A 57671-nucleotide genomic window follows, 5' to 3' on the forward strand; every position below is an offset into this window, starting at 1 on the left:
GAAGGGCGACTTCGTCGAGCTCGACCTGGTCGCCACGATCGACGGTGCGGAGATCGACCGCGCCGAGGGCGTCTCCTACGAGGTCGGCTCGGGTGAGCTGCTCGAGGGCATCGACGACGCGATCGAATCCCTCACCGCCGGTGAGGACACCACGTTCCGCTCTGCGCTCGTGGGCGGCGACCACGCCGGCTCCGAGGCGGAGGTCTCCGTCACCGTCAAGGCGGTCAAGGAGCGCGAGCTCCCCGAGGCCGATGACGACTTCGCGCAGATCGCGAGCGAGTTCGACACGATCGCCGAGCTCCGCGCGAGCCTCGCCGAGCGCGTCTCGCAGCAGGGCGTCTTCACGCAGGGCTCCGCGGCTCGCGACAAGCTCGTCGAGACGCTGCTCGAGCAGATCGAGATCCCCGTGCCGCCGAAGCTCATCGAGGACGAGGTGCACAACCACCTCGAGGGTGAGAACCGCCTCGAGGACGACGTGCACCGCGCCGAGGTCACCGAGGCCAGCGAGAAGCAGTTCCGCACGCAGGTTCTGCTCGACACGATCGCTGAGCAGGCTGACGTGCAGGTCTCGCAGGAGGAGCTCTCGCAGTACCTCATCCAGTCCGCCTCGCAGTACGGCATGGCTCCCCAGGAGTTCGTCGAGGCTCTGCAGTCGTCGAACCAGCTTCCGGCGCTCGTCGGAGAGGTCGCCCGCAACAAGGCCCTCGCGATCGCCCTGGGCAAGGTCAAGGTCGTCGACACGAACGGCAAGCCCGTCGACCTGTCCGACTTCGTCGTGACCGACGACGAGGCCGAGTCCGAGACGGCTGCCGACGAGAAGCCGGCCAAGAAGGCTCCCGCGAAGAAGGCTGCCGCGAAGAAGGCCGACGACGCCGACGCCGCTGAGAAGCCGGCCGCGAAGAAGCCCGCTGCGAAGAAGGCGCCCGCGAAGAAGGCCGACGACGCGGAGGCCGCTGAGAAGCCGGCCGCGAAGAAGCCCGCAGCCAAGAAGGCTCCGGCCAAGAAGGCTGCCGACAAGGCGGAGTGATCGGACACGATCTCATGAGGGGCGGATGCTGCGGCATCCGCCCCTTTCGCGTCAGCGGGGAGAGCAGATGAACGAGGAGACCATGAAGACCTGGGACGAACGCATCGACGAGGTGTGGGACGACGCGTCCGGCGAAGAGGTCGGAGACCAGACGATCGCCCGGATCGACGCACTGGCCGCCGAGCGCGGCGTCGATGACGCCCGCGCGGAGTTCGAGCGCGCCGGGGCACGTGATTCGGCCGGCCGCCCCGCCGAGGCAGTCGAACTCTACCGGCGTGCGCTCGCACTGGGTCTCGACGACGAGCACCGCCCGCAGTGCGTGATCCAGCTGGCGAGTTCACTGCGCAATCTGGGCGAGTACGACGATGCCCTCGCCGTCATCCGTGCGGAGGAGGAGCTCTCGGCGGACGGCCCCTACCGGGATGCCGTGGCGACGGTCCACGCGCTGATCCTGGCGAGTTCCGGACGCCCGGCGCGGGGCCTGTCGGTCGCTCTCCTCGCACTCGTGCCGCACCTGCCGCGGTACCACCGCTCGATGACCGCGTACGCACACGAGATCGCGGAACTCGACGCCTGATATGCCGACGGCGAACACGGCCTGAGCGCTGCGTTGTCGCCGGTAGATTCGAATCACTGAAACACGGAATCAGGAGCTGACATGGCTGCAGAACCCCTCCTCGCTACGAGCGTCTTCGACCGACTGTTGAAAGACCGCATCATCTGGCTGGGATCGGAGGTGCGCGACGACAATGCGAACGAGATCTGCGCGAAGATCCTCCTTCTCGCCGCAGAGGACTCCGAGAAGGACATCTACCTCTACATCAACTCGCCCGGTGGATCGATCACCGCGGGCATGGCGATCTACGACACGATGCAGTTCGTCCCGAACGACATCGTCACCGTGGGCATCGGCATGGCCGCATCGATGGGTCAGCTGCTGCTGACCGCGGGCACGAAGGGCAAGCGCTACATCACGCCCAACGCCCGCGTGCTGCTGCACCAGCCGCACGGTGGCTTCGGCGGAACGTCGAGCGACATCCAGACGCAGGCGCAGCTGATCACCTCGATGAAGAACCGCCTCGCCGAGATCACCGCGGCGCAGACCGGCAAGTCGGTCGAGCAGATCAACGAAGACGGTGACCGCGACCGCTGGTTCACCGCCGACGAGGCGCTCGAGTACGGCTTCGTCGATCACATCCGCGACTCGGCCACCGACGTCATCGGTGGCGGCGGAACCGACCAGGACATCAAGTAACGGAAAGCGAAAGGACTCTCATGTACGCACCCACCTTCCGCTCTGCCGGCGATCTGCCCTCCAGCCGCTACGTGCTTCCTCAGTTCGAGGAGCGCACGGCATACGGCTTCAAGCGCCAGGACCCCTACAACAAGCTGTTCGAAGATCGAGTGATCTTCCTCGGCGTCCAGGTCGACGATGCGTCGGCCGACGACGTGATGGCGCAGCTGCTCGTTCTCGAGAGCCAGGATTCCGAGCGTGACATCACCATGTACATCAACTCGCCCGGTGGTTCGTTCACCGCGATGACGGCGATCTACGACACGATGCAGTACGTCGCGCCGCAGATCCAGACCGTGGTGCTCGGCCAGGCGGCTTCGGCCGCATCGGTGCTGCTCGCAGGCGGTCACCCCGGCAAGCGCCTGGCTCTGCCCAACGCCCGTGTGCTCATGCACCAGCCGGCGATGGGCGAGGCGGGGCACGGCCAGGCATCCGACATCGAGATCCAGGCGGCCGAGATCCTGCGCATGCGCACCTGGCTCGAGGAGACCATGGCTCGTCACACGGGCAAGTCGGTCGAGCAGGTCAACCGCGACATCGACCGTGACAAGATCCTGTCCGCCGCTGAGGCGCTGGACTACGGCATCGTCGACCAGGTGCTCACCTCGCGCAAGCGCATGTGATCGCATCTCCATGGTGAGAGGACGTCGGCCCTTCAGGGTCGGCGTCCTTTCGTCGTCTCCGGCGAATGTGCGACCACTGGAAGCGTGATTGCTCATATGAGCATCAGGGTGCGCGAACGGAGCCGCGGACGTATGCTGGAGACGGAAGGAGGATGCCATGGAAGAAGAACTGATCATGGTCCGCGTCGCCGAGCTGTACTACGACGAGGACAAGACGCAGGACGAGATCGGCGCCCTCCTCAAGCTGTCCCGCTGGAAGGTGGGGCGCCTTCTCACACAGGCCAGAGAGCGTGGCATCGTCCGCATCGAGATCGTGCACCCGCGTGCGCGCCGACTCGGACTCGAGCGCCAGCTCGTCGAACGCCATGGCCTCACGGCTGCCGTCGTCGTTCCCTCCCCGGACGGCGATGACGGGACCCTCGAGCGGGTCGCCCAGGCCGCGGCCGACTACCTCACTGCGATGCGGCCGGTGCCCCGCACGCTCGGCGTCAGCTGGGGGCGTACGCTGCGCGCCGTCGCAGAGTCGCTGCCCGAAGGATGGGCGACCGGCGTCACCGTCGTGCAGCTCAACGGGGAGTGAGCCTCAACCACCGTTCGGGTGGAGCCGCGGGCCTCGCCGTCACCATCGCCCAGCGTGCATCCGGACACGTGTCCCTCCTGCCGAGCCCGGCGATCCTCGAACGTGTTGAGACCAAGCAGGCGATCGAAGCCGACCGCACCGTCGCGGCCGTCCTCGTCGAAGCGGCCGAAGCGCAGGCGTTCCTGTTCACCGCGGGGCCCTGCGATGCGACCTCCGCGCATGTCGAGAACGGCTACCTCTCGGCATCCGATGTCGAAGAGCTCGCGCGCCGTGGTGCCGTAGGCGACGTCCTCGGGCGGTACATCGACGCCGACGGCAACATCGTCGACCCGCAGCTCGACGCCCGGACGGTCGGAGTCGACCTCGGGCGCCTGCGCGCCGCGAAGCGCTCGATCTTCGTCACCGCCGGTGACGCCAAGCATGACATCGCGCGCACAGTCGTGACCAGCGGCCTGTGCAGCGTTCTGGTGACAGATGAGACCACAGCACGAGCATTGTTGGAGGAACGATGACGACCCAAGAACTCAGCCGCAGATCGGCGGTGGACGTTCTCGGCGGTGAGCCGGATGACGCCACGCTCCGCCGGTTCCTGCACGGACTCCCGGGTGTCGACGCCGTCGGCCTGGAGCAGCGCGCGGCCGCACTCGGCACGCGTTCGATCAAGACCACGTCGAAGGCCTGGGCACTCGACACGATCATCAAGCTGATCGACCTCACCACCCTCGAAGGCTCCGACACCCCCGGTAAGGTGCGCTCGCTGGTCGCCAAGGCGAAGAATCCGGATGCCGCCGACCCGACGACCCCCGGGTCGCCGCCGTCTGCGTGTACGGCGCCATGGTCGGCGACGCGGTCGAGGCGCTCGGCGCTCTGCACGGCGATCCGGATGACGGACTCATCTCGGTCGCCGCGGTCGCCACCGCGTTCCCCAGCGGACGTTCCTCGCTGGCCATCAAGCTGGCCGACACCGCCGAAGCGGTCGCGGCCGGCGCCGACGAGATCGACATGGTCATCGACCGAGGAGCGTTCCTCTCGGGCCGATACGGACTCGTGTACGACCAGATCGCCCAGGTGAAAGAGGCATGCCGTCGTGCCGACGGTTCATACGCCTCGCTCAAGGTGATCCTCGAGACCGGCGAGCTCAACACCTACGACAACATCAAGCGCGCATCGTGGCTCGGCATCCTCGCCGGTGGCGACTTCATCAAGACCTCCACCGGGAAGGTGCAGCCGGCGGCGACGCTGCCGACGACGCTGCTCATGCTCGAGACAGTGCGCGACTGGCACCGGGGTACGGGAGAGCGCATCGGCGTCAAGCCCGCCGGCGGGATCCGCGCGTCGAAGGATGCGGTGAAGTACCTCGTGACGGTCGCCGAGACCGTGGGGGAGGAATGGCTCCAGCCGCACCTGTTCCGCTTCGGCGCCTCGAGCCTGCTGAACGACGTGCTGCTGCAGCGCCAGAAGCTCACCACCGGCCACTACTCCGGCCCCGACTACGTCACGATCGACTAGGAGCCCGCATATGTCATTCCTGGAATACGCTCCGGCACCGGAGTCGAAGGCAGTACTCAACCTCAAGGACAGCTACGGACTGTTCATCGACGGCGAGTTCGTCGACGGATCGGGCTCGAGCTTCGCGACGATCTCGCCGGCTGACGAGAGCCACATCGCCGAGATCGCCTCGGCGAGCGACGCGGACGTCGACCGGGCGGTCGCCGCCGCGCGTCGCGCCTACGAGAAGACCTGGTCGAAGATGAGCGGCCGCGATCGCGGCAAGTACCTCTTCCGCATCGCACGTCTCGTGCAGGAGCGTGCTCGCGAGCTCGCGGTCGCCGAGAGCCTCGACAACGGGAAGCCGATCAAGGAGAGCCGCGATGTCGACGTGCCTCTCGTCGCCTCCTGGTTCTTCTACTACGCGGGGTGGGCTGACAAGCTCGACTACGCCGGACTCGGCGCCAACCCGCGTGCGCTCGGCGTGGCCGGGCAGATCATCCCCTGGAACTTCCCGCTGCTGATGCTCGCGTGGAAGCTCGCTCCTGCTCTGGCGGCAGGCAACACCGTGGTGCTCAAGCCTGCGGAGACCACGCCGCTGACGGCGCTGATCTTCGCAGAGATCCTGCAGCAGGCGGATCTGCCGGCCGGTGTCGTCAACATCATCACGGGTGCCGGTTCCACGGGGGCCACGCTCGTGCGTCACCCCGACGTCGACAAGGTCGCCTTCACGGGTTCGACCGGTGTCGGCCGCGACATCGCACGGGCCGTCGCGGGGACCGACAAGAAGGTCACGCTCGAGCTCGGCGGCAAGGCCGCCAACATCGTGTTCGATGATGCGCCGATCGACCAGGCCGTCGAGGGCATCGTGAACGGCATCTTCTTCAATCAGGGGCATGTGTGCTGCGCCGGAAGCCGACTGCTCGTGCAGGAGTCGATCCATGACGAGGTCATCGATCGCCTGAAGAGCCGCCTGTCGACGCTGCGCCTCGGCGACCCGCTCGACAAGAACACCGACATCGGCGCGATCAACTCGGCGGCACAGCTCGCCCGCATCCGTGAGCTGAGCGACATCGGCGAGGCCGAGGGCGCAGAGCGCTGGACCGCGGACTGCGCGATCCCCGACAAGGGGTTCTGGTTCGCTCCGACGATCTTCACCGGTGTCGAGGCGTCGCATCGCATCGCCCGCGACGAGGTCTTCGGGCCCGTCCTGTCGGTGCTGACGTTCCGTACGCCGGCCGAGGCGATCGCCAAGGCGAACAACACGCCGTACGGCCTCTCCGCCGGCATCTGGTCGGACAAGGGCTCGCGCATCCTCGCGGTCGCCGACCGTCTGCGTGCCGGTGTCATCTGGGCGAACACGTTCAACCGATTCGACCCGTCGAGTCCGTTCGGCGGCTACAAGGAGTCCGGATACGGCCGTGAAGGCGGACGTCAGGGTCTCACCGCATACCTGAAGGGGGCCTCCGCATGAGCAAGCGATTGACCGTTCCGAAGACTTACAAGCTGGCGATCGGCGGCGCCTTCCCGCGCAGCGAGTCCGGCCGCACCTACGAGGTGCTGTCGGCGAAGGGGGCATTCCTCGCGAACGCCGCCCAGGGCTCGCGCAAGGACGCACGGGATGCCGTCGTGGCCGCACGTGCCGCCGTGAAGGGGTGGTCAGGCGCCACCGCATACAACCGCGGGCAGGTGCTGTACCGGGTCGCCGAGGTCCTCGAGGGTCGCCGCGCGCAGTTCATCGACGAGATCGCCGCGCAGGAGGGCGTCTCCACGTCCGCCGCCGCCGCGCAGGTCGACGAGGCGATCGACCTCTGGGTCTGGTACGCCGGCTGGTGCGACAAGTACGCGCAGGTCGCGGGCAACGCGAACCCGGTCTCGGGTCCGTACTTCAACATCTCGGTGCCGGAGCCGACCGGCGTGGTCGCGATCGTCGCACCGCAGGACTCCGCGCTGCTCGGTCTTGTCTCGGTCGTGGCTCCTGCGCTCGTCGCAGGCAACACGGTCGTCGTGATCGCGAGCGAGCGGTTCCCGCTGTCGGCCATCAGCCTCGCTGAGGTGCTCGCCACGAGCGATGTGCCCGGGGGCGTCGTCAACGTGCTCACCGGGTCTCCCGCCGAGATGGCGCCCTGGCTCGCCTCGCACCAGGACGTCAATGCGCTCGATCTGGCCGGTGCCGGCGATCTCGAGTGGATCGACATGCAGATCGCCGCCGCCGAGACGCTCAAGCGCGTGCTGACTCCCGGCGCGGTCACCGCGTCTCCGGAGCGCATCGGCGCCTTCACCGAGGTCAAGACCGTCTGGCACACCAAGAGCCTCGTCTGACGTTCGAGCATCACGAGGCCCGTCTCCCCGCACCGAGGAGGCGGGCTTCGTCGTGTAGATGTGTGGGCGGGCGATACGGACTCGAGATGTACGACGCCGCGCCAATGCGTCCCGGTGTCGGATGCAGCGGTTAGGCTCAGTAGACGATCTCAGGATCCCCCTAGGAGGACGCGCATGGCCCGTATCGGCGAAAGCGCTGACCTGTTCAAGTGCTCATTCTGCGGAAAGAGCCAGAAGCAGGTTCAGCAGCTCATCGCAGGACCCGGTGTGTACATCTGCGACGAGTGCGTCGAGCTGTGCAACGAGATCATCGAGGAGCGGATGGCCGAGTCCTCCGCCGACGGCACGGCGGACTTCGAACTCCCCAAGCCGCGCGAGATCTTCTCTTCCTCGAGGAGTACGTCGTCGGACAGGAGCCAGCCAAGAAGGCACTGGCCGTCGCGGTGTACAACCACTACAAGCGGATCCGCGCGCACGGCACCCTCCAGACGGCCGAGCAGAAGGCCGAGAGCGTCGAGATCGCGAAGAGCAACATCCTGCTCATCGGGCCGACCGGATGCGGCAAGACCTACCTCGCCCAGACCCTCGCGAAGAAGCTCAACGTGCCGTTCGCTGTCGCGGACGCCACGGCGCTCACCGAGGCCGGCTACGTCGGCGAGGATGTCGAGAACATCCTGCTCAAGCTCATCCAGGCGGCGGACTACGACGTCAAGCGCGCAGAGCAGGGCATCATCTACATCGACGAGGTCGACAAGATCGCCCGCAAGGCGGAGAACCCCTCGATCACCCGCGATGTCTCAGGTGAGGGCGTCCAGCAGGCCCTGCTGAAGATCATCGAGGGAACGGTCGCATCGGTGCCCCCGCAGGGTGGGCGCAAGCACCCGCACCAAGAGTTCCTCCAGATCGACACGTCCAACGTGCTGTTCATCGTCGCGGGCGCGTTCGCGGGCCTCGAGGACATCGTGTCGGCACGCGTCGGCAAGCACGGAATCGGCTTCGGTGCTCCGCTGCACGACAAGGGCAAGGACCTCGACCTGTTCAGCGAGGTGCTTCCGGAGGACCTGCACAAGTTCGGTCTGATCCCCGAGTTCATCGGTCGTCTTCCGGTCGTGACATCGGTGTCTCCGCTCGACCAGGATGCGCTCATCGACATCCTCACGGGTCCGCGCAACGCACTCGTCAAGCAGTACCAGCGCATGTTCGAACTCGACGGCGTTCAGCTCGAATTCGAAGAGGGCGCGCTCCGTTCGATCGCCGACCTCGCCGTCGAGCGCAAGACCGGCGCTCGCGGACTGCGGGCCATCCTCGAAGACGTGCTCGGTCCGATCATGTTCGAGATCCCCTCGGCCGAAGACGTCGCCAAGGTCATCGTCACCCAGGCGGCCGTCGACGAGGGCGCTCCGCCGACGATCGTGATGGAGCGCAAGCGCAAGAGCGCGTGAGTTCCGCTCCCTCGCCCTGGCGGGTGGTCGACAGCAAGCTGGTGCATGCAGACCGCTGGATCCGCGTGCGCGCGGATGACTGCGTCGACGAGCGAGGACACTCGATCGCTCCGTACTACGTGCTCGAATACGGCGACTGGATCTCGGTGCTCGCCGTCGATCGGGATGGCCACGCGATCGTCGTCGACGAGTATCGCCATGGTGCAGGAATCGTCGCGGTCGGGACGATCGGTGGCGGTGTGGAGGCCGGCGAGTCACCGGAAGTGGCCGCGATCCGCGAGCTGCGCGAGGAGACCGGGTACGAGCCCGACGAGATGATCGACCTCGGTCCCACCTGGGCCAACTTCGGCAGCCACACCAACCGGGTGCATCACTTCCTCGCGCGGGGCTGCGTGCGAGTCACCGAGCAGTCGCTCGATGAGAGCGAGGCGATCGCCGTGCACGTCGTGTCTCTCGACGGCCTCGGCGATCACCTCGCGCAGAGCTACCACCAGCTCACCTGGTACAAGGCGATGGAGCTGCTCGACCGCTGAGGTCACGTGGCGTGCGACCTGATCACGCCTCGAGTCCGCGCCGCTTCAGGAGCGGTGCGATCTCTGCATCGCGCCCGCGGAAATCGCGGTAGGCGTCGAGCGGATCCTTGGACCCTCCGACGCCGAGGAGACGGGAGCGGAACCGGTCGCCGTTCTCGCGGGTGAGTCCGCCGTTCTCGCGGAACCACTCGACGGTGTCCGCGTCGAGAACCTCACTCCAGATGTAGGAGTAGTAGCCGGCGCTGTATCCGCCCGAGAAGACGTGTGCGAAATAGGTCGACGAGTAGCGGGTCGGCACGGCAGGATCGTCGAGTCCGATGTCGGCGAGGGCGGCGGCCTCGAAGTCGGCCACGTCGAGGATCTCCGTCTGCGTGCTCACGCGATGCCATGCCTGGTCAAGCCAGGCGGCTGCGAGGTATTCGCTCGTGTCGTGGCCCTGGTTGAACGTCTCCGTCGCGCGCAGTCGTTCGACGATCGCGGGGTCGAGCGGCTCTCCCGTCTCATGATGCCGGGCATAGTTGTCGAGGACCTCGGGCCACAGGATCCACATCTCGTTCACCTGACTCGGGAACTCCACGAAGTCGCGGAAGACGTTCGTTCCGGCGAAGTGCGGGTAGGTGACGACGGCGAAAAGGCCATGCAGAGCGTGGCCGAACTCGTGGAAGAGCGTCGTGACCTCGTCGAGGGTGAGCAGCGTGGGCTCTCCCTCTCCGGGGAGCGCCACGTTGAGGTTGTTGACCACCACGGGCAGCGTCCCGCGCAGGCGCGACTGGCTCACGATCGGATTCATCCAGGCGCCACCGCGCTTCGAGTCGCGGGTATAGAGATCGAGCACGTACAGTCCGACCGCGCTCCCGTCCGCGTCCCTCACCTCGAACACACGCGCACCCGGGTGGTAGGCCCGGAGGTCCCGGCGCTCTGCGAACGTCACCCCGTAGAGCTTCGTCGCAGCGAAGAACACGCCGTCCTTCAGGACCCGCTCGGCCTCGAACCACGGACGGAGCGCGCTCGTGTCGATCGCGTATCGGGCGGTCCGCACCTTCTCCGTGTAGAAAGCCCAGTCGTGCGCCTCGACCGCGAAGGGCGTCGCCTCGGTCTCGTCGACGATCGCCTGCAGGGCTTCCTTCTCGGCTCGTGCGTTGCGTGCAGATGGCGCCGCGAGATCGCGCAGCATCCGCTCGACCGCGTCCGGCGTGCCGGCCGTCTCGTCTGCCGTCACGTACGCGGCGTGCGAGGCATAGCCGAGCAGTGCCGCGCGCTCGGCGCGGAGGCGCACGATCTCGGCGAGCACGGGACGATTGTCGTTCCCGTTGTTACGCGACGCGCGCGACTGCGAGGCCGCCAGGATGCGGCGACGCGACTCGCGATCGCGGAGCTGCGCCAGGTACGGATGCCCGGTGAACAGCGGGAGGGAGATGACGAAGCGTCCGTCGAGGCCGCGATCCGCCGCCGAGCGAGCCGCTGCGGAGAGCTCACCGCTGCTGAGGCCCGCGAGCTCCTCGGGCGAGTCGAACACCACCGCGAGGTCGTTCGTGTCGTTGAGGAGGTTGCGCTCGAAGGTGTTGTTCAGCGTCGACAGCTGCTGGTTCAGGGCGGTGAGTCTGCTCTTCGCCTCGTCGCCGAGGGCCGCGCCCGCGTGGGTCATCTCGCGGTGGTGCCGTTCGACGAGGTACCGCTGCTCATCATCGAGCTCGAGATCGTCGAGGTGCGAGTGCACCTGCTGGACGCGCCAGTACAACGCAGCGTCGAGAGTGATGGCATCCTGATGGGCCGCCATGAGAGGAGCGAGCTGTTCGTCGATCTCCTGGATCTCCGGCGTCGCATCGGCCGAGGTCACGGTGTAGAACGCGTGCGCGACGCGGTCGAGCAGCTCTCCTGAGCGCTCCAGCGCCTCGATCGTGTTCTCGAAGGTGGGCATCGAGCGCACCATCGTGATCCGGGCGATCTCTCGGAGGTGCTCGTCGAACGCGGCCTGGAATGCCGGCAGGTAGTGCCCGGGCCTGATGGCAGCGAAGTCGGGAAGACCGTAGGGGAGCGTGGACGGCTGAAGCAGGGGATTCGCGACGTCGGTCATCCTCTGAGCCTAGCCATCACCCGCTACAGGGACTCGCTTCCCGGCGGCGGCGTCCGTGACGACACGGGCTCTGGCCGTGTGACGCAGACACGTGCAAAGGTTAATTTGCAAAGAATAGCTTGCAAAGAAGTCTTTGCAAGAGTACGGTCGACGGTATGGAAGACGAACTGCAGTTGCGACGCCTCGACGCGGGGGCGCTCAAAGCCCTCGCTCACCCGCTGCGTGTGAGGATCTTCGACCTGCTCAGCACTCACGGGCCACAGACGGCGAGTTCGCTCGCCTCGATGCTGGGTGAGACGTCCGGGTCGACCAGCTATCACCTGCGAACGCTCTCGGCACATGACCTCATCCACGAGGTCGAGGGCCGCGGCACGGCGCGAGAGCGCTGGTGGGAGCTTCCCGAAGGACGCATCGACATCCCCGGTCCCAGTCAGAGCATGTCACCGGCGAATCGAGCCGCGGCGCAGATCGTCTCGTCCGAGTTCTTCCGACTTCGCCACGAGACCCTGATGTCCTACGTGAATCGGCCGGACACGGACGTGCCCGAGGGCTGGAAGGACACCGGGTTGATCGCCACGACTCTGCTCGAGATGACCCCCTCGCAGATGGCGGGTCTCAAGGATGAGCTCATGGCGGTGGTCGACAGCGCGGTCGAGCGATTCCGCGGCCAGACCGGGCCGGATGTGCGCCGGGTGTCGCTGCGCACCGAGCTCTTCGACCTGCCGGCCTCCGGTGCTGTGCTCGCGGATGCCGCCGACTCGAAGACGGAGGAATCATGACCAGCGCGACCATCCGACTCGTCGCCCCGACGCGCACTGAGCGCAGGCTGCTCGGCCTCGCCGGGCTGCTCACGGCCTTCGTGGAACGTCGCATCGAACGTCGGGCCGAGAAGCGGACGCTCGCGCTGGATCTCCTGCGCGAGCAGCAGACCAGACGCCAGGATCCCCACGCCGTCGACCACATGCTCGCGCAGCTCGGCCTGCCGCGTCGATGACATCGCCACACGCAGCGAAGCCCCCTGTCTGGAGTTCCGGACAGGGGCTTTCTGATCAGAGTTCGTCAGTCCTCGAACGGGCGGGCGATCACGTCGCCGGCCCCGGTCTGCACGACCTCCCAGCCCGCATCGAGCTCGGCGATCGCGCGGCCCTCGAGCCATGTGAGCGTCCAGTGTCCGGTGAGGCCGCGGGATTCGACCTCGGCGATCGCCGGCCGGAGCGCGGCGGGAACGGATGCCGGCGGCTCCGAGCCGGTGGCCCACCGCGTACCCAGCTGCATCATGCCCCTCGACCGGAGCGAGCTCGATCGCGGTGACCGCGAACTCGTCGGCCTCGGTGAACTCGAGGTCGGCGATGCGGCCGACGGCTTTGAGATCTTCGGCTGCGGCGCGGAGTGCGTCGAGCTTGGCGGCGGGCGCCGCGATCGCGGCACGAGATACCGGAGTCTTCTGCGATGCCTTCGCCTCGGTCTTGGCGCGGCGGATGCCGATCAGTGCCTCACTCGCGGCCGACAGCACCGCCGTGTCACCGGCGATGCCGAGAGGTTCCGGCCACGCGGCGGTGTGGACCGAGCCTTCTTCGAACCACGACCACACCTCTTCGGTCGCGAACGAGAGGATCGGTGCGAGAAGGCGCAGCAGCGTGGACAGCGCCAGGCGCAGTGCGAGTGCCGCGGAGGCCTGGCCCACGTCGTTCTGGTTGTAGGCGCGCTCCTTGACGAGCTCGAGGTAGTCGTCGCAGAACGTCCAGAAGAACGCCTCGGTGACCTCCAGCGCCTTGGCCTGGTCGTAGTTCTCGAACGCCTTGGTCGCCTCGGCGATCACGGCGTCGAGGCCTGTCAGCATCGAGGCGTCGAGGGCGTGCGTCACCTGGGCGCCTTCGGGCACCGGGAACGACAGCACGAACTTCGCCGCGTTGAGCACCTTGATCGACAGTCGGCGGCCGATCTTGACCTGCGTCGGGTTCTGCGGGTCGAAGGCGGCATCCATTCCCAGGCGGCTGGAGGCGGCCCAGTAGCGCACGGCATCCGATCCGTAGGTCTCGAGGATGTCCGCCGGCGTGACGACGTTGCCCTTCGACTTCGACATCTTCTTGCGGTCGGGGTCGACGATGAAGCCCGAGATCGCGGCGTTGCGCCACGGCGAGCGCCCGTCTTCGAGGGTCGAGCGCAACATGGTCGAGAAGAGCCAGGTGCGGATGATGTCCTGTCCCTGCGGGCGCAGGTCGAACGGTGCCGTGAGCTGCCACAGCTCCTCGTCGCGCTGCCATCCACCGGCGAGCTGCGGAGTGAGCGACGAGGTGGCCCAGGTGTCGAGGATGTCGGCCTCGGCCTCGAAACCACCGGCCACGCCGCGCTGATCCTCGGTGTATCCCTCCGGCACGTCGGTCGTCGGGTCGATGGGGAGACTGGCGTGATCGGGAGCGATCACGCGGTCGTAGTCGCGCTCGCCGTTCTCGTCGAGGCCGTACCAGAGCGGGATCGGCACGCCGAAGAAGCGCTGACGCGACACGAGCCAGTCTCCGGTCAGACCTCCGACCCAGTTCTCGTAGCGAACCCGCATGAAGTCCGGGTGCCACGCCAGCTGCGTTCCGCGCTCGAGCAGCTCGTCGCGCAGGTTCGCGTCGCGTGCGCCGTTGCGGATGTACCACTGGCGGGTCGAGACGATCTCGAGAGGGCGGTCACCCTTCTCGAAGAACTTCACGGCGTGGTTGAACGGCTTGCCGACGGCCGTCATGTCTCCGGTCTCCTGCAGCTTCTCGACGATGGCCTTGCGCGCGGAGAACACCGTCTTGCCCGCGAGCTCGGCGGTGTACCAGTCGATCGCGTCGGCGTCGGCGACGATCGACGGCGCCGTCGGGAGGAAACGTCCGTCGAGGCCGATCGTGGTCATGTTCGGGAGGTGGTCGCCCGCCGCCGTGCGCAGCTCGCGCCACCAGATGATGTCGGTCACATCGCCGAAGGTGCATACCATCGCGGCGCCGGTGCCCTTGTCGGGCTGTGCGAGGTGGTGGCCGTGGATCTCGATCTCGGCGCCGAAGAAGGGCGTGCGCACCTTCGTGCCGATCAGGTGCTTGTGCGGGCCCTCGGGGTGGGTCACGATCGCGATGCACGCGGGAAGCAGCTCGGGGCGGGTGGTCTCGATCGTGATCGAGCCGGATCCGTCGGCGAACGGGAAGTCGATGGTGTGGTACGCGGCCTGCTGGTCGCGATCCTCGAGTTCGGCCTGGGCGATCGCCGAGCGGAAGTCGATGTCCCACAGCGTCGGAGCGAGCGACTGATAGGCCTCGCCGCGCTCGAGGTTGCGCAGGAATGCGAGCTGGCTCTGACGGATCGTGTCGTCGGAGATGGTGCGGTAGGTCTGCGTCCAGTCGACCGAGAGGCCGAGCTGGCGGAACAGCGCCTCGAACTGCTTCTCGTCCTCGATCGTCAGACGTTCGCAGAGCTCGATGAAGTTGCGGCGGCTGATGGGCACCTGGTCGGCAGCGCGGCTGGACTTGTTGTCGCCGCCTTCGAACGGCGGGGTGAAGTCGCTCTGGTAGGGGAGCGTCGGGTCGCACCGCACGCCGTAGTAGTTCTGCACGCGGCGCTCGGTGGGCAGTCCATTGTCGTCCCACCCCATCGGGTAGAACACGTTCTTGCCGCGCATGCGCTCGAAGCGCGCCTTGACATCGGTGTGCGTGTAAGAGAAGACGTGCCCGATGTGCAGGCTTCCGGATGCGGTCGGCGGGGGAGTGTCGATCGAGTAGACGCCCTCGCGGCCGGACTCCGCGGCGCGGATGCGGTCGAACAGGTACGTGCCCCGCTCGGACCAGGTCTCACCCCACTTCGCTTCGAGACCTTCGAGTGCGGGCTTGTCGGGAATAGCGGACATGAAGGTTCTCCTCGAGCGATGTATGCGGCACTGTGTGAGCGTGCCTGAGTGTGGATTGTGTCCCACAGTCTAATCGCCCGCGGCAGTGCAGAGTTCCGGTCCTGCCGCGCAGCGCCGGGGGTGAAGAGGACGCTCTAGAATTGGATCCAGTCCAACAAACGACGCGTCCGCGTCCCTTCGCCTTCCCTCCCGAGGAACAGCATGCCCATCACCTTCCTGCGCCGCGCGATCCCGCTCGGTGCCACCGTCGCCGTGAGCGCCCTCCTGCTCAGCTCCTGCGCCGCGCCGTCCTCCGAGTCCGACGGCGGAGAGCTCGTCTGGTCGATCGAGGGCGCGAACCTCTCTGCCGGGCACATGGATCCGCAGGTGAGCCAGCTCGACGTCTCCGGCATGGTGCAGCGGGCAGTGCTCGACTCGCTGGTCTTCCAGGAGGACGACGGCTCGTTCAGCCCCTGGCTGGCGAAGGAGTGGACCGTCTCGGACGACAGCACGGAGTACACCTTCGTCCTCCGTGACGACGTGACGTTCACCGACGGCGAGGTCTTCGACGCCGAGGCGGTCAAGGCGAACTTCGACCGCATCGTCGACCCCGAGACGGAGTCGGCGCAGGCGGCGTCGATGCTCGGAGCAGACTTCTACGCGGGTACGGAGGTCGTCGACGAGCACACCGTCACGGTCAGCTTCACCCAGCCGTACGCGCCGTTCCTGCAGGCGGCCAGCACGCCGCAGCTCGGGTTCTACTCACCGGCCGTGCTGGCGGAGTCCGCCGACCAGCTGAAGGCCGGAGGGCCCGATGTCACGGTCGGCACCGGTCCGTTCGTGCTCACCGAGTACACGCCCGATCAGGAGCTGGTGTACACCCGGAACGATGACTACGCCTGGGGACCGCACGGCGAGGATGCGGCGGAGGTCGAGACGCTGCGCGTCGAGATCCAGCCGGAGGCCTCCGTGCGCACCGGCGTCGTGCAGAGCGGCGAGGCGGACCTCGCGAGCAACATCCCCCCGAACCTCGCGGGAGATCTCGGCGACGGCATCACCGTGGACTCGGTCGAGTACCCCGGCCTGCCGTACTCGCTGTACCTCAACGAGAAGTACGGTGTCTTCGCCGACGAGAAGGTGCGCCAGGCATTCGCTCGGGGCATCGACGTCGACGCCGCCGTCGAGGAGATCTTCTTCGGGCAGTTCCCACGAGCATGGAGCGTGCTCGGCTCGACGACTCCCGGGTACGACGCCTCCCTCGAGGACAGCTGGCCTTTCGATGCAGCAGCGGCGAACGCTCTCCTCGACGAGGCCGGCTGGACGGAGCGCGACAGCGACGGCATCCGCATGAAGGACGGTAAGCGCCTGTCGGCGCGGTGGATCGCATGGACCCCGGTGCCGGACGACCGGGCCGCCCTGGCGAACGCCATCCAGTCGGATCTCAAGGGGATCGGGTTCGAGGTCGTGCGCGAGGTGCTGGAGCCCGGCGCCTACAACGAGCAGTACGGTCCGAAGACCTTCGACCTGACGGACTGGGGATTCTCCGGCGTCGATCCCGACTTCCTCCGTGCGCACCTGCACACAGAGGGGTTCCAGAACGCCTCCCAGGTCACCGATCCGGAGATCGACGCTCTGCTCGACCAGGCCGTCGCCTCCAGCGACCAGGACGAGCGCAACAGCATCTACACGCAGCTGCAGGAGTGGAATGCGGAGTATACGGCCATCGTCCCGCTCTACAGCCCCTCGGCGATCACCGCCGTCGGCGAGCGGGTCAGCGGTCTCGACTACGACCTGTACGGACGTCCGCTGTTCTACGACGTGAGCGTCGGCTGACCGCTGAGTCGTCGAGCCCCCTTGGGCATATCGCTGCGGTATCGTTCGTGAGCGAGCGCCGCGTGCCGAAGGGTGCTCAGAGATCGTCGAGAGGGCGCCAACGGTGAAGGCAGCGCTCATCCGGATCGCCGGTCTCGCGGCATCCGTCGTGATCGTGCTCTGGGGCGCGGCGACACTCGTCTTCCTGGCGTTCCGCGTCATCCCGGGCGATCCGGTCTCGGTGATGCTCGGGCCGCAGGCTCAGGTGAGCGAGGCGGTCAAGGACGGCATCCGTGCGGAGCTCGGCCTCGATCGACCCCCGCTCGAGCAGTATCTGACCTTCATCGGTCAGCTCGCCCGGGGAGACCTGGGCGAGTCGTATCAGCTGCGGATGCCGGTGACCGAGGTCATCGGCCGTCAGCTCGGATCGACGCTGCAGCTCTCGGCGCTGGCTCTCGTGATCGCCGTGCTGCTCGCGCTCGCCGTCGCCCTGCTGGTGCGAGGCCAGGCAGGGCGAGCCGTCGCCGCGGGCATCGAACTCGTCATCCTGTCGTCGCCCGTGTTCTGGATCGGACTGATCCTGCTCAGCGTCTTCGCATTCGGACTGGGGTGGTTCCCTGTCTCGGGTGCCCGCAATCCGGCGACGATCGTGCTGCCGGCCATCACGCTCGCGCTTCCCGTGGCGGCGCTGCTCAGCCAGGTGCTGCGGGATGGACTCGTGCAGGCCGAGCGGATGCCGTTCGCCGAGACCGTGCGGGCGCGGGGTGCGAGCCCGTCCTGGTTCACGCTGCGTCACGGACTGAGACACGGTGCCGCGAATGCCGTGACCCTGGCGGCCTACCTGACCGGATCGGTGCTCGGAGGAGCGGTGCTCGTAGAGACCGTGTTCGCCAGGGCGGGCCTCGGCCGGGTCACCCTCGCGGCCATCACGAACCGCGATCTGCCGGTGATCACCGGGATCATCCTGCTCAGTGCCATCGTCTTCGTGATCGTGAACCTCGTGATCGAGCTGCTGCATCCGCTCATCGATCCTCGGCTGCGCACCGGGCGGGGAGGAAGGCGATGAAGCGCGCGCAGACCGTGCTGCTCTGGTGCGCCGTGGCCGTGCTGCTGGTGCTCGCATTCGCTGCGGCCTTCCCCGCTGTCCTCGCCACGCACGACCCTCTTCAGACCGACGTGCGCGCATCGCTTCTGCCGCCCAGCGCCGAGCATCTGTTCGGCACCGATCAGAGCGGGCGTGACGTCTACTCGCGCGTGCTCTACGGGGCCGGGCGCTCGATCGGCATCGGCCTGCTCGCCACGGGCATCGCGCTCGCCGTGGGGCTGCTCATCGGTGCGCTCGCCGGCCTCGCCCCGCGGGGAGTCGACGCAGCACTCATGCGGGTGAACGATGTGCTCATGGCCTTCCCCGAGTTCCTGGTCGCGCTCGTGGTCGTGGCGGTGCTCGGGCCCGGACCGGTCAACATCGCGATCGCCGTGACGCTCGCCGCCGTCCCCGTCTACATCCGGCTGGCGAGGGTGCAGACCCGCACCCTTCACAACGCCGAGCACGTCGAGGCCGCCCGGATCCTCGGCGTCCCCCCGGTGCCCGCGTTCGTCCGGCATGTCGTGCCGGGTGTGCTCGGGTCGCTGAGCGTGCTCGCGACGATCGGCATCGGCTCGAGCATCCTCGCGGCCGCCGGACTCAGCTTCCTCGGTCTCGGCCCGTCAGAGCCCACTCCCGAGTGGGGCCTCATGCTCGCCGGAGGACGCAACGTGCTCGGACAGGCCTGGTGGATCGCCGTGTTCCCCGGCATCGCGATCACCCTCACCGTGGTCGCGGCGACGATCGTCGGCCGCGTGCTGCGTGCCAGAGCAGAGGGGCGGACGTCGTGACGGAAGCGCTCGAGCTGCAGGGGTTGCGCATCGACTTCGGTGGGACGCCCGTCGTCGACGGGGTGTCGCTGTCGGTGGCGCGAGGGGAGTGCGTCGCCATCGTCGGTGAGTCGGGCGCGGGCAAGTCGCTCACCGCTCGGGCACTTCTCGGACTGACGCCCGCAGACGCACGCGTGCGGTTCGAACGGTTCACCATCGACGGGACGGATGTCGCGCGGTTCGGCGAGCGGCGTTGGCGGTCTCTGCGCGGCGCGGGCATCGCGCTCGTCTCGCAGGATGCCCTCGTCTCGCTCGATCCGCTGCAACGGGTGGGATCGGAGATCGCCGAACCCCTGCGTCTCCACGGCCTCAGGTCCGGACGAGCGGCGCTGCGCGAAAGAGTGCAGGAGCTGCTGCACCGCGTCTGGATGCCGGACGCCGCCCGCCGAGCGCGGCAGTACCCGCACGAGCTCTCCGGCGGACTCAGGCAGCGGGCACTGATCGCCTCGGCCATCGCGGCCGAACCCGCGATCCTCGTCGCGGACGAGCCGACCACGGCTCTCGATGCGACGGTGCAGGCGAGGATCCTCGGACTCCTCCGCGACATCGCCGACGCCGGCACCGCGATCGTGTTCATCAGCCACGACTTCGCGGCCGTCCGTCGCATCGCCGATCGCGTGCTGGTCATGCGCAACGGCGTGGTCGTCGAGTCCGGGCCCGTCGGCGAGGTTCTCGAGAAGCCGCAGCACGCGTACACCCGACAGCTGATCGCCGCGACGATGCACGAGCCGCGTGTGACCTCTACCGACGACGTGACACCCGTGCTCGTCGCCACAGGCGTCACCAGGACATACGAGGAGATCGCCGCCGTGAACGACGCGTCGTTCGCCGTGCATCAGGGACGCACACTCGGCATCGTCGGGGAATCGGGGTCGGGCAAGACGACGCTCGCCCGGATGATCGTCGGTGTCGAGCAGCCGGACGACGGCGGCCTGCGCTGGATCGGCGAGCACCGCGTGCAGCTCGTGCACCAGAATCCGCTCGGCGCATTCGATCCTCGATGGAGCATCGGGCGGTCGCTGAGGGAGGCGCTCGCCGCGGGCGGCGTGCCTCGGGCGCTGCGGGCCGCGCGGGTGTCCGAGCTTCTCGCCGAGGTCGACCTCGACCCCGTATTGGCGACCCGGAGGCCGTCCGCGCTGTCGGGTGGGCAACGACAGCGTGCCGCCATCGCTCGGGCACTGGCTGCCGAGCCCGAGGTGCTCGTGCTGGACGAGCCGGTGTCGGCTCTGGATCCGTCGGTGCGTGAGCGCGTGATCCAGCTGCTGCTGAGGCTGCAGCGCGAGCGTCGGCTGACCATGATCTTCGTGTCGCACGATCTCGATGTCGTCGGGGCGGTCGCCGACGACGTGCTGGTGATGCAGGACGGCGTCATCGTCGAACAGGGTGCAGTCACGGACGTGTTCGAATCGCCGCAGCATCCGTTCACTCAGGAGCTGCTCGACGCGAACCGGCCGGTCAGTCCCTGACCTGGATGCCGATCCCCGCCGCGAGTACCGGTGCGAGCTGCTGCACCTGGAAGCTGCTCAGGGTCGTGCCGCGGAGGCTGTTCGCATCGAGGAACGCCGAGGCGTCGAGCCCGCGCAGGTCGACGTGCGTGGCGCGCATGCCGCGGGAGTCCACCTCGTCGCAGCGCGTGTCGGTGAAGCGCACGCGGGTGAGCTCGGCCTGGGGCATGTCGATCGTCCGGATGCTGCACGCGGTGATCTCGACGTCCGTGGCCTTCGACGCCCCCAGGTTCAGATAGTCGATCCGCACGTCGCGGAGCTCCAGCTCGTCGATTCGGGCGCTGCTCAGATCGAGCGTGCCGATGCGTCCGCCGCTGATGCGCACGCGACGGATGCCGGCATCCCGCATCTTGAGCGAGGCGATGCGGACACCCGTCATGTCGACGTCGATGAGGGTGGCTCCGGTCAGATCGACGCTGTCGGCGTCGGCCGTGATCGTGCACTGCTCGAGTGAGGCGTGGGCGAGATCGGCTGCGACCTCGAGATCGAGCTGTGCCGCGAGCAGATCGGCGCTGCGCCGAGCCGTCGCCGACTCGAACTCGAGGGGAAGGTCGGGAGGCGATACGCGGGGAGCCGCAGGGGATTCGGGGGAGCGGGCCATGCTTCGAGGGTAGGGGGTGGGTGAGACACTCCTCGGTTCGGCTGCTCCTTCCTCGGTTCGGCTGCTCCTTCCTCGGTTCGGCTGCTCCTTCCTCGGCCGGATGCGCTTCACTCGGCCTATCGCGCTGAATCGGACCGAGGGAGGTGGATTCGGCCGAGCGAGAGCGGGAGCACGAGAGTGGCGAGCGAGCGACGTCTGCGGACGCCTCGACCGCTCCTGCACAGAACGCCACGAGACGCCGTTGTGCGCACAAGCCTGGAACGGGGGGCGACGCGCACGCGATACGTCCCACACTGGCTGGGTGCGGAGAACGTCAGAGGACTTGCTTTGCGACGATGACGGAGCTCGGCGGCGTCGTGCGTGTCACCGTCATCCAAGAGCGCGGATTCGCTCGGAGCCTGGTCGCGTCGGCGGTCGAAGGCGGTGTGCTGATCCGGCCGCGACGAGGATGGCTCGCGGTGCCTTCCGCCGACGGGATGCTGATCAGCGCGGCGCGCCGAGGCGTCGTGCTGACCTGCCGTACTCAAGCCGCTCGGCTCGGTCTCTGGCTGCACGACGATTCGGGCAAGCCACACGTCGCCGTCGGGCCGAACGCCGCGGGGAGGCGACGTGTCGACGCGCAGGTGCACTGGGGCAGTCCGATCGTGCCGCGTCATCCGGATGTGCTCGTCGATCCGATCGAGAATGTGCTGGCGTACATCGCTGAGTGCGAGCCTTTCGAGCGGGCGCTCGCGACCTGGGAGTCAGCGCTCAACAAGTCGCTCGTCACGATGGAAGCTCTGCGCGGATACTCGTGGAAGCCGGCGGCGCGGCTGATTCTCGAACGGGCCACTCCTTTCGCCGACGCGGGGCTGGAGACCTACCTTCGTGCGCGACTGCGGTGGTTGAGAGAGCCGATCCGCGTGCAGATCTGGATCGCGGGCCACCGCGTCGACGCTCTGATGGGCGACCGATTCGTCGTACAGATCGACGGGGCCCACCACGTCGGTGCGCAGCGATCCGAAGACATCCGGCACGATGCCGAACTGCGGCTGATGGGGTATCACGTGATGCGCGTGTCGTACACGCACGTCATGTTCGACTGGCACATCGTGCAGGACCTGATCATGCGCGCGGTCGCGCAGGGACTGCACCGCGCGGGGTGAGTGACCCGCCGTTCAGATGCTTCGCACCGTCGGACAGATCGTCGTGCCTCGGCCGAATTCCCGGAGACTGGCCGACGGAGGTGCATTCGGCCGACGCGGGCGCGGGCTCCGAAGACAGAACCGACGTCGGAAGCGCGCACGGACTTCGGCCGCGCTCAGGAGGCAGGAGGCGCACGCGCCGCACCGCGCGTACAATGGGAGACAAGAGCTGTGATCCGGACATCACCGGGGAGCTCTCGGAAGAACGGTCGGCTCGCGAGGGCGGACTCAGTAGAACCGAGCGGGGCAGGCCCGTCACAGCCGCAGTGAGAGTGGCTCCGCCGTGAGGCGCGGCACGCGAGGTGGTACCGCGGTCCCCGGAACGACAAGCCGGACGGATCGTCCTCGCAGCAGCATCCGCCACGACTCCTGCGAGACGACATGACCTACCCGCGTTCCTCCTTCGGCCCCGCCGCCGACCAGGCTGCCTCCGTCGCCCCGAGCCCTCGGTTCCCTCAGATCGAGCGCGAGGTGCTCGACTTCTGGGAGACCGATCAGACCTTCCGCGCCTCGATCGAGCAGCGCGAGGGCGAAGACGAGTGGGTCTTCTACGACGGCCCGCCGTTCGCCAACGGCCTGCCGCACTACGGGCACCTGCTCACGGGCTACGCCAAGGACGTCTTCCCGCGATTCCAGACCATGATCGGCAAGAAGGTCGATCGTGTCTTCGGCTGGGACACCCACGGTCTGCCCGCCGAGCTCGAGGCCATGAAGCAGCTCGGCATCACCGAGAAGAGCCAGATCGAGGAGATGGGCATCGACGTCTTCAACGCGAAGGCGAAGGACTCGGTGCTCAAGTACACGCATGAGTGGCAGGACTACGTCACTCGTCAGGCTCGCTGGGTCGACTTCGAGCGCGGATACAAGACGCTCGACCTCGGTTACATGGAGAGCGTGCTCTGGGCGTTCAAGACCCTGTTCGACAAGGGACTCGCCTACGAGGGATACCGCGTGCTGCCGTACTGCTGGCGCGACGAGACCCCGCTGTCGGCGCACGAGCTGCGCATGGACGACGACGTGTACCAGAACCGTCAGGACCCGTCGGTCACCGTCACGTTCCCGCTGACCGGTGCGAAGGCTGAGGCCCTCGGTCTCACCGCCGTGCGGGCACTCGCCTGGACGACCACCCCCTGGACCCTCCCCACCAACCTCGCGCTCGCCGTCGGCCCCGACATCGAGTACGTCGTGCTGCCCGCCGGTCCCGGAGGAGCTGCCGACGTGCACCAGGTCGCGGGAACGACGGATGCCGCCGTCGAGGCCTCGGCCCACCGCTACCTTCTGGCGCGTGAGCTGCTCGGCGGCTACGTCAAGGAGCTCGGATACGAGAGCCTCGACGAGGCGCTCGCCGCGGTCGACGCGACGGTGCGCGGAGCCGAGCTCGAGGGCGTCACCTACGACCGGCTCTTCGACTACTACGCCGACGCCGAGACCTACGGCACGGAGAACGCCTGGCGCATCCTCGTCGACGACTACGTCACGGTCAGCGACGGCACCGGCATCGTCCACCAGGCTCCTGCCTACGGTGAGGACGACCAGCGGGTGGCCGGTGCTGCCGGCATCCCGACGATCCTGTCGCTCGACGATGGCGGACGATTCCTGCCGAACGTCACCGACGTCGCCGGGCAGCTGTGGATGGACGCGAACACGCCGCTCATCCGCCTGCTGCGCACCGAGGGGCGCCTCCTGCGCGAGCAGAGCTACGTGCACTCGTACCCGCACTGCTGGCGGTGCCGGAATCCCTGATCTACAAGGCCGTGTCCAGCTGGTTCATCCGCGTCACCGACATCAAGGACGACCTGCTCGCGAACAACGAGCAGATCACCTGGGTGCCCGAGAACGTGAAGCACGGCCAGTTCGGCAAGTGGCTCGAAGGCGCGCGCGACTGGTCGATCAGCCGCAACCGCTACTGGGGCTCGCCGATCCCGATCTGGAAGAGCGACGACCCCGAGTACCCGCGCGTCGACGCCTACGGCTCGCTCGAGGAGATGGAGCGCGACTTCGGCACGCTCCCGCGCAACCCCGAGGGCGAGATCGACCTGCACCGCCCATACATCGACGACCTCACCCGTCCGAACCCCGATGACCCGACCGGCCGGAGCACGATGCGCCGCATCGAGGACGTCTTCGACGTGTGGTTCGACTCCGGCTCGATGCCGTACGCGCAGGTGCACTATCCGTTCGAGAACCAGGAGTGGTTCGACACGCATGCGCCCGCCGACTTCATCGTCGAGTACATCGGGCAGACGCGTGGCTGGTTCTACGTCATGCACGTGCTCTCGACGGCGCTGTTCGATCGACCGGCGTTCACGGGCGTCAGCTGCCACGGCATCGTCCTGGGCAACGACGGCTACAAGATGTCGAAGTCGCTGCGCAACTATCCGGACGTCTCCGAGGTGCTCGACCGCGACGGCTCCGACGCGATGCGCTGGTTCCTCATGTCGAGCTCGGTGCTGCGCGGCGGCAACCTCGCAGTGACCGAAGAGGGCATCCGCTCGGGCGTGCGCGAGTTCCTGCTCCCGCTGTGGAACTCGTGGTACTTCTTCGCGACGTATGCCAACGCGGCGAAGCCCGGCGGATACGAGGCGACCTGGCGCACTGATTCGACCGACGTCCTCGACCGCTACATCCTCGCTCGTCTGGGCGACCTGGTGCGCGAGGTGCGAGCGGACCTCGAGGGTCTCGACTCCACGACCGCGTCCGCGCGTCTGCGCGACTTCGCCGAGGTGCTCACCAACTGGTACATCCGTCGCTCGCGCGACCGGTTCTGGGAGGGGTCGAGCACAGACGCCTTCGACACGCTCTACACGGTGCTCGAGACGCTGACCCGGGTCGCCGCGCCTCTCGTGCCGCTCATCAGCGAGCGCGTGTGGCAGGGGCTCACGGGCGGACGCAGCGTGCACCTGCAGGACTGGCCGGATGACACCGCGTTCCCCGCGGCGGATGAGATCCGCGACGCGATGGATGCCGTTCGCGAGCTGTCGAGCGTCGGCAACGCCCTGCGCAAGAAGGAGAAGCTCCGTGTGCGGCTGCCACTCGCACGCCTCACGGTGGTGTCACCTCTGGCGGCCACGCTCGGCCAGTTCGAGGACATCCTGCGCGAGGAGCTCAACGTCAAGTCGGTCGAGCTCGTCCAGCAGTCGGACACGACCGCCGGCGGATACGGGATCAGCCACCGGCTGAGCGTGAACGCCCGTGCGGCGGGTCCGCGCCTGGGCAAGAACGTGCAGACGGTGATCAAGGCCGCGAAGTCCGGCGACTGGTCGGAGGTCGACGGCGTCGTGACCGCGGGTGGCATCGTGCTCGAGCCGAGCGAGTACGACCTCGTGCTCGAGACCACCGGCCGGCCCGAGGGGGAGGCGCTCGCGATCGTGCCGAGCGGCGGATTCGTGCTGCTCGACACGACGACCACTCCTGAGCTCGAAGCCGAGGGACTGGCGAGAGACGCCATCCGCGTCGTGCAGGAGGCCCGCAAGAATGCGGACCTCGATGTGAGCGACCGCATCGTTCTGGCACTGAACGTGGGCCCGGCCGATGCCGAGGCGCTGCAGGCGCATGCGGACCTGATCGCGGGGGAGACCCTGGCCGTCGCGTTCGCGGTGCAGGCGACCGACGACATGGACACCCTCGTGCAGGAGGTCACCAGCCCCGGTGACGGCGTCTTCCGCAGTGGTGCGACCGCCCTGGGCGCCGACAAGCGTCCGATCATCGTCACGATCGACGTCACGACGAAGGAGCCCGCCGCATGAGCGCACGCGACAAGGCCGATGCCGTCTACGACAAGCTGCTGAGTCGTGCGGGGGAGCGTTGGGTGCAGCCGCGCAAGGAGCGCACAGCGCGCATCCTCGCGTATCTCGACGATCCGCAGCGCACGTATCGCGTCGTCCACATCACGGGTACGAACGGCAAGACCTCGACCGCTCGCATGATCGAGACCCTGCTGCGCGCGCACGGGCTGCGCACGGGCCTCTTCACCAGTCCGCACCTCGAGCGCTTCACCGAGCGCATCGTGATCGATGGAGAGCCGATCGAGGATGCCGCCGTCGTCGACGCCTGGAACGAGATCGAACCGTTCGTCGAGATCGTCGACGCCGAACTCGAGGCAGCGGGTGAGGAGCCGCTCACGTTCTTCGAGCTGCTCACCGTGCTCGCCTTCGTGGCGGTGGCGGATGCCCCGGTCGACGTGCTCGTCCTCGAAGTGGGAATGGGCGGCGAGTGGGACTCGACCAACACGGCCGACGGTGATGTGGCGGTGTTCGCGCCCATCGACATCGACCACGCCGATCGTCTCGGCGGCACGATCGCCGAGATCGCGACAGTGAAGGCGGGAATCATCAAGGAGGGCGCTGCCGTCGTGTCGGCCCAGCAGCCCGCGGAGGCCGCCGAGGTGCTGCGCCGTGTCGCTGCCGAGAAGAACGCCACGATCGCCTTCGAAGGGGAGGAGTTCGGACTCGCCGAGCAGAAGCTCGCCGTCGGCGGACAGCTGCTGACCATCCGCGGTCTCGCCGGAGCGTATGTCGAGGAGTACCTGCCCCAGTACGGAGCGCACCAGGGACACAACGCGGCTCTCGCGGTCGCAGCCGTGGAGTCGCTCATCGGCGGGGCGCAGCAGCCGATCGCCGCCGACATCATCTCGGAGGGCCTGCAGGGCTCGACCTCGCCGGGGCGACTTCAGCTGTTGGGCGTCGCTCCCACGGTGATCGTGGATGCTGCGCACAACCCGCACGGCGCAGCCGCGCTCGTGCAGGCGATGGATGACAGCTTCGACTTCGACGAGTGGGGTGTGGTGCTCGGCGTGCTCGCGGACAAGGATGCCGCCGGTATCGTCTCGAAGCTCGCACCCGCGGCGGCCCATGTGTTCGCCACGGCGCCCGAGTCCGACCGTGCGAGCGACGCGGATCTCATCGCCGATCTCGTCGAGTCGACGGGACAGCGTGCGACGGTGCACCCGACGCTCGCCGAGGCAGCGGACGCCGCGCGCGAGTGGGCGGCGTCATCGGATCGCCGGGCCGTCGTGATCGCCGGCTCGGTCGTGCTCGCCGGCGAGGCGATCGCTCTCGCCGAGGAAGAGGACTGGAAGTCGGGATGGCGCGCGTGACCGCCGCATCCCGCCCGGCCCGTCCGCCGCGTCCCCCACGCACTCTGGTGCAGAAGCTGGCGCCGATCGTGCTCGGTTTCGAGTCCATCGTCGTCTTCCTCGCGGGGCTCACGGTCTTCGGTCTGAAGACGCTGCCCGCGGGCATCCCGCAATGGTGGGGGATCGTCGGCGGTGCCGTCGTCGGGCTCGCCTGCCTCGCCCTCGCCGGCATGATCACGAAGCCGTGGGCGATCACGGCGGGCTGGGTCCTGCAGGTCGTCATCGCTCTGGCGGCTATCCTGGTCCCCGCGATCCTGCTCGTCGTCGTGGTTTTCGGCGGCATGTGGGGGTATGCGACGATCATGGGGGCCCGATTGGACGCACGACGTCCCGACGGGCCCACGACTGAGACTCAGACAGAGAGTGAATGACATGGCCACCGAAGAAACCCTCGTCCTCGTCAAGCCCGATGGTGTCGCCCGCGGCCTCACCGGCACGATCCTGGCGCGCATCGAAGCGAAGGGCTACGCCCTCGTCGACATCCGCCTGGTCGAGCCCGACCGCGACCTGCTCGCCGAGCACTACGCGGAGCATGAGGGCAAGCCCTTCTACGAGCCGCTCCTGGAGTTCATGCTCTCGGGCCCGTCGGTCGCCATCCGCCTCGCCGGCAACCGTGTGATCGAGGGCTTCCGCTCGCTCGCCGGCACGACCGACCCCACCACCGCCGCGCCCGGCACGATCCGTGGCGACTTCGGCCGCGACTGGGGTCTCAAAGTGCAGCAGAACCTCGTGCACGGCTCGGACAGCCCCGAGTCGGCCGCACGCGAGCTCGGCATCTGGTTCGACTGACCGATCCGCACACGACGAAGCCCGCCGCACGAGATCGTGCGGCGGGCTTCGTCATGTCCGGGCGGGGTCAGAAGATGATGCGCGCCATCTCGCCGAGGAAGTCCAGGCCCTGCAGCTGCGCCATCATGATGATGACCGCGTAGGCCAGGATGGTGGCCAGCGGAACCCAGACCATCAGCTTGTCGGCGCGTTCCCGGGTCTTCTCGTTCCGTGTGAAGGTGCCGTTGCGGGTCAGATGCAGCATCGTCGCGAAGAAGGTCGGGATGGTCACTGCCCACGTCACCATGCACCACGGGCACAGAACCCCGAGGTTCGCGGCGTAAAGGCTCTGGCCGATGAGCCAGCAGACGAGTCCGAAGGCGAAGGTGATCCCCGCGCCGAAGGCCGCCCAGAACCACCGCGGGAACCTCGCCCCGGCGAGGATCGCGACGCCGATCACCAACGGGGCCATCCACCCGGTCAGTCCGAGCAGCGGGTTGGGGAAGCCGAAGATCTCACCCTGCCAGGAGCCGAGGTTCTTGCTGCACTGGATGAAGGGGCTCACATCGCAGGCGAGCGCATCGGTCGGGTTCTCCAGAAGCACGAACTTCTCGACCGTCAGCTGGAAGGCGGCGAACCAGCCAATGACGCTCGCGATGATCAACCACACGGCATAGACGACGGGGCGGGTGCGCTGCTCGCTCATGTGTGGATTCTCTCAGCGATCGCTATGTATCGGGCGTGAGCGCGCCGGAGAAAACGACCCGGAGTCGCGAGGATGCCGCGAACCGGGGCACTTGGTGCGATAATGGCCTGTGATGCATCGCTCGACCCCGTCGTGGCGCGCATCGACGCAGACTTCGGGGCCGTATGCCCCTCGTGATCAGAGCCATGGGCCGGTCGCACACCGAATGAGTTCGCGACACCTGCGGGTGTCGCATGAGAGTTAGCGGAACACGAAGTGTCCGCGCGAGGAGCAAGCCAGAGATGGCCGATGAGAACAATGACTACGACGCCCCTACCCTCGACTTCACTGCGGATGCTGACGCGCCCGCAGAGGTAGTCGCCGACGCTCCGGAGGCTGTCGCATCCGACGCTCCGGACGACGGCGAGGGTTCGACGAGCGAGACCGCCTCGGCCGAGGAGACTCCTGCGGAGGAGGCTCCCGCTGAGGATGCTCCTGCTGAGGATGCTCCTGCTGAAGAGGCTCCTGCTGAAGAGGCTCCCGTCGAGGATGCCCCGGCTGAGGATGCCGCTGCTGCAGAGGGTCCGTCGCAGGACGCGCCCGACGCCGCTTCAGAGCAGCCCGACGCCGCTGCAGAGCAGCCCGACGCCGCTGCAGAGCAGCCCGCTGTCGAAGCCGCACCCGAGCAGCCCGCTGCCGAGAAGCCCGCTGCCGAGACCGCACCCGAGAAGCCGGAGGAGCCCAAGCCTCTCACCGCCGTCTCGCTGGGGCTGCTCCCCGAAGTTTTCGTCTCCCAGGTCTCGACGCAGCTGCACTTCTACGCACCCGAGGTCCTGCCGCTTCCTGCGCGCACGGGTCGCGAGCGTGTGTTCGACCGCATCGCCGACCGCGAGCAGGACGAGCCGGCCGGTCGTCGCGGCCGCCGTCGTCGCGGCGGTTCGGACGACCTCGACACTCGCGATCAGCGTGAGCCGCGGGAGCAGCGCGATGAACCGCGCCAGCCCCGTCAGCGCGTCGTGGAGTACATCACCGAGCCGAAGGCCATCAAGGGCTCCACGCGCCTGGAGGCGAAGAAGCAGCGCCGCCGCGACGGACGTGACGCAGGTCGTCGTCGCCCGGTCGTGACCGAGGCGGAGTTCCTCGCGCGTCGCGAGTCGGTCGACCGCAAGATGGTCGTCCGCTCCAAGAACGGCCGCACGCAGATCGGCGTCCTCGAAGACGGCGTGCTCGTCGAGCACTACGTCGCTCGCAACCAGGACGCATCGCTGATCGGCAACGTCTACCTCGGTCGCGTGCAGAACGTGCTGCCGAGCATGGAGGCAGCGTTCGTCGACATCGGCCGCGGCCGCAACGCCGTGCTGTACTCCGGTGAGGTCGACTGGGACGGCGTCGAGACCGGCAACCAGCCGCGCCGCATCGAGCTCGCGCTGAAGGCGGGCGACCGCGTCCTCGTGCAGGTCACCAAGGATCCGGTGGGCCACAAGGGCGCGCGTCTGACCAGCCAGATCTCGCTCCCGGGCCGCTACCTCGTGTACGTGCCGGGCGGATCGATGAACGGCATCAGCCGCAAGCTTCCCGACAACGAGCGCACGCGCCTGAAGCGCATCCTCAAGGAGGTCCTGCCCGAATCCTCCGGCGTGATCGTCCGCACGGCGGCCGAAGGCGCCACCGAGGACCAGCTCACGCGTGACGTCCAGCGGCTCACCAGCCAGTGGGAGCACATCCGCAAGCAGGTCGAGAACCAGCAGGCACCCGCACTGCTGCACGCCGAGCCCGACCTCCTCGTCAAGATCGTCCGCGACGTCTTCAACGAGGACTTCACGAAGATGCTCATCCAGGGCGAGGACGCGCAGCGCACGATCCGCGCCTACCTCGAGAGCGTCGCACCCGACCTCCTCGAGCGCGTCGGGTCGTATGAGGACGAGACCGACCCGTTCGACGCTTTCCGGATCACGGAGCAGATCGAGAAGGCGCTCGACCGCAAGGTGTGGCTGCCCTCGGGTGGTTCGCTGGTCATCGACCGCACCGAGGCGATGACCGTCGTCGACGTGAACACCGGCAAGTTCGTCGGCTCGGGCGGAAACCTCGAGGAGACCGTCACCAAGAACAACCTCGAGGCGGCCGAGGAGATCGTCCGCCAGCTGAGGCTGCGTGACATCGGCGGCATCATCGTCGTCGACTTCATCGACATGGTGCTCGAGTCCAATCGCGACCTGGTTCTGCGTCGCCTGATCGAGTGCCTCAGCCGGGACCGGACGAAGCACCAGGTCGCCGAGGTTACCTCGCTCGGCCTCGTGCAGATGACCCGCAAGAAGCTGGGCCTCGGCCTGCTCGAGACGTTCAGCGAGGCGTGCGACGTATGCGCCGGCCGCGGCGTCATCGTCCACCACGACCCCGTCGTCAAGCACCGCTCCAGCAGCAACGGGAACGGCAACGGCAACGGGAACGGCAGCTCTCAGTCCAACCGTCGCCAGCGCGGCGGCAACGGTCAGTCGCAGAGCGCTGCTCCGGCCGCGGTGACGACGCACAGCATCCCCGAGGGAGCGAAGTCGGCACTCGCGCAGATCGCAGCCTCGACGCGCACTCCGAACGCCGACGAGCCGGCAGAGGCCGTCGCTCCCGTGGCTGAGCCGACGGAAGCGACCGCACCGCAGGAGCGCGCCAAGAAGCCTCGCAAGAAGCGTGGATCCGACCGCAAGTCGTCGCCGAAGTCCCCGGCGGAGGCGCTGCTCGATTCGGTGCTCGATGCTCTTCCCGAGCCGAAGGCGCCCGGTCAGGGTCGCGGTCGTCGCCGCGTCTCGACGGCTGCCCTCACAGGCACGCCCGTCTCGGTGAACTCCGAGCCGTCAGCGCCGGTCGCGAGCGGGGATTCGGAGTCCTGAGGCGATCAGCCGCCTGACCAGCTCCTTGCCGCCGACATGCTGTGCGCCGGCGGCGAGGAGCCGGGGATGATCTCTTCCGGAACGTCGTAGTGGTCGAGATCGAACGCGCGCGCGGGCACGTCATGCGCCCTCGCGAAGTCGTGCAGCTCCTGCAGGGTGTTATCGCTGACGAGATGAGCCCACAGGCGCCCGTGCGCAGGCCACAGGGGGTCATCGACGAGAACGGTCATCCCTTCAGCCTATGACCGGACACACCGGGCGGCACGTTTTGCCACAGTGTCCCGCATCCGGTAAAGTAGTCCCTTGGTGCGTATGCCGCGTCGTCCTGGACGGTCGGAGCGGAGAGTCTTGCGTTCGTGCCCGTCGCCCCGCGATGCATGCAAGCAACAGTCTTCCCGTGAGATCTCGGAGCCGCGAGCTCCCCAACGAAACAGGTATGAAGTGGTTTACGCAGTAGTGCGCGCCGGTGGGCGGCAGGAGAAGGTCGAGGTCGGCACGATCGTTCAGCTCGATCGTGTCAAGGCTGCACAGGGCGAGAAGATCGAGCTGGCCGCAGTGCTGCTCGTCGACGGCGCCTCGGTGACCACCGACGCTGATTCGCTGGCGAAGGTCAAGGTCACGGCAGAGGTCATCGGCAACCTCCGCGGCCCGAAGATCATCATCCAGAAGTACAAGAACAAGACCGGCTACAAGAAGCGTCAGGGCCACCGCCAGGAGCTCACGCGCGTCAAGATCACCGGCATCAAGTAAAGACCGAGGAGACCAGGACATGGCACATAAAAAGGGCGCAAGCTCCACCCGTAACGGTCGTGACTCCAACGCTCAGCGACTTGGCGTCAAGCGCTTCGGTGGACAGCAGGTTCTCGCCGGCGAGATCATCGTCCGCCAGCGCGGCACGCACTTCCACCCCGGCGTGAACGTCGGCCGTGGTGGCGACGACACTCTGTTCGCTCTGGCCGCCGGTGCGGTCCAGTTCGGCGCGAAGGGCGGCCGCAAGGTCGTCAACATCGTCGCCGCTGCTGAGTGATCACAGCACGACACTAGTCATCCGATTCGGGGCGGGCTTCGGCCCGTCCCGAATCTGCGTTTCCGGCCGAGTCCACATCTCAGGCCGCATCAATTGAGGAGAGAGACATGGTCAGCTTCGTCGACACCGTGACGCTGCATCTGCGCGCGGGCAAGGGCGGCAACGGCTGTGTCTCGGTGCACCGCGAGAAGTTCAAGCCGCTCGGCGGCCCCGACGGCGGCAACGGCGGTGATGGCGGCGACGTCGTGCTCGTCGCCGACACGCAAACGGGAACGCTCCTCTCGTACCACCACTCTCCGCATCGCAGCTCCGGAAACGGCGGCCCCGGAATGGGCGACCACCGTGCGGGGTTCATGGGCGAGGATCTCGAGCTTCCCGTTCCCGTCGGCACCGTGGTGAAGAACCCGGCCGGCGAGGTGCTCATCGACATGATCGAGCCCGGTGAGCGCTACGTCGTCGCCAAGGGCGGGCATGGCGGACTCGGCAACGCCGCACTCGCCACCCCGAAGCGCAAGGCTCCCGGGTTCGCGCTGCTCGGGACCCCCGGGTACGAGGGCGATGTCATCCTCGAGCTCAAGACCGTGGCAGACGTCGCTCTGGTCGGCTACCCCTCGGCGGGCAAGTCCAGCCTGATCGGCGCGATCTCGGCCGCACGCCCCAAGATCGCCGACTACCCCTTCACCACGCTGCACCCCAATCTCGGTGTCGTGCAGGCAGGGGACTCGCGATACACGGTCGCTGACGTCCCCGGACTCATCGAAGGAGCGAGCGAGGGACGCGGTCTCGGACTGGAGTTCCTCCGTCACGTCGAGCGCTGCACCGCACTGCTTCACGTGCTCGACTGCGCAACGCTCGAGCCCGGTCGCGACCCGATCTCCGACCTCGATGTCATCCTGGGGGAGCTCGCCGCATACGAGGTTCCCGAGGGGCAGACCCCTCTGCTCGAGCGCCCGCAGCTCATCGCTCTGAACAAGATCGACGTGCCGGAGGCCCGCGACCTCGCAGACCTCGTGCGCCCCGACCTCGAGGCTCGCGGATTCCGTGTCTTCGACATCTCCACGATCTCGCACGAGGGTCTGCGCCCGCTGACCTACGCGCTCGGCGAGATCGTCGACCAGCACCGTGCCGAGCTCGCCGCGACCGAGGTCCCGCGTGAGCGCGTCATTCTTCGCCCGCGTGGCCCGAAGAAGGGCTTCGAGATCCGCGTCGAGGGAGGCAGCTACGGCAACGTCTACCGCATCCTCGGCGAGAAGCCGGTGCGCTGGGTCCAGCAGACCGATTTCCAGAACGAAGAGGCGGTGGGCTACCTCGCCGACCGTCTCGAGAAGCTGGGCGTCGAGGACGAGCTCTTCCGCCTCGGTGCCGTGCAGGGGTCGACGGTCGTCATCGGCGAGGGTGACAGCATCGTCTTCGACTGGGAGCCCACCATGACGTCTGCGGCCGAGCTGATGACCGCACCCCGTGGCACCGACCCGCGTCTCGCCCCCAACGGGCGTCGCACCACCTCCGAGCGTCGTGAGAACTACTACGAGCGCATGGATGCCAAGGCCGAGGCTCGCGCCGAGGTCGAGGCTCAGCGGCTCGCGGCCTACCGCGAGGACGGGGAGTGACCGCCCGCACGAGGGCGGATCTCGCCACAGCCTCACGGATCGTCGTCAAGGTCGGGTCCTCCTCGATCAGCGGGGAGTCCTCCTGGCGCATCCCCGTTCTGGTGGAGGCACTGGCGGCAGCGCACGCGCGCGGGGCCGAGGTGATCCTCGTCTCCTCCGGAGCGATCGCCACGGGCATCCCGTTCCTGCGTCTCGATGCTCGCCCCACGGACCTGGCCACTCAGCAGGCCGCAGCCGCCGTCGGACAGAACATCCTCGTGTACCGCTACCAGGAGTCGCTGCGTCCTTTCGACATCGTCGCGGGACAGGTGCTGCTCACGACCGGTGATCTCGAGAATCCGACCTCGCGCAGCAACGCGCGACGGGCGATGGAGCGACTTCTCGGTCTTCGCATCCTGCCGATCGTGAACGAGAACGACACGGTCGCGACGCAGGAGATCCGATTCGGCGACAACGACCGCCTCGGCGCGCTCGTGGCCCAGCTGATCGAGGCGGATGCGCTCGTGCTGCTCAGCGACATCGAGTCGCTGTACACCAAGCCGCCGTCCGACCCAAGCGCTGAGCCCATCGACGTCGTCGCTCCGGACGCCGATCTCTCAGGCCTCGAGTTCGGCTCGACGGTCGTCAACAGTGTCGGCACCGGGGGAGCGGCGACGAAGGTGTCCGCCGCCCGACTGGCGGCCGCGTCCGGAATCGGTGTGCTCGTGACCAGCGCCGACCTCGTCGACAAGGCCCTCGCGGGCGCCGACATAGGGACCTGGTTCGAGCCCGCGCTCTCCTAGACTGGGCGGATGACCGACCAGACCCCGCAGGTGCGGCTCGAGCGTGCCAAAGAGGCGTCCCGCGCCACGGCCAGACTGACCAGCGACGACAAGTCCCGCGCGCTCGAAGCCATCGCGGTGGCTCTCGAGGGGAATGCGGCCGCGATCATCGAGGCCAACGGCCGAGACATCGAGCGCGGTCGATCTGACGGCATCGGCGAGTCGCTCATCGACCGACTGCGCCTCGATGAGAAGCGCGTCGCCTCCCTCGCCGCTGCGGTCCGTCAGGTGGCGGCTCTTCCCGACCCTGTCGGTCGTGTCGTCGGAGGGCACCGGATGCCGAACGGCGTCGCTCTCGAGCAGGTGCGGGTGCCGTTCGGGGTAGTCGGGGCGATCTACGAGGCGCGCCCCAACGTCACGGTCGACATCGCGGCGCTCGCGCTGCGCTCGGGGAACGCCGTGGTCCTGCGCGGTGGCAGCGCCGCACGAGACTCCAACGCGGTGCTCGTCGAGATCATGCGCCAGGCACTCGAGGAGGCAGGCGTCACCGCGGAAGCGGTGCAGACCGTCGACGACTTCGGTCGCGACGGCGCCACCGCCCTCATGCACGGACGGGGTTACATCGACGTGCTGGTGCCTCGCGGCAGTGCGGGGCTGATCGAGACCGTCGTGACCGAGGCGACCGTGCCCGTGATCGAGACCGGCGCCGGCAACGTGCACATCGTCCTCGACGAGAGCGCCCCTGACGACTGGGCGCAGGACATCGTCGTGAACGCGAAGGTGCAGCGCCCCAGCGTCTGCAATGCGGTCGAGACGGTCCTCGTGCTCCGTCAGGCCGCGCCACGGCTCGTCCCGCTGGTCGCGAGTGCGCTGCAGAGCGAGGGCGTGGCCATTCACGGCGACGACATGGTGGTCGGCCTCGTCTCGAACGTGATCCCCGCGACCGAGGAGGACTGGGCGACGGAGTATCTGAGCCTCGACATCGCGATCAAGGTCGTCGACACGCTCGATGACGCTCTCGACCACATCCGTCGCTACAGCACCGGCCATACGGAGTCGATCATCACGACGGATTCGCGCAACGCGGAGCGGTTCCTGGCCGAGGTCGACTCGGCGGTCGTGATGGTGAACACCTCCACGCGGTTCACCGACGGCGGGGAGTTCGGGTTCGGTGCCGAGGTCGGGATCTCGACGCAGAAGCTGCACGCGAGGGGCCCGATGGGGCTTTCCGAGCTGACCAGCACGAAATGGCTGGCGCGTGGGGCAGGGCAGACGCGCGGCTGAGGGCTAGACTAGGGGGCGCTGTGGCTCTTCGTGAGCCACGCCCGCCAGCCACGAAACGGAGTCAGGATGAACCTCGTCGCACAGATCGCGATGGTCGCTGCCGAAACCGAGCACCACGGCAATGTCCAGCTCGAGACGCTGATCTTCGGTGTCATCGCGATCATCGTCTTCGCCTTCCTCGGCCTGGTCACGCTGTCATACAAGAACGTCGCCAACCGTCACTCCGCCAAGGCTGACGCCTGGGCTGCGAGGCACGGCAAGGACGGCCACGAGGCAGGGCACGGCCACTAGGCCCATATGAACGACACGACCTCGCGTCCGGCGCGCATCGGTGTGATGGGCGGCACGTTCGACCCCATCCACCACGGGCACCTGGTCGCTGCGAGCGAGGTCGCGCACTCCTTCGATCTCGACGAGGTCGTCTTCGTGCCCACCGGACACCCGTGGCAGAAGTCGGATGTCACCCCCAGTGAGCACCGCTACCTGATGACCGTGATCGCGACGGCGTCCAACCCGCAGTTCACGGTGAGCAGAGTCGATATCGACCGTGAAGGGCCGACGTACACGATCGACACCCTCCGCGACCTGAAGGAGAAGCGGCCCGACGCTGAGCTGTTCTTCATCACGGGTGCCGATGCCGTGGCGCAAATTCTCAGTTGGAGGGACCATGATGAACTGTGGGAGTTGGCCCACTTCGTCGCGGTCTCACGTCCAGGACACGTCCTGAGCACTGACGGCCTCCCGAGCGACAACGTCAGCCAACTGGAGGTGCCGGCGCTGTCCATCTCGTCGACGGCCTGCCGGGCGCGGGTCCGTGACGACGAGCCGGTCTGGTACCTCGTCCCCGACGGAGTCGTTCAATACATCGCGAAGCATCATCTGTATCGGAGCAAGGCATGAGTACATCGGATCGGCAGGATCAGGGTCCGCTGACGCGAAAGCAGTTGCGTGAGATCCGGTTGACCGGCTCCACACCGGTCATCTCAGCGGAGGAGGCTGCGGCTGCCGCCGCGGTCGCGACTCCGCCCGCCGTAACGCCGCCCGAGGAGCAGGACGCCGCCGAGACCGAACCCGCTGCACCGTCGGCACCGGCCGTCCGCGGCGAGACCGAGCCGGGGAACACGCCGCTGACGCGTCGCCAGGTTCGCGAGCGCGAACGCTCCATGACCGGATCCGTTCCCGTCGGCGACGCTGACGAGTCCGACGCGCCGGACAGTGCGGATGATGCGGACTCGACCGACGACGTTCCGCCCGTCGAGGGCCCCGCGGCTGAGGCAGCCGACGCTCCCGACTCCGACGTCCACGACTCCGATGTCCACGACTCCGATGTCCACGACTCCGATGTCGTTGACGACGATGACCAGGAAGATGACGACTCGGCTGCGGCGGATCTGCCCGCACCGGTCAGCGCCTCGACGAACCTCGACACGACGGACGACGATCGCGAGCCGGTCACCTCCGGCGCGGGCGACACGAGTGCCGCCGTCGCGGAGCTCGGAATCGATGCAGAAGCGACCGACGAGGTCGACGAAGGCGACGTTCTGGCGGATGTGGACGACGCCGACGACGACATCGCGGACGGGGAGCGCCCCGTCGTCAACTCCGCCTTCGGTCAGGATCTGCTCAGCGACGACGCGGAGACACGGAAGCCCTTCTCGCCGTCTTTCGACGAGCTGCTGACCGTCGGCGACTCGACCGGTTCCCAGCATCTCGCTCCGAACACCCTCATCTTCAACCCCTCCCCGGGAGAGGGGTCGCTCTCAGGCCCCGTCGCCTCCACGGGAGAGATCCTCGTGACCGGTTCCTACGAACTTCCCAAGGGACTCGGTTCACAGGGCCACGCGCACGGCACCACGGACGGCAAGGACGTGGACGCCGTGCTCATCGACGGCGAACTGCCCCCGGCATCCTCGCCCACGCCGATCGCCGCCAGCGCGGCCGTCAGCACCATCAAGCCCGCCGGCGAGGTCATCCGCCCGCCCGCCCCCGAAAAGGGCAACAAACTCATGCTCATCCTCGCGATCGTGGCGGGTGGTCTCGCGCTCGCGCTGGGCGTGTCCCTGATCGTCGCCTTCACCACGAATGTGTTCTGATGCAGTCACCTGAAACCGCCGAAGAGATGCTCCAACTCGCGGCCGACGCCGCCGTGTCGAAGGGCGGTGAGGACCTCGTCGCGCTCAACGTCTCGGAGCCTCTGCCGCTCGTCGACATCTTCCTGCTCGTCACCGGAAACAGCGAGCGCAACGTCGCCGCCATCGCCGATGAGATCGAGGACAAGCTCATCGAAGCCGGTCACAAGCGGGTCCGCCGCGAAGGTCGCGCGGAGGCCCGATGGGTTCTCCTCGACTTCGGCGATCTGATCGTCCACGTCTTCCACCAGGAAGAGCGCGTCTACTACGGCCTCGAGCGTCTGTGGAAGGACTGCCCCGTCGTGCCGTTCGAGCTCGCAGACTCCGCCGCAGCAGACCGCGACTGACGTGACCGTCCACCTGATCACCGGTGCCGGATCCGGCATCGGCGCGGTCGTCGCGCGCCGCCTCCTCGATCGGGGCGATCAGGTCGTGGTGCTCGCCCGCGATGCCGGGCGCGCCAAGGAGATCACCGCGGCGCTGCCTGGAGCCTCGGCCGTCGTCGGCGACCTCGCGCAACCCGGCAGGCTGTCGTGGGCACTGTCGAAGCAGGCGCTTCCCGAGCGCATCGACTCGCTGGTGCACGCGGCGGGCGTCGTCGACCTCGGAGCCGTGGCCGACCTTCCGGCGAATCTCTGGGAGCGCCAGCTCGCGGTCAACCTCGTGGGGCCTGCCGAGCTCACCCGTCTGCTCCTCCCTGTGCTGCGCGTCTCTCGCGCTCGGATCGTTTTCGTCAACTCCGGTGCGGGATTGCACGCGCACGCCGGCTGGTCGGCGTATGCCGCATCGAAGCACGGACTCAAGGCTCTCGCCGACGCATTGCGGGCCGAGGAGAGCGAGCATGGTGTGCGGGTGACCTCCATCTACCCCGGACGCACCGCGACCCCCATGCAGGAACGAGTGCACCAGCAGGAAGGGCGGGATTACGACCCGGAGCGGTTCATCACGGCGGATTCCGTCGCGACGACGATCCTCACCGCGCTCGACCTGCCGGACGACGCCGCTCTCACCGATCTGACCATCCGCCCTCGGGCGTGACCCCCTGAAGTCTCTCGTCTCAGCTGTCAAGCCCCTGTGACCTTTCGGTCGGAGCGGGGATGATCTCGAGTGGGGAGAGAGTCTTGGAGGGAATCACATGTCCGGAGATCCAGATCCTAGATACGTGCTGCATCGCGTCACACCGTCGGAGTGGGTGATCAACGACCGACGATACGAGACGAACGATCCGCGGCACGTGGTGGCATGCGTCTACGAGTACGCGGACACCGAGGTCGAGGTCGTGTGGCTTCGCGACCTGCCTCTGGCAGTGCGGTACACGACCGCATACGAAGTTCTCGAAGAGGTGACGCGAGTGCAGGATTCGAGTCGGGCGACGAGGCCCATCGCGATCCCGCACCTGCCCCCTCTTCTCGCGACCTGAACAGGCTGCGCGGCAGGACCCGGGGAGGGGCCTGCCGCGCAGGGCGTGCTGGGCGAGGACTCAGGAGTCCTCGCCCAGCGGCTTCTCCGACGCCAGGCGGTCGGCCGCGGCGCCGTCGACCTGGTCGGCATCCGCATCCGTGTCGAGAACGGGCTCGCCGTCGACGTCGCGGTGAGGCACGCCGTCGATCTCTCCTTCGTCGTCCGGGCGGGGGACCAGCGGCGGTATCGGATTGTTGGTCATCATCGACTCCTCTCGTGAGATGTGCGCGCCACGATAGGTCGGGCGTGCACAGACAGGGAGTGGGTTGACCTCCGAGGTCCGGAGGAGTAGCCGGCGGTGCGACGATTTGGCGGCACTCGACGTGTCGGCGGTGTCACACCGTTTCGGGGCGCTTCTTGCGGAACGGCTTCGCGGGGGTGTGCGGGCCGTCCCACACCGTGATGATGCCCCAGGCGACAGCGGCGATCGGCACCGAGAGCACCGCGCCGACGATGCCGCCGAGGATGGTGCCCGTGGTCAGGGCGAGGAGGATCACGAGAGCGTGGAGCTTGAGGGAGCGGGCCATCACGACCGGCTGAAGGAAGTTGCCCTCGAGCTGATTCACGAGCACGACGATGCCGACGACGATGAGGGCTGCCACCGGGCCGTGCGTGACGAGCGCCACGAGAGCCGCGAGGATCCCGGCGGCGGTTGCGCCGACCAGGGGGATGAACGCCGTCAGGAAGACGATCACGGCGAGGGGGAGTGCAAGAGGGATCTGCAGGATCGCCAAGCCGATGCCGATGCCGAGAGCATCGGCGGCGGCGACGATCGACGTGCCGCGGATGTAGCCTCCGAAGACATCGACGGTCTTGTCGCCGATGCGGCGCGCACGCTCATAGCTGTTCCCGGTGAAGGGACGGAGCAGGAACTCCCAGATGCGCGGTCCGTCCTTGAGGAAGAAGAACAGCACGACGATCATCAGCGCGAGGCCGGTGAAGAAGCTCGCAGTGGCCGAGACCCCCGCGAGAGCTCCGCGTCCGAACGAGGCGCTGGTCAGGAAGTCGCCGACTCCTGCCCACACCTCGTCGAGATCGATCGATGCGATGTCGAAAGGCAGGGTGTCGAGCCAGGCCGTCACCTGCGTCACGCCGTCGGTGGCCGACTCGTTCAGATCGTCCCACTGGGAACGGACCGTCAGCACGATCACCCAGACGATGCCGCCGAGGATCGCGAGGATGCCGATCAGCGCGATCCAGGTGGCGAGGATCGACGGCACTCCGCGACGCCGCATGAACGCGACGAGCGGGTGGATGGCCGAGGCGAGGATCAGCGCGATCGTCACGGGGATGAACACGAGAGAGAGCTGCGTGATCACCAGCACGCCGATGGCGACCAGGGCGAGCACCGAGAGGGTCTGCAGACTCCGTGTGGCGGCGAGGCCGAATCCCCGCGACCACAGTCGCGTCTCCGTCATCGGGGTCGACGCGTCTGACAGAGACGATGACATGGTCTCCGGTCGTCGGAACAGTCCCAGCACGTGCGTCCTCCACCTCGTCGAAGACCGTCTCGGTGACGAAGACGGCCTGGCCTTTCTATCCGGCGCAGCGGACGATGGCAAGTCCCTGGCGCTCTGCCGTGGGCGGCTCTTCGCCGATGACGAGGGCGCCCGCGCGCGCCGGTGTGTCGGATGAACGAGAAGAAGGCCCCGCGATTTCTCGCGGGGCCTTCTATCGGGTGGACCTGGGGGGACTCGAACCCCCGACCCCCTGCATGCCATGCAGGTGCGCTACCAGCTGCGCCACAGGCCCAGAACTGCTTCCTCACTGCTCGAAGCAACTTGAACAGAGTACTACACGGATCGCGCGCAACACCAATCGGCGCGGGGCCCCGGGCGCGTCGCATTAGGCTGACCGCATGACGACGATCACCGCCACCGTAGAGGCCGACTTCGATGAATGGTCCGGTCTGTGGCGCGGGTATCTGACCTTTTACGGCACGGAGCTCCCTGACGAGATCACGACAGAGTCGTTTCGGCGGATCGTCGAGGGGCGGGATCTGCACGGAGCGGTCGCGCGCGACGGCGACGGGCGCGCGATCGGCATCGTGCACTGGCTCACGCACCCGGCGACGTGGAGCAGGTCGCCCTACTGCTACCTCGAAGACCTCTATGTCGATGGCGAGTCCCGAGGCTCCGGGGTGGGGCGGCTGCTGATCGCCCACGTGCGTGACTGGGCTGTCGAGAACGGGTGCGAGAAGGTCTACTGGCTGACGCAGGAGACCAACATGACAGCCCGCGCGCTCTACGACAGCGTGGCGACGCACACCGGGTACACGCACTACCAGATCGCCCTCTGACGCCCCGGAACAACCGCGTGATCGCGGGTGTTGTCATCACCGTGAGCATCCTGGACAGCGTCGTGATCGGCGCCGGTCAGGCCGGTCTGTCGGCCTCCTTTCATCTGACCCGTCTGGGCATCGGTCATGTCGTGCTCGACTCGGACTCCGAGCCCGGAGGCGCATGGCGGCACCGGTGGGATGCTCTGACGATGCGCGACGTGCACGGCGTGGCGGAACTGCCGGGGATTCTCCACCGCCGCGAGACGGGCAGCGCGCCAATATGGCCGTCCCGGCATACTTCGCGGCGTATGAGCGCGCTCATCGCCTGCCGGTGATCCGGCCCGTGGGAGTCGACCGGGTGGTCGACGAGAACGGCCTCCTGGTCGTGCGCGCGGGGGAACAGGAATGGCGCAGTCGGACGCTCGTCAACGCGACCGGGACGTGGACGCATCCGTTCCTGCCGCACTACCCGGGGATGGAGACGTTCCTCGGCGAGCAGCTGCACACGGTCGACTATCCGGGACCAGAGCACTTCGTGGGCAAGCGCGTCCTCGTCGTCGGCGGGGGCGCGTCGGCTGTCCAATTCCTCGGAGCTCTGGCGCCGATCACCGACACGCTCTGGGTGACGCGGCGTGAGCCGGTGTGGCGCAGCGACGACTTCACGCCCGAAGCAGGAGCAGCCGCTGTCGCGCTCGTCGAGCGACGGGTCGCCCAGGGGCTGCCTCCCGAGAGCGTGGTGAGCGTCACAGGGCTCATGCTGCGGCCGCAGGAACGGGAGGCGGAGAGGCTCGGCGCCTACGCTGCTCGCCGCCCGATGTTCTCGCGCATCGAGCCGGACGGCGTCCGCTGGGCCGACGGCACCTTCGAGCGGGTCGACGTCATCCTCTGGGCGACGGGGTTCCGCCCGGCGATCGCGCACCTCGCGCCGCTGCACCTCCGCAGTGCGGCCGGGGGCATCCAGCTCGACCGCGGCGGGCGGGGACGACCGCGGTGCAGGACCCGCGGATCCAGCTCGTCGGCTACGGTCCGTCGGCGAGCACGATCGGTGCGAACAGGGCGGGACGCTCAGCGGCGAAGGGCGTCCAGCGGGCGCTGGCCGTCGCATCGGTCCGGAGCCCCTGAGCGATCTCGGCCCAATCGTCCCGAGCCGACGTCGGCGAGGGCGCGTAGGGTGAAGACATGTCGCGAATCATCGTCTTCGGCGGCCACGGCCGCATCGCACTGCTTCTCGCTCCTCTTCTCGTCGAGCGGGGTGACGAGGTCACCTCGGTCATCCGCAATCCCGACCACGTCTCGGAGGTCGAGGCGACAGGGGCGCATGCGCTCGTCGCCGACGTCGAGACCCTCGACGCGTCTGAACTCGCGGAGATCATCCGCGGTCACGATGCCGTCGTCTGGTCGGCCGGGGCCGGTGGGGGTTCCGCGGATCGCACGTACGCCGTCGATCGTGACGCGGCGATCCGCACCATGGATGCCGCAGAGGCGGCGGGCGTCATGCGCTATGTCATGGTCTCGTGGATCGGTTCGAAGGCCGATCACGGAGTGGCTGAGGACGACGGGTTCTTCGCCTACGCGGATGCGAAGTGGGCGGCGGACGAGCACCTGCGATCGACGGACCTCGACGGCACGATCCTCGGCCCCGGCACGCTCACGTTCGATGAGCCGACGGGCCGTATCCTGCTCGACCCGGACGGCAAGGGCGAGGTCGCGCGCGCCGATGTGGCGGCTGTGATCGCGGAATCTCTCGGCAACCCCTCGACGTTCGGTCGCACCATCCGATTCGGAAACGGCACGGCCGACTCCGGCGTGCCCATCGCCGACGCTCTCACCACCTGACCTCATGCTGCGACGTCGCTTCGGAGCGGTCAGTGCCGCGGCGTTCGTCGCCCTCGCGACGGCGGCCGCTCCGGCCTCTGCCGCGGCTGTCGGCTCGGTGCAGGGCGGTCTCGCCCATGCGCAGATTTCCTCACCAGCAATCGGCGAGCACGCCGAGGCTCTCGTCGCCGAAATGACGACGGTCGAGCAGGCGGCGAGCGTCGTGATGGGGCACATCCCGACGACGGATGCCGGAGCGCTCCGCGCCTACATGCAGCAGGGACTCGGCGGTTTCATCCTGATGGGAGCGAATATCCCGGCGACCGACGACGAGCTCCAGACCCTCACGTCTGCTCTCACGGTCGACCCCGCGCTGCCTCCGCTCGTGGCGGTCGATCAGGAGGGCGGGATCGTGTCGCGCCTCGTCGGCGATGGTTTCCCCGCCTCGACCGTCTTGAAATCGCAGCCGGTTTCCGACACGTCGTCGGCGTTCTCCGCCCGCGCGGCGCTGGTGGCGAGAGCGGGGATCACTGTGAACTTCGGCACGGTCGCAGACCTGACGTCCGACCCGTCGTCATTCATCTACGGCAGGGCACTCGGCACCGACCCCCAGACGGCCGCCGAGCGAGTCGCTGCCGCCACCACGGCGCAAGAGCAGATCATCGCCTCCACGCTGAAGCACTTCCCCGGTCACGGGGCGGCGCCGGGCGACTCCCACAGTGCTGTCCCCGCCACAGCCGAGACCATCGACGAGTGGCGTTCCACGGACGCGGTGCCTTTCGTTGCAGGTATCGAGGCCGGTGCCTCTCTGCTGATGTTCGGCCACCTGGCCTACACCTCGATCGATCCTGCTCCCGCGTCTCTGTCGGCGCGCTGGCACGAGATCGCCCGTGAACAACTGGGATTCGACGGCGTGATCGTGACCGATGACCTCGGGATGCTGCAGTCCTCGGGGATTCCCGAGTACGCCGACCCTGTGACGAACGCCGTGTCGGCGGTCGTCGCCGGGAGCGACCTCGTGCTGATGATCGCCGGTTCGACTCCCGACACCGCAGGCCAGATCGTCCGCGGGCTCGCGGATGCGGTCGATGCGGGGGTGCTGCCCGCCGATCGGCTCGCCGACGCGGCCACCCGCGTGATGACGTTGCGCCTGCAGTCGACGTCGGCGACCACCGACTGGGCACCGTGCCCGGAGTGCGAGCCGGCCGACTGATCGTTCAGCCCGCTCACGCCGGTCAGCCCGCGAGCGTGACGGCGCTGGTGGAGCCGAGCCAGGCATGCAGCAGCTCGCCGCGCAGATGCCCACCGCGCTCTGCGAACACGCGCTGCCGGCGGACGTACTCCGCCTTGCCCTCGGTCGTCTCGATCGGTACGGGCTCGACGCCCCACGGTGCCAGGTCGTACGGCGCGGCCTGCATGTCGAGAAGGCGGATGTCTCTTGCGAGTTCGAACGTGTCGAGCAGAAGTTCGCCGGGCACCAGGGGGCCCAGCTTGACCGCCCATTTGTACAGGTCCATGCCGGCATGAAGGCATCCGGGCTGCTCGAACAGGGGCTGCTCGTCGCGGGTCAGCTCCGTCCGGTTGCGAGGCACGGCCGCGGGTGTGAAGAACCGGAAGGCATCGAAGTGCGTGCATCTGAGGTCATGGCTCTCGACGACCAGATCCGTTGCGTCCTGCCCAAGACGCAGGGGCACCGCGTGTCTGTGCTCATCCGCTCGATAGACCATCGCCCACTCATGCAGTCCGAAGCATCCGAACTGCCCGGGTCGAGAGGCGGTGCGACGCAGCATCCGCTCGATGAGGCCGGCGAGGTCTGCCTTCTCGCGCGCGAAGGCAGCGGCATCCGGCACCGCACCGGCTCTGGTCGCGCCGGGGGAGTACCACCGCCAGGTCAGCCGCTCGTCGGCCTCCTCGAGCTCGACCCCGGCGCCGGGGTGCCACCGACGCAGCTGCGCGGGTTTGTAGCTGTAATAGGTGAACAGGAAGTCCCATACCGGGTGCTTCTCGCCCCGCGCGGCTCGTTCCCGATGCTCAGCCGTGAGGGCGTCGGCTCTCGTCTGGTGCGCTCGTTCGCGTTCCAGCCAGTCGGTCCGCGCCAGCGTCATGGTCACCTCAGCGGAGGATGCCGGCTTTGCCGAGCAGGTCACGGAGCCCCGCGCCGTCCTCGGCACTGACCCAGGGGGCGACGTCGTCGGAGTGCGGCTCGTGGCCCGCGCGACCACCGGCGAGCACGGCCTCGGCCGGGAGCAGCCGACGGATGGCGACGCCGGCGACGGAGTCCGGGTGCTCATCCATGAACTCGGAGTAGATCGCCTCGTCGTGCTGGCCGTCGTCGCCGATCAGCAGCCATTTCACGTGCGGGAACTCCGTGGCCAGGCGACGCAGGTTGGTGAGCTTGTGCTCGCGTCCGCTGCGGAACCATCGGTCATGCGTGGGGCCCCAGTCGGTGAGGAGCATGGAGCCTGCGGGGAACAGGTGGCGCCCGAGGAACCGGCGGAGAGTCGGGGCGACGTTCCAGGCTCCGGTCGAGAGGTAGACCATGGGAGCACCGGGATATTCGCGGAGCACCTGATCGAGCAGCACGGCCATGCCCGGCACGGGGATGCGCGCGTGCTCGTCGACGACGAAAGAGTTCCAGGCGGCGATGAAAGGTCGGGGAGGGCGGTGACCATCACGGTGTCGTCGACGTCGGAGACGACCCCGAAATGGGTCGACTCGGCCACGATGAACGCGGTCGTCTCGACCGGGTCCTGACCCTCGACGGAGAACGTGAAGGTCTGCCATCCTGGCTCGAGCTCGGCGTGCACGACCGAGTCGATCACACCGCCCCGGTCGGCGACGACATAGTGCACCGAGTCGCCGATCTGCACGGCGACCTTCGCGAAGCTCACGGGGATGCCCACGAAGCTCCGCCAGCCGCGGACGCTGGCCGGCTCGCCGTCCTTCGTGCTCCGTGCGGGAGGGACGATGAGAACGCGACCGACGACACGCACCCAGCCGGGCCCGCCGTAACCGGGGAACGGGAGGATGGTCGCGGTGCGGCCGCGACGGCGCGCTCGCCCCTCGCGCCACACGTGGAGGCGGTGTTCGAGGCGCGCGAACCAGTGGATCCGGGGCGCCGGAGGTGACGAAGCCATTGCTTCAGTCTTTCACGTCGGTCGAGTCCTTCGCGTCGGAGATGTCGAGATGGCGCGCCTCGAGGCGCGAGATCACCTTCTTGCCCACGAACACGGCGACGAGGAAGAGGGCGATGATGCCGACGAAGATGTATCCCGCGTAGTGCACCCGGTCGGCGAGCTCATCGAAGCTGCCGGCGGCGAGCGAGGTGATGCTCACGTAGGCCGTCGCCCAGAGCAGGCAGGCCGGCGCCGTCCACGCGAGGAAGCGCCGATAGGAGTAGTGGCTCATGCCCACGGTCAGCGGCACGAGGGAGTGCAGCACCGGCAGGAACCGCGAGAGGAAGATGGCGATGCCGCCGCGGCGGGCGAGGTAACGCTCCGCCCGCACCCAGTTCTCCTCGCCGACGCGACGGCCGACCCAGGAGGCACGGATGTGCGGGCCGATCCACCGCCCGAGCCAGAAGCCGATGCTCTCGCCGATCAGCGCGCCGACGACCACCGAGACGACCATCGCCACGGCCTGAGGGACGCTGGTGATGCCGATGGAGGCGACGAGCACGACAGTGTCACCGGGGAATACGAGCCCGATCAAGACGCTCGTCTCCAACATCACGGCGAGCCCCGCGACGAGCGTGCGAGTGATCGGGTCGATGGACCGCATGAAGTCGATCAGCCACGGCACCAAGTCGTCCACCCCTTGAGAATACGGGAGTGCACGCCGCCTAGGCTGAGAACGTGCCCGAACCTCTGAGCGCCCGCGTCCTGCCCGATCGGGTGACGCCTGACGCGCTCTTCCTCGCCCTCGAACGGTCGTGCGCCGACCTGTTCTGGCTCGACGCCGGGGCGGATGCGACGGAGGGATGGAGCTTCGTCGGGACGGGCGATCCGGCGTCGTTCCCCGGTGAAGTGCGGATGGATGCCCGCACGGCTGCCGCGCATCCCGGTCCTCCGCTGCGGGGCGGGTGGGTCGGCTGGTACGACTACGAGACGGGCGCCCGAGCAGCGGGAGCACCCGTATCGGAAGCCGCTGACGAGCCCGGCGACGCCTGGTTGCGGGTCTCCCGGCTGGCGGCGTTCGATCATGCGACCGGCACCATATGGGTTGCCGCAGCCCATGCCGATCTCGACGAGTGGAGCGCCGTCGTCGCTCGCGTCACCCCCTCCGCCGTGCCGCGCGGGGAGACGGTGTTCAGTGCGGCCTCGTCCGTACGCAGCGAGGCGCGACACACTCCGACGGAGTACGCAGGACTCATCGAGCGCTGCCGCGAGCTCATCAGAGCGGGGATCGCCTACCAGCTCTGTCTCACCACCCGGTTCACCGTGCCGGGGGAGCACGACGGAGTCGCGGTGTACCGACGCCTCCGTGCCGCCACTCCGGCGCACCATGGCGGCTTCATCCGGATCGGCGGCCGCTCCTTGCTCAGTGCGAGCCCCGAGCAGTTCCTCCACGCTGAAGGCGGCGTCATCCGCACGCGGCCGATCAAGGGGACGCGGCCCCGCGGCGCAGACGCCGCGCACGATGCCGAGCTCGCCGACGAGCTCGCCGCGGACCCGAAAGAACGGTCTGAGAACGTCATGATCGTCGATCTGATGCGCAACGATCTGTCGAGGGTGTGCCGACCCGGGTCGATCCGGGTCGAGGCCCTGTGGGCCGTGGAGACATATCCGGCGGTGCACCAGCTCGTCAGTACCGTCAGCGGCACGGCGGCCGCGGGCACGACGGCGAGCGAACTTCTCGCAGCGACCTTCCCGGCAGGCAGCATGACAGGCGCGCCGAAGCTCTCGGCGATGACGCGCCTGCATGAGCTGGAGGGAGGGCCTCGCGGTATCTACGCCGGGTGCTTCGGTTACATCGGCGATGAGGGCTCGCTCGACCTCGCGATGGTCATCCGCAGCATCGTGATCGACGGTACGGGCGCTGCGGTCGGCGCAGGCGGGGGATCACCTGGCGATCGGTCGCCGCCTCGGAGGTCGCCGAGGTCGCGACGAAGGCTCGGGCGCCGCTCGCTGCGCTGGGAGTGGAAATGCCCGCGGCCTGGGCTTCCGATATCCTGAACTGATCCCCTTTTCCCTTCAGATTGGTCGTGCGTTCGTTGTCTGAGAACCTGTCCACCTCTCCCGTCGCCGAGGAGACCTCCTCGGCGCACGCTATCCAGGCCAAGTGGCAGAAGTACTGGGCGGAGAACGAGACGTTCCTCACCGGCGGCGACGATGACAAGCGGCCCCGCCGCTACGTGCTGGCGATGTTCCCCTACCCCTCCGGCGACCTGCACATGGGCCACGCGGAGAACTACCTGTATTCGGACATCGTGGCCCGGTTCTGGCGCCACCGCGGGCACAACGTGCTCAACCCGATCGGCTGGGACTCCTTCGGGCTGCCTGCGGAGAACGCGGCGATCCGTCAGGGAGCGGATCCCCGCGAGTGGACGTACCAGAACATCGCTCAGCAGAAGCAGGCGTTCCAGAACTACGGCGTCTCGTTCGACTGGTCGCGAGTGCTGCACACCTCCGACCCCGAGTACTACCGCTGGAACCAGTGGCTGTTCCTGAAGCTGCACGAGCGAGGTCTGGCGTACCGCAAGAAGAGCGCGGTCAACTGGTGCCCGAACGACCAGACCGTGCTCGCGAACGAGCAGGTCGTCGACGGCCGTTGCGATCGCTGCGGTGCCGAGGTCGTGAAGAAGAAGCTGACTCAGTGGTACTTCAAGATCACGGACTACGCCGACCGGCTGCTCGATGATCTGAACCAGCTCGAGGGCTTCTGGCCGCACAAGGTGCTGCAGATGCAGCGCAACTGGATCGGACGCTCGATCGGCGCCGACGTCGACTTCCGCATCGAGGGGCGCGACGAGCCCGTCACCGTGTTCTCGACGCGTCCTGACACCCTGCACGGAGCGACGTTCTTCGTCGTCGCCCCCGACTCCGACCTGGCGTCGGAGCTCGCAGCGGATGCTCCGGCCGACGTGCGCGAGCGATTCCAGAAGTACCTGGCCGATGTGCAGAAGACCACCGACGTCGACCGACAGGCCACCGATCGCCCGAAGACCGGGGTCTTCCTCGAGCGATACGCGATCAACCCGGTCAACGGCGAGAAGCTGCCGGTCTGGGCGGCGGACTACGTGCTGGCTGATTACGGTCACGGAGCGGTCATGGCCGTGCCGGCGCACGACCAGCGAGACCTGGACTTCGCCCGCGCCTTCGACCTGCCCGTGAAGGTCGTCGTCGACACGACGGCGCCCGTCACCGGTGCGATGCCGGTCATCGAGGTCGATGAAGAGGGCGTGCCGATCGACACCGGCGCGGCGCTCGACGAGCAGAACCCCGCCTCCACCGGCATCGCTCTGACGGGAGAGGGCCGGATGATCAACTCCGGACCGCTCAACGGTCTGTCGAAGCGCAATGCGATCGCCCGTGCGATCGAGCAGCTCGAGGCGTCCGGCACCGGGCGCGCCGCCAAGAACTACCGTCTGCGCGACTGGCTGATCTCGCGTCAGCGCTTCTGGGGCACGCCGATCCCGATGCTGCACGCGGAGGACGGCCGAATCATCCCCGTGCCCGAGGAGCAGCTGCCGGTGAAGCTGCCCAGCGTCGAGGGGCTCGACCTCAAGCCCAAGGGATCGTCGCCGCTCGGCGCCGCTGAGAGCTGGGTCCGCACGGTGGATGCCGCCAGCGGTGACCCCGTGCTGCGGGATCCGGACACGATGGACACGTTCGTCGACAGCTCGTGGTACTTCCTGCGATTCCTGTCGCCGAACAGCGACACGGTCGCGTTCGACCCGGCTCAGGCCGCCCGCTGGTCGCCGGTCGACTCCTACATCGGCGGCGTCGAACACGCCATCCTGCACCTGCTGTACGCGCGATTCATCACCAAGGTGCTGTTCGACATGGGGCTGATCGACTTCACCGAGCCCTTCTCGAACCTCATCAACCAGGGCATGGTCCTGCTCGACGGCGCCAAGATGTCGAAGAGCAAGGGCAACCTGGTGCTCTTCGAAGAGGAGCTCGACGCCTACGGCGCCGATGCGCTGCGCGTGGGTCTCGCGTTCGCCGGACCGGTCGAAGACGACAAGGACTGGGCCGACGTCTCGACGACCGGTGCGCAGAAGTTCCTGGCCCGCGCGTTGCGCATCGCCCACGAGGTGTCCTCTCCTGTCGACGTCGTGTTCGCGGGCGGAGATGCGGCGCTGCGTCGAGCCACGCACAAGCTGCTGGCAGATGCTCCTGGGCTCGTCGAGCAGACGAAGTTCAACGTCCTGGTCGCGCGTCTGATGGAGCTGGTCAACGTCACCCGCAAGACGATCGACGGTGCCGCAGGCGCCGCTGATCCGGCGGTGCGTGAGGCGGCCGAGACCGTCGCCGTGATGCTCGATCTGATCGCCCCGCACACCGCAGAGGAGATGTGGGAGATCCTCGGACACGAGCCGTCCGTCGGGCTCGTCACCTGGCGCTCCGCCGACCCGGCGCTGCTCGTCGAGGACACAGTGACCGCCGTCGTGCAGGTGGGCGGCAAGGTCCGTGCTCAGCTCGAGGTGCCCGCGCGCATCGGCGAGGCCGAGCTCGAATCGCTCGCCCGTGCCGACGAGCGGGTCATTCGCTCGATCGGCGACCGCGAGATCGTCAAGGTCGTCGTGCGCGCCCCGAAGATCGTCAGCATCGTCGTGAAGGGCTGACCGACCGCGTAGCCAGCCGCTCTGCACATCCGGCCGCCCACGGGGTTCTCCCCGACGGGCGGCCGGATGCATGAGAGGCGTCCGTTCGCTGGCATAGCGTTGCGGGATGCCCGAATCCGCCGCTTCCTCACCGGCGCCCCGCCGGTTGCGGCTGGGGGTCGGCGCCGCCATCGTGCTGGCGCTCGTCGTGCTGTCCGCGGCCGTCGGGCTCGGGCTGATGCGGGGGCAGGCCGTGCCGACCGAATCGGTGCCGTTGGCCACCGAGGCCGCCGAGAGCGGCGGATCGACGGGAGAGCTCTACGTGCACGTGCTGGGCGCGGTCGAGCATCCGGGACTCTATGTCCTCGATCTCGACTCCCGGCTGGTCGATGCGGTGGCGGCGGCCGGCGGGACCACCGACGATGCCGACCTGACCGCGGTCAATCTCGCCCGCGTGCTCTCGGACGGCGAACAGATCAGCGTGCCGGTCGTGGGTGCCGCAGCCGCGGAGGGGCCGCCGGGAGCAGGCGCGCCCGCAGACGATCTGGTGGATCTCAACACCGCAGATCAGGCGGCGCTCGAGACTCTGCCGCGCATCGGCCCCGCCCTGGCCGAGCGGATCATCGCCTGGCGTGACGAGAACGGTCGGTTCACATCGGTCGATGACCTGCTGTCGGTCCCCGGCATCGGAGAGAAGCTGCTCGCCGGCATCCGCGACGGTGTGCGGGTGTGATGTGCGGTCTGCGGGCGCTGTCTCTCTCTCGCCTGAGTCCGAGCGTCGTCAGCTGTGCAGCGACGTGCCGCTTCTCGACGCCCCCGAGTCGGTCAGGACGGCACGTGCGGCACGCTCGCCGGAAGCGAGGGCGCCTTGGATCGACGCGGTGTCTCTGTGATCCCCGGCTGCATACAGCCGCTCGGCGTAGCGCGGCGATCGCGGTGGGCCGAGCGGTGCCGGTTGGGCAGGCAACGCGTCGACGATGTCGTCGCGCCGGATCAGCTGCCACGCGCTGATGTCCGTACCCCAGACCTCTTCGAGGTGGCGGCGCACGTCGAACTCGTCGGCGGGTGCGCCGCCACGCGGCAGCAGGCAGGTCGCGGCGATGAGGTGACGTCCGGCCGGCGCATACGAGGGCACGGTGTGCGTCATCACGACGGTATTCACGACGGGGCCTCCACCTCGGCCGTCGACGGTGAGCAGTGCGGATCCGCTGGGAGGTTCAGTGGCGGCGAACCACCACGTCTGCAGACCTCTCGTGACCGGACGGGCGAGACCGGTGAGGTCGCTGACGGCATCGGCGCCGACTGCGACCACCGCCCGAGCCGCTCGCACGGAGTCGCCGTCGCTCAGCCCCACCGTGATCTCCTCTCCTCCTGCTGAGATGCCTCCCGCGCGCGCCCCGAGACGGATGTCAGTACCCGCCGCGCGCGCGTGCGCGGCGAGTTGCTCGGGGACAGCGGCGATCCCCTGTGCGGGAAGCCCGGGTCGGCCGAGCGCGAAGTAGCGTACGAGCAGTCGCGCGAAGGCGTTCGACGTCTCGCCGCTTCTCTCCGCCAGAACCCCGGCGAGAAACGGCTCGAGTACAGCGGTGCGAAGCGGGCCACGAAGCCCCGCGGCATCCCATCCCTCGCGCATGGTGGCATCGTTCCGAGCCAGATGCGAGAGCGGACTCACCAGTGCCGGCGCGGCCCAGCGTGCCAGCGCGACGGCATCCCGACCGCTCACCAGGCCGCTGCGCAGAGACGTGACGATCGACAGCGGATGCCGAAGCGGATGCCGCAGCTCGGCCACCCCGTCCGTCGTGCGCACCCGCACGCCCACAGGGAAGCTCCCGACCGCGAGTGCGTCGAGATCGACGCTGCGCCGAAGTGCCGGGTAGGCCGGGTTGAGGACCTGGAACCCGCGGTCCAGCCGGAAGCCGTCGATGATGTCGGTGCGCTGGCGTCCGCCGACCGCATCCGCGGCCTCGAGGACGACGACGTCGAGTCCGTGAGCGGAGAGCAGTCCCGCGCAGCGGAGCCCTGCGAGGCCGGCGCCGATCACGATCACGTCATGCATTCGCGATGACCTCTGCTCGGCGCGCCAGAAAGTTCCGCACCAGAGTCAGGTGACTGGGCTGGTGCTCTGCGATGTCGCGTACGTCGACCATTCCCCGAGTATGCCTGAGTCGCTCGGTGTGGTGGACGGTGTCGGCTGTCGGAACGGCCCGCGGTCGGTGAATGGAAGTGCCCGCGGTCCTCACTCAGAGATCATCGCTTCGCATTCGGCGCTCCTGCACGCCGCGTCGGCATCGATGTGTTGTCCACCGACCGGGGGCGGGTGCGCTGCGAGGTGGTCGCACGCCCCTACGTTGTCCTGATGCACCGGCTGCCGATGAGATGCGACCCGCGGGTTCGACCGCGCGATGACGCGCGGGTATGAGCCGGGATCTGCGTCTGCTGCCGATCGCAGGCGGAGTGTGGGTGGTTGCCCTGGTCTGCGTGTTCGTGCCTCCAGCTGCGCAGTGGTGCCTTCTCGGTGGCGTGCTGGGGGCGGCGGCGTCGCTGTTGTGGATGCTGCTGCGGTCGTCCGCCGCGGCGTCCATGGCCGGGGTGGTGCTCGTGATGCTCGCCGCGATCGCCGCTGTCTCCGTCACTGTTCTTGCCGCGACACCGGCGCGCGAGGGCGCCGCGTCGTGGGACGGACGTGTGGTCGAGGTGACGGGGGAGGTCAGCACCTCGGCGTCGGTCGGTCGGGATGGGCGCCTATGGATGGAGGTGCAGCTCACGGGCATCGGGTCGCCGGGGTCGGTGCGGGCGGCATCGGCTCCGGTGCGGATCGGCATCGACCCGGCCGGCGGATTCGATCTCGGCGCCACAGTCCGGGTGAAGGGCGAGGCGGCGGCGACGGATCCGGGGAGAGGGCAGCGCTCGTCGTGTTCGCGAGCGAGGCGTCGGTCGAGGAGCCGGCATCCGGGGTCTTCGCGGTCGCGGCCGGATTGCGCAGCGCTTTCATCGACCGGGCGCAGCGACTTCCCGAGCCCGGAGCGGGCCTGCTTCCCGGACTCGCCGTCGGCGACACCCGCGCGGTGTCGACCGAGCTGAACGATGACATGCGCACCAGCGGTCTCAGCCACCTGACGGCGGTCTCCGGAGCGAACTGCGCCATCGTCGTCGGGGCGGTGTTCTGGTTGGCTGCGCTGTGCGGCGCCGGACGGGGGACTCGAGTCGTCGCGGCCGCTCTCGGTCTCGCGGGCTTCGTCGTCCTCGTGACGCCGGAACCCAGCGTGGTCAGGGCGGCGGTCATGGCGGGTGTCGCGATGCTGTCACTGCTTCTCGGGCGGCCGAGCGCGGGTGCGGGGATGCTGGCGCTCAGCGCGAGCGGCATCCTGATCGCCGACCCGTGGCTGGCCTCGACTGCGGGATTCGCGCTCTCGGTCTCCGCATCGGGTGCGCTGATCCTGCTCTCGCCGTCGCTCACCCGCGGACTCGCGCGATTCATGCCGCAACCTCTCGCTCTCGCGATCGCCGTGCCGACGTCCGCACAGCTCGTGTGCGGCCCCGTCATCGCCCTCTTCGCAGAGCAGCAGTCTCTCGTGGGGCTCGTGGCGAACCTGCTGGCTGCGCCCGCGGCGCCGATCGCCACTGTCATCGGCCTCCTCGCGTGTCTCGCCGCTCCGGTGGGCGTTCTCGCCGACCTCCTGGCGGCGTCGGCATGGTTGCCCGCCGCGTGGATCGCGCAAACGGCCAGCATCACGGCCAGGCTGCCGTTCGCTCAGATCGCCATGGTGCCCGGCATCGCCAGCGCCGTGCTGGTCGGCGTCGTGAGCGCGGCGATCGGGGTGATTGTCGCCGATGGGTACCGCGCGGTGCCGGTCGTCAGGGGTGTCGCAGCGGCCGTGCTGGCAGTCGCGCTCGCCCTGGGCGGTGCGCATGTGGTGCTCAACGGTCCGCTGGCGAGCGCGACCACTCCCGACGGTTGGTCGGTCGCCGCCTGTGATGTGGGCCAGGGAGACGCACTCGTCGTGCGCTCCGAGGGGGCGATCGCACTGATCGATACCGGGCCGGAACCGGAGCCGCTCGCCTCGTGTCTGCGCGAACTCGGTGTCGAACGCGTGGATCTGCTCGTGCTCACGCACTTCGATCTGGATCACGTCGGCGGGGTCGAGGCTGTTCAGGGGAGAGTCGAGGCGGTGCTGCACGGGCCACCGGGGAGAGCGGTGACGAGCGGATGCTGCAGCACCTCGCCGGCGGCGGTGCGACGGTCGGTCAGGCGGCAGCGGGCATGCGGGGTGACCTGGGCGCGGCGTCCTGGCAGGTGCTGTGGCCGCAGCGTGGGTCGGAGGCGTTCCCGCCGGGCAACGACCAGAGCGTGGTTCTGGAGATAGGTGGCGGCGGCGTACCCCGCTCGCTCTTCCTGGGCGACCTGTCGGGGGAGGCTCAGCGGATGCTGGAACGCACCGCGCATCTCCGAGGCGGCTACGCGGTGGTCAAAGTCGCCCATCACGGCAGCGCCGACCAGGACTTCCCGCTCTATCAGGACCTGCGCCCGAGTGTCGCGCTGTTCAGCGCAGGCGTCGACAACGACTACGGGCATCCGCGAGCGGAGACTCTGGCATCGCTCGAAGCCGCCGGTGCGCGAGTGCTGCGGACCGACCAGCAGGGCCGTCTCCTCGTGGGCCTCGCGGGGGACGAGCTTCAGCTGTGGGCCGAGAAGCAGCCACCCTGACGTCGGGGTCGACGTCTGTGGCCCCCGGTAGTCTGGAGACATGGCTGCTTCTCGTACTCCTTCCCGCGGTGGGACCAAGGCAGCCAAGGTCCCGCAGGTGTCGTGGCGCGATCCGCGTCCGGCGCCGGTGGTGCTCGTGTTCGGCCCGGAGGAGGTCTGCGCAGAGCGCGCGATCGCCGGAGTCCGCGACTACCTCCGCACCGAAGACCCCGCGCTCGAGGTGACCGATGTCCGCGCTGATGACTACGCGCCCGGGACCCTCCTCGCGCTGACCTCGCCGTCGTTGTTCGGGGAACCCCGGCTGGTGCGCGTGTCGGGGGTGGAGAAGTGCTCGGATGCCTTCTTGCAGGAGGCTGTGTCCTACCTCGACCACCGGCAGGAGGGTGCGACAGTGATCCTGCGCCACACCGGGGCCAGCGTCCGCGGCAAGAAGCTGCTCGATGCGGTGCGCGCCGGGACGGGCGACGGCATCGAGATCCCGTGCCCTGCGATCAAGCGCGACGGCGACCGCGTCGACTTCGCTGCCGGCGAGTTCTCTGCGGCGAAGAAGCGGATCGCCCCGCCGGCGTTGCGCGCTCTGGTCTCGGCCTTCGCCGATGATCTCACCGAACTCGCGGCGGCATGCCAGCAGCTGATCGGCGACGTCGAGGGCGATGTCACCGAAGAGGTCGTCACCAAGTACTACGGCGGGCGGGTCGAAGTCTCTGCCTTCGTCGTCGCTGACACGGCGATCGCCGGACGCTATGGCGAGGCTCTCGTGGCCCTGCGCCATGCCCTCGCCTCCGGCGCCGACCCCGTGCCGATGGTCGCGGCGTTCGCCATGAAGCTGCGCACCATGGCGCGCGTCGCCGGAAACCGCGAGCCGAGCCGTCAGCTCGCGCAGCGACTGGGAATGAAGGACTGGCAGGTCGACCGTGCGCGACGCGACCTCGCCGGATGGAACGAGCGTTCGCTGGGAATGGCCATCCAGGCGACGGCGCGCGCCGATGCCGAAGTCAAGGGTGCCGCCCGCGACCCGATCTTCGCTCTCGAGCGGATGCTCACCGTCATCGCCACCCGCCAGCCGTTCGGCGAGTGAGCGCGGTCTGACGCGCGGCAGCTGCCTCGTCCGTCGA

At 68.2% G+C, this 57671-nt stretch carries 48 protein-coding genes, 1 tRNA gene and 7 pseudogenes (1 of these 56 only partly in view); 44 read left to right on the forward strand and 12 right to left on the reverse strand.

Annotated elements, in window-relative coordinates; genetic code table 11:
• The 12 genes and pseudogenes from tig to ACZZ93_RS00350 form a co-directional block, all read left to right on the forward strand.
• Positions 1 to 1027 carry the 3' portion of a trigger factor gene (tig, locus tag ACZZ93_RS00295; RefSeq protein WP_056278929.1) on the forward strand. It extends 494 nt beyond the left edge of the window, so only the last 1027 of its 1521 coding nucleotides appear in the window; its start codon lies off the left edge, out of view; it ends in the stop codon at positions 1025 to 1027.
• A gap of 67 nt (positions 1028 to 1094) precedes the next feature.
• Complete coding sequence (locus ACZZ93_RS00300) at positions 1095 to 1604, forward strand: tetratricopeptide repeat protein (RefSeq protein ID WP_315985294.1); 510 nt, start codon at positions 1095 to 1097, stop codon at positions 1602 to 1604.
• 81 nt (positions 1605 to 1685) lie between these two features.
• On the forward strand, positions 1686 to 2282 hold the full coding sequence (locus ACZZ93_RS00305; protein WP_053096644.1) for an ATP-dependent Clp protease proteolytic subunit: 597 nt from the start codon (positions 1686 to 1688) through the stop codon (positions 2280 to 2282).
• 20 nt (positions 2283 to 2302) lie between these two features.
• A complete protein-coding gene (locus ACZZ93_RS00310; protein ID WP_042540774.1) occupies positions 2303 to 2944 on the forward strand; it encodes an ATP-dependent Clp protease proteolytic subunit in 642 nt (213 codons plus the stop codon).
• A 157-nt stretch (positions 2945 to 3101) separates the two neighbouring features.
• On the forward strand, positions 3102 to 3524 hold the full coding sequence (locus ACZZ93_RS00315) for a sugar-binding domain-containing protein (protein ID WP_463510248.1): 423 nt from the start codon (positions 3102 to 3104) through the stop codon (positions 3522 to 3524).
• Positions 3521 to 4036, forward strand: a complete 516-nt coding sequence (locus ACZZ93_RS00320) for a sugar-binding domain-containing protein (protein ID WP_463510249.1) — start codon at positions 3521 to 3523, stop codon at positions 4034 to 4036. Before ACZZ93_RS00315 ends, ACZZ93_RS00320 begins: the two co-directional genes overlap by 4 nt.
• Positions 4033 to 5033, forward strand: a pseudogene (deoC, locus tag ACZZ93_RS00325) (deoxyribose-phosphate aldolase). Before ACZZ93_RS00320 ends, deoC begins: the two are co-directional and overlap by 4 nt.
• Before the next feature lie 10 nt (positions 5034 to 5043).
• The gene (locus tag ACZZ93_RS00330; protein WP_053096638.1) at positions 5044 to 6486 is read left to right on the forward strand and encodes an aldehyde dehydrogenase family protein; all 1443 of its coding nucleotides are present in this window, start codon (positions 5044 to 5046) and stop codon (positions 6484 to 6486) included.
• Entirely contained in the window at positions 6483 to 7334 is an 852-nt protein-coding gene (locus ACZZ93_RS00335; protein WP_053096636.1) for an aldehyde dehydrogenase family protein, read from the forward strand. The genes ACZZ93_RS00330 and ACZZ93_RS00335 overlap by 4 nt, the downstream gene beginning before the upstream one ends.
• A gap of 174 nt (positions 7335 to 7508) precedes the next feature.
• A pseudogene (locus ACZZ93_RS00340) lies at positions 7509 to 7601 on the forward strand (ClpX C4-type zinc finger protein); the annotation flags it as partial.
• A 29-nt stretch (positions 7602 to 7630) separates the two neighbouring features.
• Complete coding sequence (clpX, locus tag ACZZ93_RS00345; RefSeq protein ID WP_463510250.1) at positions 7631 to 8776, forward strand: ATP-dependent Clp protease ATP-binding subunit ClpX; 1146 nt, start codon at positions 7631 to 7633, stop codon at positions 8774 to 8776.
• Entirely contained in the window at positions 8773 to 9309 is a 537-nt protein-coding gene (locus tag ACZZ93_RS00350; protein ID WP_320488706.1) for an NUDIX hydrolase, read from the forward strand. The genes clpX and ACZZ93_RS00350 overlap by 4 nt, the downstream gene beginning before the upstream one ends.
• Before the next feature lie 22 nt (positions 9310 to 9331).
• Here the strand turns inward: ACZZ93_RS00350 and ACZZ93_RS00355 are convergent, their stop codons facing one another.
• Positions 9332 to 11383: a M3 family metallopeptidase gene (locus ACZZ93_RS00355; protein WP_463510251.1), complete on the reverse strand. Its 2052-nt coding sequence runs from the start codon at positions 11381 to 11383 to the stop codon at positions 9332 to 9334.
• Between the two features lie 155 nt (positions 11384 to 11538).
• Here ACZZ93_RS00355 and ACZZ93_RS00360 point away from each other — a divergent pair, with 155 nt between their 5' ends.
• Positions 11539 to 12162 carry an ArsR/SmtB family transcription factor gene (locus ACZZ93_RS00360; RefSeq protein ID WP_053096611.1) on the forward strand — a complete coding sequence of 208 codons (624 nt, stop codon included), beginning with the start codon at positions 11539 to 11541 and terminating at the stop codon, positions 12160 to 12162.
• Between the two features lie 503 nt (positions 12163 to 12665).
• Here ACZZ93_RS00360 and valS read toward each other — a convergent pair.
• Positions 12666 to 15251, reverse strand: a pseudogene (gene valS, locus ACZZ93_RS00365) (valine--tRNA ligase); the annotation flags it as partial.
• Between the two features lie 201 nt (positions 15252 to 15452).
• On the opposite strand from valS, the gene ACZZ93_RS00370 reads away from it, so the two are divergent.
• The 4 genes from ACZZ93_RS00370 (at position 15453) to ACZZ93_RS00385 (ending at position 20422) form a co-directional block, all read left to right on the forward strand.
• Entirely contained in the window at positions 15453 to 17063 is a 1611-nt protein-coding gene (locus ACZZ93_RS00370) for an ABC transporter substrate-binding protein (RefSeq protein ID WP_285363325.1), read from the forward strand.
• Between the two features lie 103 nt (positions 17064 to 17166).
• On the forward strand, positions 17167 to 18108 hold the full coding sequence (locus tag ACZZ93_RS00375) for an ABC transporter permease (protein ID WP_056278920.1): 942 nt from the start codon (positions 17167 to 17169) through the stop codon (positions 18106 to 18108).
• The gene (locus ACZZ93_RS00380; protein WP_463510252.1) at positions 18105 to 18917 is read left to right on the forward strand and encodes an ABC transporter permease; all 813 of its coding nucleotides are present in this window, start codon (positions 18105 to 18107) and stop codon (positions 18915 to 18917) included. The genes ACZZ93_RS00375 and ACZZ93_RS00380 overlap by 4 nt, the downstream gene beginning before the upstream one ends.
• Entirely contained in the window at positions 18914 to 20422 is a 1509-nt protein-coding gene (locus ACZZ93_RS00385; protein WP_463510253.1) for an ATP-binding cassette domain-containing protein, read from the forward strand. Before ACZZ93_RS00380 ends, ACZZ93_RS00385 begins: the two co-directional genes overlap by 4 nt.
• On the opposite strand, the gene ACZZ93_RS00390 is transcribed toward ACZZ93_RS00385, so the two are convergent.
• The gene (locus tag ACZZ93_RS00390; protein WP_072591417.1) at positions 20412 to 21062 is read right to left on the reverse strand and encodes a pentapeptide repeat-containing protein; all 651 of its coding nucleotides are present in this window, start codon (positions 21060 to 21062) and stop codon (positions 20412 to 20414) included. The genes ACZZ93_RS00385 and ACZZ93_RS00390 overlap by 11 nt on opposite strands.
• Positions 21063 to 21397: 335 nt before the next feature.
• On the opposite strand from ACZZ93_RS00390, the gene ACZZ93_RS00395 reads away from it, so the two are divergent.
• The 5 genes and pseudogenes from ACZZ93_RS00395 to ndk all read left to right on the forward strand — a co-directional run bounded on the left by ACZZ93_RS00395 (position 21398) and on the right by ndk (position 28169).
• Positions 21398 to 22207: an endonuclease domain-containing protein gene (locus ACZZ93_RS00395; protein WP_463510254.1), complete on the forward strand. Its 810-nt coding sequence runs from the start codon at positions 21398 to 21400 to the stop codon at positions 22205 to 22207.
• A 420-nt stretch (positions 22208 to 22627) separates the two neighbouring features.
• Positions 22628 to 25992 (forward strand): annotated as a pseudogene (gene ileS / locus ACZZ93_RS00400) (isoleucine--tRNA ligase).
• Positions 25989 to 27341, forward strand: coding sequence for a bifunctional folylpolyglutamate synthase/dihydrofolate synthase (locus tag ACZZ93_RS00405; protein ID WP_463496720.1), 1353 nt, complete (start codon positions 25989 to 25991; stop codon positions 27339 to 27341). Before ileS ends, ACZZ93_RS00405 begins: the two are co-directional and overlap by 4 nt.
• Positions 27329 to 27751, forward strand: coding sequence for a DUF4233 domain-containing protein (locus ACZZ93_RS00410; RefSeq protein ID WP_053096593.1), 423 nt, complete (start codon positions 27329 to 27331; stop codon positions 27749 to 27751). Before ACZZ93_RS00405 ends, ACZZ93_RS00410 begins: the two co-directional genes overlap by 13 nt.
• Before the next feature lies 1 nt (position 27752).
• Positions 27753 to 28169, forward strand: coding sequence for a nucleoside-diphosphate kinase (gene ndk / locus ACZZ93_RS00415; protein WP_029261664.1), 417 nt, complete (start codon positions 27753 to 27755; stop codon positions 28167 to 28169).
• Positions 28170 to 28236: 67 nt separating this feature from the next.
• Here ndk and ACZZ93_RS00420 read toward each other — a convergent pair whose 3' ends face one another.
• A complete protein-coding gene (locus ACZZ93_RS00420) occupies positions 28237 to 28854 on the reverse strand; it encodes a vitamin K epoxide reductase family protein (protein ID WP_053096588.1) in 618 nt (205 codons plus the stop codon).
• A gap of 281 nt (positions 28855 to 29135) precedes the next feature.
• Here ACZZ93_RS00420 and ACZZ93_RS00425 point away from each other — a divergent pair, with 281 nt between their 5' ends.
• Complete coding sequence (locus ACZZ93_RS00425) at positions 29136 to 31715, forward strand: Rne/Rng family ribonuclease (protein WP_463510255.1); 2580 nt, start codon at positions 29136 to 29138, stop codon at positions 31713 to 31715.
• On the opposite strand, the pseudogene ACZZ93_RS00430 reads toward ACZZ93_RS00425, so the two are convergent.
• Positions 31680 to 31945: pseudogene (locus tag ACZZ93_RS00430) on the reverse strand (DUF4031 domain-containing protein). The gene ACZZ93_RS00425 and the pseudogene ACZZ93_RS00430 overlap by 36 nt on opposite strands.
• Positions 31946 to 32156: 211 nt before the next feature.
• On the opposite strand from ACZZ93_RS00430, the gene rplU reads away from it, so the two are divergent.
• The 11 genes from rplU to ACZZ93_RS00485 all read left to right on the forward strand — a co-directional run bounded on the left by rplU (position 32157) and on the right by ACZZ93_RS00485 (position 39946).
• The gene (gene rplU / locus ACZZ93_RS00435) at positions 32157 to 32465 is read left to right on the forward strand and encodes a 50S ribosomal protein L21 (protein ID WP_072591411.1); all 309 of its coding nucleotides are present in this window, start codon (positions 32157 to 32159) and stop codon (positions 32463 to 32465) included.
• Positions 32466 to 32484: 19 nt separating this feature from the next.
• Positions 32485 to 32742, forward strand: a complete 258-nt coding sequence (gene rpmA / locus ACZZ93_RS00440; protein ID WP_028501603.1) for a 50S ribosomal protein L27 — start codon at positions 32485 to 32487, stop codon at positions 32740 to 32742.
• Positions 32743 to 32849: 107 nt separating this feature from the next.
• Entirely contained in the window at positions 32850 to 34352 is a 1503-nt protein-coding gene (gene obgE, locus ACZZ93_RS00445) for a GTPase ObgE (protein ID WP_053096582.1), read from the forward strand.
• A complete protein-coding gene (gene proB / locus ACZZ93_RS00450) occupies positions 34349 to 35134 on the forward strand; it encodes a glutamate 5-kinase (protein ID WP_072591410.1) in 786 nt (261 codons plus the stop codon). The genes obgE and proB overlap by 4 nt, the downstream gene beginning before the upstream one ends.
• Positions 35135 to 35143: 9 nt before the next feature.
• Positions 35144 to 36397, forward strand: a complete 1254-nt coding sequence (locus ACZZ93_RS00455) for a glutamate-5-semialdehyde dehydrogenase (RefSeq protein ID WP_072591409.1) — start codon at positions 35144 to 35146, stop codon at positions 36395 to 36397.
• 66 nt (positions 36398 to 36463) lie between these two features.
• Positions 36464 to 36688 carry a hypothetical protein gene (locus ACZZ93_RS00460; RefSeq protein WP_053096577.1) on the forward strand — a complete coding sequence of 75 codons (225 nt, stop codon included), beginning with the start codon at positions 36464 to 36466 and terminating at the stop codon, positions 36686 to 36688.
• A gap of 6 nt (positions 36689 to 36694) precedes the next feature.
• The gene (gene nadD / locus ACZZ93_RS00465; protein ID WP_053096575.1) at positions 36695 to 37297 is read left to right on the forward strand and encodes a nicotinate-nucleotide adenylyltransferase; all 603 of its coding nucleotides are present in this window, start codon (positions 36695 to 36697) and stop codon (positions 37295 to 37297) included.
• On the forward strand, positions 37294 to 38490 hold the full coding sequence (locus tag ACZZ93_RS00470) for a hypothetical protein (protein ID WP_463510256.1): 1197 nt from the start codon (positions 37294 to 37296) through the stop codon (positions 38488 to 38490). Before nadD ends, ACZZ93_RS00470 begins: the two co-directional genes overlap by 4 nt.
• Positions 38490 to 38873, forward strand: coding sequence for a ribosome silencing factor (gene rsfS, locus ACZZ93_RS00475; protein WP_042537705.1), 384 nt, complete (start codon positions 38490 to 38492; stop codon positions 38871 to 38873). Before ACZZ93_RS00470 ends, rsfS begins: the two co-directional genes overlap by 1 nt.
• A gap of 1 nt (position 38874) precedes the next feature.
• The gene (locus tag ACZZ93_RS00480; RefSeq protein WP_187249778.1) at positions 38875 to 39564 is read left to right on the forward strand and encodes an SDR family oxidoreductase; all 690 of its coding nucleotides are present in this window, start codon (positions 38875 to 38877) and stop codon (positions 39562 to 39564) included.
• 124 nt (positions 39565 to 39688) lie between these two features.
• Entirely contained in the window at positions 39689 to 39946 is a 258-nt protein-coding gene (locus tag ACZZ93_RS00485; protein ID WP_232224447.1) for a hypothetical protein, read from the forward strand.
• Positions 39947 to 40006: 60 nt separating this feature from the next.
• Here ACZZ93_RS00485 and ACZZ93_RS00490 read toward each other — a convergent pair whose 3' ends face one another.
• From ACZZ93_RS00490 to ACZZ93_RS00500, 3 genes are all read right to left on the reverse strand, one after another.
• The gene (locus ACZZ93_RS00490; RefSeq protein WP_053099155.1) at positions 40007 to 40189 is read right to left on the reverse strand and encodes a hypothetical protein; all 183 of its coding nucleotides are present in this window, start codon (positions 40187 to 40189) and stop codon (positions 40007 to 40009) included.
• A 133-nt stretch (positions 40190 to 40322) separates the two neighbouring features.
• The gene (locus ACZZ93_RS00495; RefSeq protein WP_463510257.1) at positions 40323 to 41405 is read right to left on the reverse strand and encodes an AI-2E family transporter; all 1083 of its coding nucleotides are present in this window, start codon (positions 41403 to 41405) and stop codon (positions 40323 to 40325) included.
• Between the two features lie 261 nt (positions 41406 to 41666).
• Positions 41667 to 41739 (reverse strand) — tRNA-Ala (locus tag ACZZ93_RS00500).
• Between the two features lie 106 nt (positions 41740 to 41845).
• Between ACZZ93_RS00500 and ACZZ93_RS00505 the strand changes: the two genes are divergently transcribed.
• The 4 genes and pseudogenes from ACZZ93_RS00505 (at position 41846) to ACZZ93_RS00520 (ending at position 45296) form a co-directional block, all read left to right on the forward strand.
• Positions 41846 to 42286: a GNAT family N-acetyltransferase gene (locus ACZZ93_RS00505; protein ID WP_463510258.1), complete on the forward strand. Its 441-nt coding sequence runs from the start codon at positions 41846 to 41848 to the stop codon at positions 42284 to 42286.
• A gap of 41 nt (positions 42287 to 42327) precedes the next feature.
• Positions 42328 to 43390, forward strand: a pseudogene (locus ACZZ93_RS00510) (NAD(P)-binding domain-containing protein).
• Between the two features lie 57 nt (positions 43391 to 43447).
• Positions 43448 to 44104: an SDR family oxidoreductase gene (locus ACZZ93_RS00515; RefSeq protein ID WP_463510259.1), complete on the forward strand. Its 657-nt coding sequence runs from the start codon at positions 43448 to 43450 to the stop codon at positions 44102 to 44104.
• 4 nt (positions 44105 to 44108) lie between these two features.
• Positions 44109 to 45296 (forward strand): glycoside hydrolase family 3 N-terminal domain-containing protein, encoded by a 1188-nt coding sequence (locus ACZZ93_RS00520; RefSeq protein WP_463510260.1) that lies wholly within the window; start codon positions 44109 to 44111, stop codon positions 45294 to 45296.
• A gap of 22 nt (positions 45297 to 45318) precedes the next feature.
• Here ACZZ93_RS00520 and ACZZ93_RS00525 read toward each other — a convergent pair whose 3' ends face one another.
• The 3 genes and pseudogenes from ACZZ93_RS00525 to ACZZ93_RS00535 form a co-directional block, all read right to left on the reverse strand.
• Positions 45319 to 46188 carry a 3-methyladenine DNA glycosylase gene (locus ACZZ93_RS00525; RefSeq protein WP_463510261.1) on the reverse strand — a complete coding sequence of 290 codons (870 nt, stop codon included), beginning with the start codon at positions 46186 to 46188 and terminating at the stop codon, positions 45319 to 45321.
• A 7-nt stretch (positions 46189 to 46195) separates the two neighbouring features.
• Positions 46196 to 47220, reverse strand: a pseudogene (locus ACZZ93_RS00530) (App1 family protein).
• 4 nt (positions 47221 to 47224) lie between these two features.
• Positions 47225 to 47896, reverse strand: coding sequence for a DedA family protein (locus ACZZ93_RS00535; protein ID WP_463510262.1), 672 nt, complete (start codon positions 47894 to 47896; stop codon positions 47225 to 47227).
• A 41-nt stretch (positions 47897 to 47937) separates the two neighbouring features.
• Between ACZZ93_RS00535 and ACZZ93_RS00540 the strand changes: the two genes are divergently transcribed.
• The 3 genes from ACZZ93_RS00540 to ACZZ93_RS00550 all read left to right on the forward strand — a co-directional run bounded on the left by ACZZ93_RS00540 (position 47938) and on the right by ACZZ93_RS00550 (position 52584).
• Entirely contained in the window at positions 47938 to 49257 is a 1320-nt protein-coding gene (locus tag ACZZ93_RS00540; protein ID WP_463510263.1) for an anthranilate synthase component I family protein, read from the forward strand.
• A 38-nt stretch (positions 49258 to 49295) separates the two neighbouring features.
• The gene (gene leuS, locus ACZZ93_RS00545; RefSeq protein ID WP_053099152.1) at positions 49296 to 51872 is read left to right on the forward strand and encodes a leucine--tRNA ligase; all 2577 of its coding nucleotides are present in this window, start codon (positions 49296 to 49298) and stop codon (positions 51870 to 51872) included.
• Positions 51873 to 51978: 106 nt separating this feature from the next.
• Positions 51979 to 52584: a ComEA family DNA-binding protein gene (locus ACZZ93_RS00550; RefSeq protein ID WP_320488653.1), complete on the forward strand. Its 606-nt coding sequence runs from the start codon at positions 51979 to 51981 to the stop codon at positions 52582 to 52584.
• 48 nt (positions 52585 to 52632) lie between these two features.
• Here the strand turns inward: ACZZ93_RS00550 and ACZZ93_RS00555 are convergent, their stop codons facing one another.
• On the reverse strand, positions 52633 to 53907 hold the full coding sequence (locus ACZZ93_RS00555; RefSeq protein WP_463510264.1) for an FAD-dependent oxidoreductase: 1275 nt from the start codon (positions 53905 to 53907) through the stop codon (positions 52633 to 52635).
• Between the two features lie 856 nt (positions 53908 to 54763).
• Between ACZZ93_RS00555 and ACZZ93_RS00560 the strand changes: the two genes are divergently transcribed.
• From ACZZ93_RS00560 to holA, 3 genes are read left to right on the forward strand one after another with little or no spacing between them, the layout of a single operon-like run.
• Entirely contained in the window at positions 54764 to 56215 is a 1452-nt protein-coding gene (locus ACZZ93_RS00560; RefSeq protein WP_463510265.1) for a ComEC/Rec2 family competence protein, read from the forward strand.
• Entirely contained in the window at positions 56200 to 56556 is a 357-nt protein-coding gene (locus tag ACZZ93_RS00565; protein ID WP_463510266.1) for a ComEC/Rec2 family competence protein, read from the forward strand. Before ACZZ93_RS00560 ends, ACZZ93_RS00565 begins: the two co-directional genes overlap by 16 nt.
• Positions 56557 to 56596: 40 nt before the next feature.
• A complete protein-coding gene (holA, locus tag ACZZ93_RS00570; RefSeq protein ID WP_463510267.1) occupies positions 56597 to 57634 on the forward strand; it encodes a DNA polymerase III subunit delta in 1038 nt (345 codons plus the stop codon).
• The last annotated feature ends 37 nt before the right edge of the window (positions 57635 to 57671 follow it).

Source organism: Microbacterium sp. AC026, from assembly GCF_979258475.1.

Coding starts and splice junctions, on each gene's coding strand:
- ACZZ93_RS00300 (WP_315985294.1), top strand. CDS start 1,095: ATGAACGAGGAGACCATGAAGACCTGGGACGAACGCATCGACGAGGTG.
- ACZZ93_RS00305 (WP_053096644.1), top strand. CDS start 1,686: ATGGCTGCAGAACCCCTCCTCGCTACGAGCGTCTTCGACCGACTGTTG.
- ACZZ93_RS00310 (WP_042540774.1), top strand. CDS start 2,303: ATGTACGCACCCACCTTCCGCTCTGCCGGCGATCTGCCCTCCAGCCGC.
- ACZZ93_RS00315 (WP_463510248.1), top strand. CDS start 3,102: ATGGAAGAAGAACTGATCATGGTCCGCGTCGCCGAGCTGTACTACGAC.
- ACZZ93_RS00330 (WP_053096638.1), top strand. CDS start 5,044: ATGTCATTCCTGGAATACGCTCCGGCACCGGAGTCGAAGGCAGTACTC.
- ACZZ93_RS00335 (WP_053096636.1), top strand. CDS start 6,483: ATGAGCAAGCGATTGACCGTTCCGAAGACTTACAAGCTGGCGATCGGC.
- ACZZ93_RS00355 (WP_463510251.1), bottom strand. CDS start 11,383: ATGACCGACGTCGCGAATCCCCTGCTTCAGCCGTCCACGCTCCCCTAC.
- ACZZ93_RS00360 (WP_053096611.1), top strand. CDS start 11,539: ATGGAAGACGAACTGCAGTTGCGACGCCTCGACGCGGGGGCGCTCAAA.
- ACZZ93_RS00370 (WP_285363325.1), top strand. CDS start 15,453: ATGCCCATCACCTTCCTGCGCCGCGCGATCCCGCTCGGTGCCACCGTC.
- ACZZ93_RS00380 (WP_463510252.1), top strand. CDS start 18,105: ATGAAGCGCGCGCAGACCGTGCTGCTCTGGTGCGCCGTGGCCGTGCTG.
- ACZZ93_RS00390 (WP_072591417.1), bottom strand. CDS start 21,062: ATGGCCCGCTCCCCCGAATCCCCTGCGGCTCCCCGCGTATCGCCTCCC.
- ACZZ93_RS00395 (WP_463510254.1), top strand. CDS start 21,398: ATGACGGAGCTCGGCGGCGTCGTGCGTGTCACCGTCATCCAAGAGCGC.
- ACZZ93_RS00405 (WP_463496720.1), top strand. CDS start 25,989: ATGAGCGCACGCGACAAGGCCGATGCCGTCTACGACAAGCTGCTGAGT.
- ACZZ93_RS00410 (WP_053096593.1), top strand. CDS start 27,329: ATGGCGCGCGTGACCGCCGCATCCCGCCCGGCCCGTCCGCCGCGTCCC.
- ndk (WP_029261664.1), top strand. CDS start 27,753: ATGGCCACCGAAGAAACCCTCGTCCTCGTCAAGCCCGATGGTGTCGCC.
- ACZZ93_RS00420 (WP_053096588.1), bottom strand. CDS start 28,854: ATGAGCGAGCAGCGCACCCGCCCCGTCGTCTATGCCGTGTGGTTGATC.
- ACZZ93_RS00425 (WP_463510255.1), top strand. CDS start 29,136: ATGGCCGATGAGAACAATGACTACGACGCCCCTACCCTCGACTTCACT.
- rpmA (WP_028501603.1), top strand. CDS start 32,485: ATGGCACATAAAAAGGGCGCAAGCTCCACCCGTAACGGTCGTGACTCC.
- obgE (WP_053096582.1), top strand. CDS start 32,850: ATGGTCAGCTTCGTCGACACCGTGACGCTGCATCTGCGCGCGGGCAAG.
- ACZZ93_RS00455 (WP_072591409.1), top strand. CDS start 35,144: ATGACCGACCAGACCCCGCAGGTGCGGCTCGAGCGTGCCAAAGAGGCG.
- ACZZ93_RS00460 (WP_053096577.1), top strand. CDS start 36,464: ATGAACCTCGTCGCACAGATCGCGATGGTCGCTGCCGAAACCGAGCAC.
- nadD (WP_053096575.1), top strand. CDS start 36,695: ATGAACGACACGACCTCGCGTCCGGCGCGCATCGGTGTGATGGGCGGC.
- ACZZ93_RS00470 (WP_463510256.1), top strand. CDS start 37,294: ATGAGTACATCGGATCGGCAGGATCAGGGTCCGCTGACGCGAAAGCAG.
- rsfS (WP_042537705.1), top strand. CDS start 38,490: ATGCAGTCACCTGAAACCGCCGAAGAGATGCTCCAACTCGCGGCCGAC.
- ACZZ93_RS00490 (WP_053099155.1), bottom strand. CDS start 40,189: ATGACCAACAATCCGATACCGCCGCTGGTCCCCCGCCCGGACGACGAA.
- ACZZ93_RS00495 (WP_463510257.1), bottom strand. CDS start 41,405: ATGACGGAGACGCGACTGTGGTCGCGGGGATTCGGCCTCGCCGCCACA.
- ACZZ93_RS00505 (WP_463510258.1), top strand. CDS start 41,846: ATGACGACGATCACCGCCACCGTAGAGGCCGACTTCGATGAATGGTCC.
- ACZZ93_RS00515 (WP_463510259.1), top strand. CDS start 43,448: ATGTCGCGAATCATCGTCTTCGGCGGCCACGGCCGCATCGCACTGCTT.
- ACZZ93_RS00520 (WP_463510260.1), top strand. CDS start 44,109: ATGCTGCGACGTCGCTTCGGAGCGGTCAGTGCCGCGGCGTTCGTCGCC.
- ACZZ93_RS00525 (WP_463510261.1), bottom strand. CDS start 46,188: ATGACGCTGGCGCGGACCGACTGGCTGGAACGCGAACGAGCGCACCAG.
- ACZZ93_RS00550 (WP_320488653.1), top strand. CDS start 51,979: ATGCCCGAATCCGCCGCTTCCTCACCGGCGCCCCGCCGGTTGCGGCTG.
- ACZZ93_RS00555 (WP_463510264.1), bottom strand. CDS start 53,907: ATGCATGACGTGATCGTGATCGGCGCCGGCCTCGCAGGGCTCCGCTGC.
- holA (WP_463510267.1), top strand. CDS start 56,597: ATGGCTGCTTCTCGTACTCCTTCCCGCGGTGGGACCAAGGCAGCCAAG.